Source organism: Streptomonospora alba (genome assembly GCF_000826685.1).
GTDB classification, from domain to species: domain Bacteria; phylum Actinomycetota; class Actinomycetes; order Streptosporangiales; family Streptosporangiaceae; genus Streptomonospora; species Streptomonospora alba.
Window position 1 is genome coordinate 56,096 of record NZ_JROO01000017.1, and the last position, 53,534, is coordinate 109,629.

The 53,534-nt window shown below is 70.8% G+C and carries 53 protein-coding genes and 2 pseudogenes (1 of these 55 cut by a window edge); 34 read left to right on the forward strand and 21 right to left on the reverse strand.

The genetic code is table 11. From position 1 onward, the window contains the following. A protein-coding gene (locus LP52_RS26425) for a DUF4062 domain-containing protein (RefSeq protein ID WP_084723077.1) crosses the window boundary here: on the forward strand, positions 1-437 show its end. Its footprint begins 718 nt before the window's first position; 437 of the gene's 1,155 nt are visible here — the last part of the coding sequence; its start codon lies beyond the left edge, outside the window; the stop codon is at positions 435-437. Here LP52_RS26425 and LP52_RS27225 read toward each other — a convergent pair. From LP52_RS27225 to LP52_RS26430, 4 genes are all read right to left on the reverse strand, one after another. After that, on the reverse strand, positions 419-1,072 hold the full coding sequence (locus LP52_RS27225; RefSeq protein WP_157036295.1) for a macro domain-containing protein: 654 nt from the start codon (positions 1,070-1,072) through the stop codon (positions 419-421). The genes LP52_RS26425 and LP52_RS27225 overlap by 19 nt on opposite strands. 270 nt (positions 1,073-1,342) lie before the next feature. Then, positions 1,343-1,555, reverse strand: a complete 213-nt coding sequence (locus tag LP52_RS09980; protein WP_238580822.1) for a helix-turn-helix domain-containing protein — start codon at positions 1,553-1,555, stop codon at positions 1,343-1,345. Then, positions 1,552-2,409: a replication-relaxation family protein gene (locus LP52_RS09985; RefSeq protein WP_169775359.1), complete on the reverse strand. Its 858-nt coding sequence runs from the start codon at positions 2,407-2,409 to the stop codon at positions 1,552-1,554. The genes LP52_RS09980 and LP52_RS09985 overlap by 4 nt, the downstream gene beginning before the upstream one ends. A gap of 480 nt (positions 2,410-2,889) precedes the next feature. After that, positions 2,890-4,095 (reverse strand): helix-turn-helix domain-containing protein, encoded by a 1,206-nt coding sequence (locus tag LP52_RS26430; protein ID WP_084723079.1) that lies wholly within the window; start codon positions 4,093-4,095, stop codon positions 2,890-2,892. Between the two features lie 314 nt (positions 4,096-4,409). Between LP52_RS26430 and LP52_RS09990 the strand changes: the two genes are divergently transcribed. From LP52_RS09990 to LP52_RS10005, 5 genes are all read left to right on the forward strand, one after another. Further along, entirely contained in the window at positions 4,410-4,865 is a 456-nt protein-coding gene (locus LP52_RS09990) for an ATP-binding protein (protein WP_052809672.1), read from the forward strand. A gap of 131 nt (positions 4,866-4,996) precedes the next feature. Further along, the gene (locus LP52_RS28965; RefSeq protein ID WP_169775360.1) at positions 4,997-5,374 is read left to right on the forward strand and encodes a helix-turn-helix domain-containing protein; all 378 of its coding nucleotides are present in this window, start codon (positions 4,997-4,999) and stop codon (positions 5,372-5,374) included. 32 nt (positions 5,375-5,406) lie between these two features. Further along, positions 5,407-6,345: a radical SAM protein gene (locus LP52_RS09995; protein WP_193789975.1), complete on the forward strand. Its 939-nt coding sequence runs from the start codon at positions 5,407-5,409 to the stop codon at positions 6,343-6,345. A gap of 15 nt (positions 6,346-6,360) precedes the next feature. Next, positions 6,361-7,101: an AAA family ATPase gene (locus tag LP52_RS10000; protein ID WP_040272685.1), complete on the forward strand. Its 741-nt coding sequence runs from the start codon at positions 6,361-6,363 to the stop codon at positions 7,099-7,101. Further along, positions 7,098-7,934, forward strand: coding sequence for a protein kinase family protein (locus tag LP52_RS10005; RefSeq protein ID WP_040272686.1), 837 nt, complete (start codon positions 7,098-7,100; stop codon positions 7,932-7,934). Before LP52_RS10000 ends, LP52_RS10005 begins: the two co-directional genes overlap by 4 nt. Before the next feature lie 53 nt (positions 7,935-7,987). Here the strand turns inward: LP52_RS10005 and LP52_RS10010 are convergent, their stop codons facing one another. The 3 genes from LP52_RS10010 to LP52_RS10020 form a co-directional block, all read right to left on the reverse strand. Then, positions 7,988-9,328, reverse strand: a complete 1,341-nt coding sequence (locus LP52_RS10010; RefSeq protein ID WP_040272687.1) for a tyrosine-type recombinase/integrase — start codon at positions 9,326-9,328, stop codon at positions 7,988-7,990. Between the two features lie 521 nt (positions 9,329-9,849). Further along, complete coding sequence (locus tag LP52_RS10015) at positions 9,850-10,446, reverse strand: HD domain-containing protein (RefSeq protein WP_040272688.1); 597 nt, start codon at positions 10,444-10,446, stop codon at positions 9,850-9,852. A gap of 111 nt (positions 10,447-10,557) precedes the next feature. Then, positions 10,558-11,355: an SDR family NAD(P)-dependent oxidoreductase gene (locus LP52_RS10020; protein WP_040272689.1), complete on the reverse strand. Its 798-nt coding sequence runs from the start codon at positions 11,353-11,355 to the stop codon at positions 10,558-10,560. A gap of 170 nt (positions 11,356-11,525) precedes the next feature. On the opposite strand from LP52_RS10020, the gene LP52_RS27230 reads away from it, so the two are divergent. The 5 genes from LP52_RS27230 (at position 11,526) to LP52_RS10045 (ending at position 15,266) form a co-directional block, all read left to right on the forward strand. Then, positions 11,526-12,056, forward strand: a complete 531-nt coding sequence (locus tag LP52_RS27230; protein ID WP_052809674.1) for a hypothetical protein — start codon at positions 11,526-11,528, stop codon at positions 12,054-12,056. A 169-nt stretch (positions 12,057-12,225) separates the two neighbouring features. Beyond that, on the forward strand, positions 12,226-13,104 hold the full coding sequence (locus LP52_RS10030; protein ID WP_238580823.1) for a class I SAM-dependent methyltransferase: 879 nt from the start codon (positions 12,226-12,228) through the stop codon (positions 13,102-13,104). Positions 13,105-13,131: 27 nt separating this feature from the next. Beyond that, complete coding sequence (locus LP52_RS10035; protein WP_052809675.1) at positions 13,132-14,145, forward strand: saccharopine dehydrogenase family protein; 1,014 nt, start codon at positions 13,132-13,134, stop codon at positions 14,143-14,145. Continuing rightward, on the forward strand, positions 14,145-14,786 hold the full coding sequence (locus LP52_RS10040) for a TetR/AcrR family transcriptional regulator (RefSeq protein ID WP_040272691.1): 642 nt from the start codon (positions 14,145-14,147) through the stop codon (positions 14,784-14,786). Before LP52_RS10035 ends, LP52_RS10040 begins: the two co-directional genes overlap by 1 nt. A 90-nt stretch (positions 14,787-14,876) precedes the next feature. Further along, positions 14,877-15,266 carry a VOC family protein gene (locus tag LP52_RS10045; protein ID WP_040272751.1) on the forward strand — a complete coding sequence of 130 codons (390 nt, stop codon included), beginning with the start codon at positions 14,877-14,879 and terminating at the stop codon, positions 15,264-15,266. Here the strand turns inward: LP52_RS10045 and LP52_RS10050 are convergent. Next, complete coding sequence (locus LP52_RS10050; protein WP_238580824.1) at positions 15,206-15,967, reverse strand: helix-turn-helix domain-containing protein; 762 nt, start codon at positions 15,965-15,967, stop codon at positions 15,206-15,208. The genes LP52_RS10045 and LP52_RS10050 overlap by 61 nt on opposite strands. A gap of 108 nt (positions 15,968-16,075) precedes the next feature. Next, complete coding sequence (locus LP52_RS10055; RefSeq protein ID WP_040272752.1) at positions 16,076-16,993, reverse strand: metallophosphoesterase; 918 nt, start codon at positions 16,991-16,993, stop codon at positions 16,076-16,078. A 133-nt stretch (positions 16,994-17,126) separates the two neighbouring features. On the opposite strand from LP52_RS10055, the gene LP52_RS10060 reads away from it, so the two are divergent. Then, positions 17,127-17,582, forward strand: a complete 456-nt coding sequence (locus LP52_RS10060) for a GatB/YqeY domain-containing protein (protein ID WP_040272753.1) — start codon at positions 17,127-17,129, stop codon at positions 17,580-17,582. Positions 17,583-17,649: 67 nt separating this feature from the next. On the opposite strand, the gene LP52_RS10065 is transcribed toward LP52_RS10060, so the two are convergent. After that, complete coding sequence (locus tag LP52_RS10065; RefSeq protein ID WP_040272694.1) at positions 17,650-20,049, reverse strand: penicillin-binding protein; 2,400 nt, start codon at positions 20,047-20,049, stop codon at positions 17,650-17,652. A 444-nt stretch (positions 20,050-20,493) separates the two neighbouring features. Here LP52_RS10065 and LP52_RS10070 point away from each other — a divergent pair, with 444 nt between their 5' ends. Continuing rightward, entirely contained in the window at positions 20,494-20,835 is a 342-nt protein-coding gene (locus tag LP52_RS10070) for a WhiB family transcriptional regulator (protein ID WP_052809676.1), read from the forward strand. 204 nt (positions 20,836-21,039) lie between these two features. Here LP52_RS10070 and LP52_RS10075 read toward each other — a convergent pair whose 3' ends face one another. Further along, positions 21,040-22,203: an ArsA family ATPase gene (locus LP52_RS10075; RefSeq protein WP_052809677.1), complete on the reverse strand. Its 1,164-nt coding sequence runs from the start codon at positions 22,201-22,203 to the stop codon at positions 21,040-21,042. After that, on the reverse strand, positions 22,200-23,276 hold the full coding sequence (locus tag LP52_RS27930) for an ArsA-related P-loop ATPase (protein ID WP_084723082.1): 1,077 nt from the start codon (positions 23,274-23,276) through the stop codon (positions 22,200-22,202). The genes LP52_RS10075 and LP52_RS27930 overlap by 4 nt, the downstream gene beginning before the upstream one ends. A gap of 62 nt (positions 23,277-23,338) precedes the next feature. On the opposite strand from LP52_RS27930, the gene LP52_RS27235 reads away from it, so the two are divergent. The 4 genes from LP52_RS27235 to LP52_RS10095 are packed head-to-tail and all read left to right on the forward strand — an operon-like array spanning position 23,339 to position 25,699. After that, positions 23,339-23,512: a DUF4177 domain-containing protein gene (locus LP52_RS27235; protein ID WP_131096593.1), complete on the forward strand. Its 174-nt coding sequence runs from the start codon at positions 23,339-23,341 to the stop codon at positions 23,510-23,512. After that, entirely contained in the window at positions 23,512-23,973 is a 462-nt protein-coding gene (locus LP52_RS10085) for a RidA family protein (protein ID WP_040272697.1), read from the forward strand. The genes LP52_RS27235 and LP52_RS10085 overlap by 1 nt, the downstream gene beginning before the upstream one ends. 58 nt (positions 23,974-24,031) lie before the next feature. Next, positions 24,032-24,838 (forward strand): NUDIX hydrolase, encoded by an 807-nt coding sequence (locus tag LP52_RS10090; protein ID WP_052809678.1) that lies wholly within the window; start codon positions 24,032-24,034, stop codon positions 24,836-24,838. A gap of 54 nt (positions 24,839-24,892) precedes the next feature. Next, on the forward strand, positions 24,893-25,699 hold the full coding sequence (locus LP52_RS10095) for an MBL fold metallo-hydrolase (protein WP_040272699.1): 807 nt from the start codon (positions 24,893-24,895) through the stop codon (positions 25,697-25,699). A gap of 112 nt (positions 25,700-25,811) precedes the next feature. On the opposite strand, the gene LP52_RS10100 is transcribed toward LP52_RS10095, so the two are convergent. After that, on the reverse strand, positions 25,812-26,498 hold the full coding sequence (locus LP52_RS10100) for a Crp/Fnr family transcriptional regulator (RefSeq protein WP_274518798.1): 687 nt from the start codon (positions 26,496-26,498) through the stop codon (positions 25,812-25,814). 369 nt (positions 26,499-26,867) lie between these two features. Here LP52_RS10100 and nth point away from each other — a divergent pair, with 369 nt between their 5' ends. The 4 genes from nth to LP52_RS10120 all read left to right on the forward strand — a co-directional run bounded on the left by nth (position 26,868) and on the right by LP52_RS10120 (position 30,380). Further along, a complete protein-coding gene (nth, locus tag LP52_RS10105) occupies positions 26,868-27,542 on the forward strand; it encodes an endonuclease III (RefSeq protein ID WP_238580825.1) in 675 nt (224 codons plus the stop codon). 196 nt (positions 27,543-27,738) lie between these two features. Then, the gene (locus LP52_RS10110; protein WP_052809685.1) at positions 27,739-28,377 is read left to right on the forward strand and encodes an NUDIX hydrolase; all 639 of its coding nucleotides are present in this window, start codon (positions 27,739-27,741) and stop codon (positions 28,375-28,377) included. Positions 28,378-28,395: 18 nt separating this feature from the next. After that, on the forward strand, positions 28,396-29,586 hold the full coding sequence (locus tag LP52_RS10115) for a MarP family serine protease (protein ID WP_040272764.1): 1,191 nt from the start codon (positions 28,396-28,398) through the stop codon (positions 29,584-29,586). Between the two features lie 44 nt (positions 29,587-29,630). Continuing rightward, positions 29,631-30,380, forward strand: a complete 750-nt coding sequence (locus LP52_RS10120; RefSeq protein WP_040272702.1) for an MBL fold metallo-hydrolase — start codon at positions 29,631-29,633, stop codon at positions 30,378-30,380. A 73-nt stretch (positions 30,381-30,453) separates the two neighbouring features. Here the strand turns inward: LP52_RS10120 and LP52_RS10125 are convergent, their stop codons facing one another. Together LP52_RS10125 and LP52_RS10130 are read right to left on the reverse strand one after the other, a co-directional pair. Continuing rightward, positions 30,454-30,996 (reverse strand): ATP-binding protein, encoded by a 543-nt coding sequence (locus tag LP52_RS10125; RefSeq protein WP_040272704.1) that lies wholly within the window; start codon positions 30,994-30,996, stop codon positions 30,454-30,456. 19 nt (positions 30,997-31,015) lie between these two features. After that, positions 31,016-31,363: an STAS domain-containing protein gene (locus LP52_RS10130; protein ID WP_040272705.1), complete on the reverse strand. Its 348-nt coding sequence runs from the start codon at positions 31,361-31,363 to the stop codon at positions 31,016-31,018. 302 nt (positions 31,364-31,665) lie between these two features. Between LP52_RS10130 and LP52_RS28030 the strand changes: the two genes are divergently transcribed. From LP52_RS28030 to LP52_RS10155, 5 genes are all read left to right on the forward strand, one after another. Beyond that, positions 31,666-34,176, forward strand: a complete 2,511-nt coding sequence (locus LP52_RS28030) for a DEAD/DEAH box helicase (protein ID WP_052809679.1) — start codon at positions 31,666-31,668, stop codon at positions 34,174-34,176. Between the two features lie 411 nt (positions 34,177-34,587). Further along, complete coding sequence (locus LP52_RS10140; RefSeq protein ID WP_040272707.1) at positions 34,588-34,977, forward strand: hypothetical protein; 390 nt, start codon at positions 34,588-34,590, stop codon at positions 34,975-34,977. Positions 34,978-35,391: 414 nt separating this feature from the next. Beyond that, positions 35,392-35,529: a DUF4244 domain-containing protein gene (locus tag LP52_RS28335; RefSeq protein ID WP_238580828.1), complete on the forward strand. Its 138-nt coding sequence runs from the start codon at positions 35,392-35,394 to the stop codon at positions 35,527-35,529. Then, positions 35,507-35,971, forward strand: coding sequence for a TadE family type IV pilus minor pilin (locus LP52_RS10150; RefSeq protein WP_238580829.1), 465 nt, complete (start codon positions 35,507-35,509; stop codon positions 35,969-35,971). Before LP52_RS28335 ends, LP52_RS10150 begins: the two co-directional genes overlap by 23 nt. Before the next feature lie 163 nt (positions 35,972-36,134). After that, positions 36,135-36,542 carry an Rv3654c family TadE-like protein gene (locus LP52_RS10155; RefSeq protein ID WP_052809680.1) on the forward strand — a complete coding sequence of 136 codons (408 nt, stop codon included), beginning with the start codon at positions 36,135-36,137 and terminating at the stop codon, positions 36,540-36,542. Positions 36,543-36,662: 120 nt separating this feature from the next. Here the strand turns inward: LP52_RS10155 and LP52_RS10160 are convergent, their stop codons facing one another. From LP52_RS10160 to LP52_RS10180, 5 genes and pseudogenes are all read right to left on the reverse strand, one after another. After that, on the reverse strand, positions 36,663-37,418 hold the full coding sequence (locus tag LP52_RS10160; RefSeq protein ID WP_040272711.1) for a type II secretion system F family protein: 756 nt from the start codon (positions 37,416-37,418) through the stop codon (positions 36,663-36,665). 4 nt (positions 37,419-37,422) lie between these two features. Further along, positions 37,423-38,268, reverse strand: coding sequence for a type II secretion system F family protein (locus LP52_RS10165; RefSeq protein WP_084723088.1), 846 nt, complete (start codon positions 38,266-38,268; stop codon positions 37,423-37,425). A gap of 542 nt (positions 38,269-38,810) precedes the next feature. Then, positions 38,811-40,076, reverse strand: a complete 1,266-nt coding sequence (locus LP52_RS10170) for a TadA family conjugal transfer-associated ATPase (RefSeq protein ID WP_052809681.1) — start codon at positions 40,074-40,076, stop codon at positions 38,811-38,813. Positions 40,077-40,408: 332 nt separating this feature from the next. Further along, positions 40,409-41,551, reverse strand: a pseudogene (gene ssd / locus LP52_RS26445) (septum site-determining protein Ssd); the annotation flags it as partial. Between the two features lie 828 nt (positions 41,552-42,379). Continuing rightward, a complete protein-coding gene (locus tag LP52_RS10180) occupies positions 42,380-43,180 on the reverse strand; it encodes a Fic family protein (RefSeq protein ID WP_040272715.1) in 801 nt (266 codons plus the stop codon). Positions 43,181-43,367: 187 nt separating this feature from the next. Here LP52_RS10180 and acs point away from each other — a divergent pair, with 187 nt between their 5' ends. From acs to LP52_RS10215, 8 genes and pseudogenes are all read left to right on the forward strand, one after another. Next, entirely contained in the window at positions 43,368-45,347 is a 1,980-nt protein-coding gene (gene acs / locus LP52_RS10185) for an acetate--CoA ligase (protein WP_040272717.1), read from the forward strand. Positions 45,348-45,615: 268 nt separating this feature from the next. After that, positions 45,616-46,053 carry a phage holin family protein gene (locus LP52_RS10190; protein WP_084723089.1) on the forward strand — a complete coding sequence of 146 codons (438 nt, stop codon included), beginning with the start codon at positions 45,616-45,618 and terminating at the stop codon, positions 46,051-46,053. A gap of 21 nt (positions 46,054-46,074) precedes the next feature. Then, positions 46,075-46,986 carry an alpha/beta fold hydrolase gene (locus tag LP52_RS10195; RefSeq protein ID WP_040272721.1) on the forward strand — a complete coding sequence of 304 codons (912 nt, stop codon included), beginning with the start codon at positions 46,075-46,077 and terminating at the stop codon, positions 46,984-46,986. Between the two features lie 132 nt (positions 46,987-47,118). Continuing rightward, positions 47,119-47,559, forward strand: a pseudogene (locus tag LP52_RS10200) (DUF309 domain-containing protein); the annotation flags it as partial. Positions 47,560-47,837: 278 nt separating this feature from the next. Then, entirely contained in the window at positions 47,838-48,164 is a 327-nt protein-coding gene (locus tag LP52_RS28340) for a GNAT family N-acetyltransferase (protein WP_238580830.1), read from the forward strand. A 69-nt stretch (positions 48,165-48,233) separates the two neighbouring features. Beyond that, positions 48,234-48,356 (forward strand): hypothetical protein, encoded by a 123-nt coding sequence (locus LP52_RS28745; protein WP_274518799.1) that lies wholly within the window; start codon positions 48,234-48,236, stop codon positions 48,354-48,356. A 668-nt stretch (positions 48,357-49,024) separates the two neighbouring features. Beyond that, positions 49,025-51,421: a sodium-translocating pyrophosphatase gene (locus LP52_RS10210; RefSeq protein WP_084723091.1), complete on the forward strand. Its 2,397-nt coding sequence runs from the start codon at positions 49,025-49,027 to the stop codon at positions 51,419-51,421. 275 nt (positions 51,422-51,696) lie between these two features. After that, complete coding sequence (locus LP52_RS10215) at positions 51,697-52,170, forward strand: SixA phosphatase family protein (RefSeq protein WP_040272722.1); 474 nt, start codon at positions 51,697-51,699, stop codon at positions 52,168-52,170. A gap of 29 nt (positions 52,171-52,199) precedes the next feature. Here the strand turns inward: LP52_RS10215 and LP52_RS10220 are convergent, their stop codons facing one another. Continuing rightward, complete coding sequence (locus LP52_RS10220) at positions 52,200-52,883, reverse strand: HAD-IA family hydrolase (RefSeq protein ID WP_040272725.1); 684 nt, start codon at positions 52,881-52,883, stop codon at positions 52,200-52,202. Between the last annotated feature and the right edge of the window lie 651 nt (positions 52,884-53,534).

A 53,534-nucleotide genomic window follows, 5' to 3' on the forward strand; every position in this document is an offset into this window, starting at 1 on the left:
GACAGTCTTATGCCTTTGACCGCGTGCAGCATGGAGGACCCAGTGGGCTAGCGATTGACCGGACAGGAAGTGTGATTACTTTCAAAACCTTGCCTCGGGACGCCCTTGGAACCCTGGTCAATAAAGAATCATTGCAAAACGAATTGAAAATTCTGCTTCAATTGGCGGTTGAGCTTGCTCCATCGGGAGTCTCTTATGTAGTTCCAGCCGCTGGCATCGAGCCTTCCGAATTTTTGATGGAGGGTGATCCTGAGAAATTGGGGAGAACTAGTGGAAGCATGGGCATATCCGGTAGCGCTCCGATTCGGGCACAGCCCGACGATGCCGTTCCTAGAACTGCATTTCCGGCGGCTGCTCCAGAGGTTGCGGGAGAAATGGCATCGCGATTGATCGCTGACCTTCGCTCTCGGAATTCTCCCTACAGCGACTTTAGGTAAGCGGAAATTTCGAACATATCGATTTTCTCATAGTCGCTTGGGTTGATTGTGACGATGAGTTCTCGACATATAGGTTCCTGTCGTGAGCTAACCACGAAAGAGAATAGAATCATTTTAAGCGCATTCTCCTTGCTGAGGGGGTTGATGCGTGCGTATTCTGTCCCCATTAATGGGATGGCGAGTTTCTCGCGTTTTCCATGTTTGTGCATTGCTTGCCATGTGCTGTTGAGGGCATGCCAGATATCGTCAACCGAACCGCGTGCGATCAGGTCATTTCCCATTTTGGTGTACGCGACCGCGAATATATGCCTTGATGGAGGGCCTATGATCGCGACAGTTCCTAGGGGGTAGCGTTTCAGCTTACCTTTTTTTGCCTCCTGAGACTCGATGCTCTCGGGGGAAACATTGCGGAGAGTCGCGGCCAGTTCTCGGTCGAGGCGTGGGCGATCCCCTTCGTATACACGTGCCAGCAGCTGTCCAACTATGCTCCTTTTGTTGATGACTAGGTTATCTGCTGTATCCGTGTCGAATGTGTCGCTAACTCCTACCGCAATGTGTGCGTCTTGCTCGAATAGGTCACCCACCGTAATTCGAACCGTCATTTCTGGTTGATTGAATTCTTGGCTAATGTTCATACTCGGCCAGGCACGGGATGTGCCATATAGTAGAGAGCTTGCCCCGATAGTTGTGGCGACCCAACCTGGATAGGGAAAACCATTCGGAGGCGCCCAAAGCGCCCCCACGAGCTGTATTAGGGCTGACAATAGTCCAAATGAAGCCATAAAATGAAGCACGAATAGGCGCCAGAACCTTATTTTCTTGGCGGCCGTACGAGCAGTGGCCAAGTGCATAGTGATATGAGTACCAGGAAAGTTTCTGTCTCGACAGCCCACTTCATCCGGACGTCAGCGGTAGTCGTCGGTAGCCCGCAACAGTCGCAGCAGGTCTGCCGTCGAGACGCGGTACTGCTCTCCGATGCGGATGACGTGGCACGGGAACTCGCCTTGACGGGCGAGTTCGTACGCCTTGGTGCGCCCGATGCCGAGCATCCGGGCGGCCGTCATCAGGTCGATGGTCGGCGGCAGGGAGTTGAGTTCTTCGAGGGTGGGGACGGTCACGGAGCCTCCGATCGTGAGACAGCGGGCGGACGGCTGAGGGCCAGGTGCGCGAGGCGGCGCTGGGACGTGTCGCCAGTCAGGGGACTCCAGACAGCTTCCGCCGGTTCAGCGGTCTGGTCGCGGTGCGCAGTGGCGACAGGGACGCGGCGCGCGCTCTGGTGGCGCCCCAGAGTCGAGCGGGCGTTGCTCTCCCGCTTCGCCGTGGGGAAGGCGAACAGGACCCACGGCATGGAAGAGCCAAGGTCATCTGCCAGCCCTTCATAGCGGACGAGCTTGTCACGGAGCCGCTTGAGCGGTTCGGTTCCGGTATCGACCTCCACCAGGAACCGCACTCGGTATTCATCCTCGTGCCAGATTCCGAGCCCGTCAGGCCGCACCAGGGATGCCTTCCAAGCCGCATAGCCGAAGTTCATGGTCAGGCTGTCGGCGACCCATTGGGCACTGCCGGCCTCGTTCCACCAGGTGCGCAGTTCGCAGCGGCCATCGCTGGTGCGTGCGGTGCCCAGCAGCGCCGTGAAGAACCCGTTGACGGTCACCAGGTGATCCAGATGGCTGCTGTGTGCAATGGCGAGTTGGCGGTCGCGGCGAAACCGCGAAGCGTGGGCAAGCGCGTCCTCGCTGCCCGTGCGGGCAGCGCGCACGATGGCGCCCATCGTGTCGAGCACGTAATGCCAGGGAGCGGATCCGCGCTCCGGGCGTGGGCGGAACCGCGCCACTACGCCGAGACCGTGCAGCGTGGCCATGCGATGGCGTGCGGCGACCACACTGTCAAAGGCAGCAGCCTGAATATGGTCGGTAGTGAGAACACGGTGGTAATCAAGTAGGTCGAGCACATGATGGTCGCGATCAGTCAACCGAGGGGACAGATCCCGCAACCGCCGCCCTTGAGTCTTAGTTAATGCCTGTCGGCTTCCCTGCCCCATAAGAATCTGTTCACCACCTCCACAGGTGGGGCAGTCGCAGCCAACACTGCAGGAGCCCTTGCCCCGCCCCACCAGGGCGAAGGCATCTTGTTGCCCCGATTGCTGAGAGCAGTAGCCCCGCTGGCGGGGGCGGTGGTGGACCCGGCGATGTAGGCAGCGAGCAGCACGCACCCGATTCGCGATTTCGGAACTGGCTTGGGCACACAACCCGTTTATCACCGGATAGGCGAAGGATGTCGAGGAACAGCCGACTGCGCCATGGGGGAGGCCGTGGCCTACTCTCGCGGAGATTTATGTCCTGCGGTGACGCGGCGTTTTCGCAGTTCGTGTGAATCTTCTGAGACTGGGAGTAAGACTAACTCCGAGGTTACGCGAGTGTCACCCACAGCTAGACGGGATCCATACAGGCACTCACTGTACCTGTTGGCCGTCGTCAACACACAGCTCTTGGTAAGCCTCCCGCAGTGGAAGCGCCCCCTTCGGATTGCGTGCCTCAATCGCTCGGATTACTTCCTGGACTCGCCAATAGTTTGAGGGAACCAGGCGGCCTGAGGTGACAGCTTCAAAAGCGAACAGCCCTGCCTCGTCTTCCTTTCCTCTTGAAATGAGAGCAAGAGAGAGATCGATTCGCGCGGAGGCTGCCCTACGGGGACGCGGCGGCCCGTTTTCGTTGGACTCCAAGCGCTCAAGAACTATGCGCGCGTAGCGTTCCGCCGCCGGATCACCAAGCCATGAGAGCGTTGTAGCAATGTACGCTTCCGCCTTAGCCGGATCATACCTGAAGTGATGCTCCGGGCGTTCAGGAGCGGGCAGTGGCTCAACGAGTTTCTCAACCTGCTGTAGAACTCTGTAGGTCTCTTGGCTGTCTCCGATCCGTGCCCACGCTCGCCCCTCCTGAGCGCTGGCCTGGATGAACGCGCTCCCGGTGCGCGGTGCGAGTTGCTGGGCTCCTTGCGAGAGCGTTATGGCGCGTCGGTAGTCGCCATCCGTCAAGGATTGCCATGCCTGCGTTTCCAGGCACCAACCCGAGAGTTCCGCATCATTCGTAATCTGGGAGATCTTGGCCGAGGCATTCAAACGCGCTTCTGATGCCGACCAGTACTGAAGGTCGATCGCGCATGTCGCCGCAAGCAGGGAAAGCCAACCGCAGATATCGAGGAGCCTGCGATGTTCGTCCAGTGTCATTCGGCGACCAGTAAGGCTTGAAGCATAGTCGAGATGGCGGCGAACACGGCCGAGAAGCACTGCCGGAGGTGTGCCCGGATAGCCGATGGCCAATTCGTCAACAGCCATTTCGAGGCGCTCAAGCGTTGAATCGCCGACGTCACTCGCGGTCAGAACTCGGGACAGGTCCCATGCGGCCGACTCCTCATCGGATTCGATCCCGTCACTCAGAGGGGGAGCGACGCCGCTGCCCCCTCCGTAGGCGGACCTCAACGCACCGCCGGCACCAACGAAGTCGTCAAAGGCTTCCACGAACTTTGCGGAGGGCTGTTGCCGACCGTTCAAGATGCGCGACACGTGTGACGGGTCGTACTTGAGCGCACGCGCCGCGGCCCTCATGGAGACGCCCTTGGCTTCCAGTGCTTCTCGGGCGCGCCTGGCGAAGTCGGCCATATCGGGCCTCCCGCAAGCTGTTGACCGTTGCGCATCAGCCTAGTCAACAGCCGTCCACTAGTGCGCGGGGTCCCGAGTACCAAGCATGGATAACGCCATTCCTCGCAGCACTCGCACCGCGAGCTGACGGGGAGGCAGGCGGCGGCCCTGACCGGCGTAGGCAGCACCGACCAGGGCCTTGGTTCCCACCTGAGAAAGGCAGGCAAGAACCCGATGAGCAACGCTACCGCTGCGCCCGTCGTCCGATACACGCGCAGAGCTAGGGCCGCGCGGATCCGCCCCTACGTCCTGGCACTTGCGCAGGTGATGCCCCAATGACGATCTGCACAACCCGACTGGTCGGCCACCGCTCCAACGTCGCGGTGGCGCGCCGGTTCGTAGAGACAGCTCTTGAAGTCGTGCCCGAGCCGACGCCTCCTGCTGATGTCGCCGAAGTCGCGTCCTTGATGGTGTCGGAGTTGGTCACGAACGCCGTGCGCCACACCCACAGCGGGACCGCTGGCGGCACGTTCAGGCTCACCCTCGCTGTCAGCGATGGCGGCATGCGTGTCGAGGTGCGTTCCGGTCCGCCACGGGCGCCGGGCGACAGCCCGCGCCTATGCCACGTCCCCGATACCGCAGAGGCGGGACGCGGTTTGGCACTCGTGGACATGTTGGCCACCGAGTGGGGAGTCCTGCCGACAGGCGGAGACGGCGTGTACTTCTTGCTCAAGTGGTCTGCCGAAGCGGAAAGCGGCATCGCCTCTGTTCCGGTGCCGAGTCTCGCCTAACGGCGTCTCGCGCACGGTCGTTGCGCTGCCGTCCCGGCCACGGCGGCGCAACGGCACCTCCGTCCCCGAGCACTTCCGGTACGACATCTGATGCACAAGGACAGGCCATCAACGAGATCGACGACGAACTCATGGCGATCCAACGCCGGGTAGCCGTACGCATCCGCACTTATCGCCGACGCCGAGGAAAGTCGCAGGAGGTCATCGCGGGACTGACCGGCCTCAACACCGAGTATTTCGGCCAGATCGAACGCGGACGGCGCACGCCGAGCCTGCCCGTGCTGGAGATGATTGCTCGCGCCTTGGAAGTCTCCCTCACCGCCCTCGTTGCGCACGATCCCGATGAGCAGCCTCCACCGATACCGCCGCTGCCACCGTCCGACGTCGGCGAGGTCTTGGCGTGGGTCGTACGACGCCCCAGCGGAGCGATAGCTGTCCTGCCGCGCAGGAGGGTGAGGCTTACCTCCGACCCTGCGCACCCCGCGAAAGGTCGACATCTCTCGGCCTGAAGCCGCCGGCCAACCGAAGAAAGGACGCCGACATGGCGCATATCCCTCGCTTGAACGCCCCCGCTTCCTCTGACCCGTTTCCCGCAAGCGCGGACGCTGAACCATTGCGGTTCGTCTGGCTGGAGATCACCGGGAAGTGTCAGCTTGAGTGCTCCCACTGCTATGCATCAAGTGGGCCGAACGGCACCCATGGGACCATGAGCAGCGACGATTGGCGGCGTGTCATCGACCAGGCCGCTGCTTGCGGCGCGGGGATGGTGCAGTTCATCGGCGGCGAGCCGACCTTGCACCCTGACCTCGAAGACCTGATTACGCACGCGCTGAGCTGTGGCATTGACGTAGAGGTCTTCTCCAACCTCGTCCACGTCCCGCCCCGGCTGTGGGAGGTGCTTGCTCGGCCCGGCGTACGCCTCGCAACGAGTTGGTACTCCGACGATTCCGAAGAACACACCGCCATTACCGGACGCCCCACCCATGCCCGCACGCGCTCCAACATCGCCGAAGCGAAGCGGCGTGAGATCCCGTTGCGTGTCGGCGTGATCGGAGTACGCGAGACACAGCGCAGCGACCAGGCGCAGCAGGAGATGGCCGCGCTCGGCGTCGCGGACGTTCGCTATGACGACCTGCGCGGTGTGGGACGCGGCGCACCCGACCTCGGTACTCCGGATTCGTCGGTACTGTGCGGACGCTGCGCGCACGGCAACCTGGCCGTCGCGCCCGACGGTTCGGTCTGGCCGTGCGTCTTCACCCGCTGGCTTTCGGTCGGCAACGTCCGTGAGAACTCGTTGCACGACATCCTCACCAGCGATCGAATGGCTACCGTGGTAGGGCAGCTTCGAGAAGAGTTCAGCCACCGGGCGGAATGCGTGCCTAAGATGTGCGATCCGCAGTGCGGCCCCTCGTGCAGTCCGGCATGCCGTCCCAAGGGCGACTGCCGTCCCGCCGGGAACTGCGCACCGACCTACCGCTAGAACAAGAGGAGCAGCGTGCTCGTCCAAGGCGTCGACATCCCCGAGGAGTTGCCGTCCGTCGATCCCGGACAGTGGCCCTACACGGTGCCCGCCGTGCACCAGACCTTGACGGACGGGCTTGAGTTGCGCCGTCCCATCACCTTCCTGGTCGGCGAGAACGGTTCGGGCAAGTCCACCATCGTGGAAGGCATCGCCGAAGCCTACGGGCTGGACGCGCGGGGAGGCCGCGCCGGACGCAAGTACGCCAACGACCGTCCCAAGACGCCGCTAGGCGAGAGCCTGCGCCTGGACCTGACCGTGGCCGGCGCTCGGCAGATGCAAGCCGGGCGCCGCCACAAGAACGGCTACTTTCTTCGCGCGGAAACGACGTTCGGCTTCGCCGAAGCTGTCTCCGGCATGCACGGTTACTGGGAGGAGAACCTGGCCGAGCACAGCCACGGGGAAGGCTTCCTGATCATCCTGAACGCCATGTTCGACAAACCCGGCCTCTACCTCATGGACGAGCCGGAAGCCGCACTGTCCTTCATGTCCTGCCTGCGCCTGGTCAACCTCATACACGAGCTGGGCGAATCCGGATCGCAGATCATCTGCGCCACCCACAGTCCGATCCTCGCCGCCACACCCGGTGCCGACATCATCGAAGTGGGCGATCACGGTGCCCGCCACACCACCTGGGACCGGCTGGAGTTGGTCGACCACTGGCGGCGCTACCTGGCCAATCCGGACAAGTACCTGCGACACCTCATCGAAGAATGACCAACGCTCAAGCGACCGCCGACCAGCGCCACCGCGACTATCTGCGCGCGGCCCTCAGCACTGCCGCGGAGCACTTCGGACTCACACTCTCCGGCGCCCCCGTGTTCGGATGGCATGACCGCACGATCGGATCCCGAGCCATCGCTGCCGACAGTCGGCGCTGGCTGCGCGTCACCGCTGAGAATTACCGCTGGGCCAGCGGCGACCACTGGAGCGGCAACGCCGATGCCGCCGCCATCACCGATCTGCCTAAGCCCAGATTGATCGACGTCTGCGAATGGGACGAACCCCCCGACCGCCTGCGCGCCGAGCTGATGACGCTGCTCCCCGGCGAGGTCTGCTCACCCACCGACGAACTGCGCGCTCGCCTCGATCTCCCGCCCCAATGGTGGAGCGATCTCCGTCGAGCGCTCGATCACCTGGCCAGAAAACGAACCTCCCGCGTCGCCGTCGACCAAGCCACCATCACGCGGCGTCTGGCTGTCTTCTTTGGTGACGCCGTCGACCCCATCGTGCGCGAATGGACGACGACCCACGGCGATCTGCACTGGAGCAACCTTCTCGCCCCGCAGTTGGGCATCGTGGACTGGGAGAGTTGGGGGAGCGCGCCCGTCGGACTCGACGCCGCCACCCTGTACTGCCACAGCATCCTGGTTCCGGAAACCGCCGAGTGCGTACGCACTGCGTTCGCAGACCAGTTGGACACGCCCGACGGCGTACGCTCCCAGCTCTACGCTGCCGCACGGCTTCTCCTGCGGATAGAACGCGGCGACCATCCCGACCTCGCTGTTCCTCTGCATCGTCATGCGTTGTCGCTGATCGGACAGAGCTAGCCAGAGGCATGCGCTTACGTTTCTGCGTATACACGAGGTGTGCGCAGCTCCGCTCACTTCGCCGAGCGGTTGCGCACGGCGTCGAAGGCGTCGAGCGCGGAGCCGTCCGCGTCGGGAAGCGTGTGCAGGTAGCGCGCCGTGGTCGCGATGTCGGAGTGTCCCAACCGCTCTTTCACGACCTCCAGGTCCGCCCCTCCGGCCAGCACCCACGACGCATGCGCGTGGCGCAGGTCGTGGAACCGGACTCGCACGCCCAGGTCCGCCGCCTTCAGAGCGGGCTTCCAGACCTGGTTGCGGAACCAGTCCGCGGGTATGTGGCCGTCGGTGTCGGGTGTGCGCGGCGTGCGCGGGTTGTCGGAACCCTGTTCGCGCCGCTTCGCTCGGTAGATGGCGTATGCGTCCTTGCAGTGCCGGCACCGGCACTTGCCGCCTGAATAGCCGCTGAGCGTGCCGTGCCGGTATTGGCGGCCCTTGTCGTTGGGCTCGGTCAGACCGAGTGATTCGGGGTCGGGTTCGGTGCGGCGCGCGGGGGATGCGAGCCGATCCGGCTGCATCTCGAACAGCAGGTCATCTGAGCCGAGTCCGCGCTTCGCAACGTGCTCTTGGAGCTTTCGCATGATCTGAGCACTCAGCTTGAAGCGGCGGTACTCACGGTCCTTCGGGTACTCCTTGACCAGGAACCGCTTGCCTTCCGGATGGAACTTCGGGTTGACCTGAACTACCGCCCTGCTGACGGTCACGATGCGGGAGCGAGAGTCCAGGTCCTTCCCGCGAAGCTCGGACAGCTCTCCCCACCGCAGGCCGCTCTCAACGGCCGTCTCCACCAGAACCTGTGTCTCCGCGTCGGGAAGTTCCTGATAGAGGGTGTCGAACTGCTCGGGAGTGATGATCGTCCGTGGCTTGGCGGACACCGTAGGCGTCTTCACGCCCTTGCACGGATGGAGGTAGGTGACCTGGTCGTTGAGCGCGGTCGTGAAGATCGTGCTCAACAGCACCTTGTTGTACTTGATCGTCACAGGGCTGACGCCCTTGTCCTTGAGGTCGGCGACCCATGCGCGTACGTGCTCGGGAAGGATGTCGACCATCCGCATGGGGCCGAACTCGGGCATGATGTGCTTGTACAGCGAGTAGGTGTAGCTCTGCCTGGTCGTCGCCTCGACCTGGTGGTTGGGGAGCCAGGTCTCTTCCACGTACCGCTGAAAGCTCATCCGGCCCCGCGCCGGATCGCCTACGCGCCCCTCAGCGAGTCGCGTCTCCTCCCGCTGCCATGCCTTGTCGGCCTGCTTGCGCGTGGTGAACGTGCCCGCTGAGCGTTCGCGCCCTTTCACGTCCTTGTAGTAGGCGGTGTAGCGCGCCTTGCCGTTCCGCCCTACCCGCTTCCGGGAGTACCCCACTACGGTCGCCTCCTCACTGTGACCGTGATTTGACCGTCGACCCTGCGTCATCGACGGTCATGGACCGGTATCTCGCGACAGTCCATATCGCCTACTCACCAGCGATTTTACGTCTTCTGGTGTACGATGGCGAGGGGTATATGAAGCCAAAAAAGCAGTTCGGGACGAAGAGGTCGTGGGTTCGAATCCCGCCACCCCGACAGAAAACGGGTGTCCACCCAGGTGGGCACCCGTTTCTTGTGTTCGGAGGATCAGGCCGCGCGAGCGCTGATGCACACCAAGGCGCACGCGTAGCGGCGCCCTCGTTCTCCGCCCGTGCTGCGGCGGCCTTGATCCGCCCGGCGTCGGCCACCTCGTCGAGCCGGTCCGGGAACAGGTGGCCGTAGGTGTCGAGCGGGCGTGGTCGGCCGCCGTCGATGCCGACTGATCAACCGCCGTACCAAGGGGCCCGCAGCGCTTTCGGGTGCGCCTGTGCCGTGGGCGGGTGTGGTGCGGGAGGCCGCGTGCTTCGGGGCGGTCGGTCAGGTGATCTCGTGGCCGTGGGCCTCGTGGAGGGGGCTGAGGTCGGGTTCGCCGTAGGTGGCGAGCAGGGACTTGAACCGCAGCTCCTTGTCCTCGCCGAACCTGCGCATACGAGCGGCGGCGGTCGCCGGTGAAACGAGGATCGGCGGGCGGGACTTGGAGTGGAACTTGTCGGCGAACATGACGAGCTCCTCTTCGGCCGATTCCGCGATGTAGTCGTCCTGCGGAATCGGCAGGTCCTGCGCGCGGACGTCCTCGCGGGTGATCCCCATCCCCGTGTGGCAGGAGCAGAAGCGGCCCAGCGCGTCGGGGTAGCCCTGTTCGGCGAGGAGGTCGCGGCCGAGGATGCCGTGGCGCACGTAGCGCGGGTAGTCGAGTCGGCCGGAGCGGTCGTAGAGGCGGTAGACCCCGATGTCGTGCAGCATGCTCCCGGCTCGCACGAGGTCGGGGTCGAGCCGGGTCGGGGCGCGGGAGAGGAGGTCGGCTGCTATCGCGCTGACGATCGTGCAGTGCGTGTAGACGAGGTCGAACGCCTCGCGCGTGGGGGCGTGCTCCGCGTGCAATGCGCGGATCTCGTCGTCGCTGGGTACCCGCATGCCTCCCGACTTTAGCGAGCCGCGGTGGCCTGCTGCGCCATGCCCCGCCCCATCGCCGGGCCGGGCGGCCAGGCGGGATCCGCCTGGCCGCCCGGCCCGGGCACCCGCGCCTCAGGCGGTCTTCACCAGGCCGCCGTCGATGCGGTAGTCCGCTCCGGTGATGCCTGCCGCTCGCGGTGAGGCCAGGAACAGGGTGAGGTCGGCGACCTCGTGCGGCTCGATCACCCGGCCCAGGGACACTCCCATGCTCTCGGGCACGACCCGGTCCATGACGTCGTCCACCGAGGTCTCCGCCTGCGCGGCCAAGACGTTGGCGAAGCCGCCGTCCTCATCCGTCCACAGCGGTGTGCGGACCGGGCCCGGCGAGACCGTGTTGACCCGGATCCCGTCGGGCGCCAGCTCCTCGGCCAGCGACCGGCCGAGGTTGGTCAGCGCCGCCTTGGCGGCGCTGTAGTGCATGATCATCGGCATCGGCTGACGGGCGTTGACGGAGCTGACGTTGACGATCGCGGCGCCGGTGCGCCCGGTCATCGCGGGGACGGCCGCGCGCGTCGTGCGCACGACCGAGAACAGGTTGACGTCGAAGACACGCCGCCAGGCGTCGTCACCGGTTCCCGTGATGCCGTCGGCGGGTTCGCTGGCTCCGACGTTGTTGATCAGCAGGTCGATGCCGCCGTGCAGTTCGACCGCGGCGCGGACGAGGCGCTCGGGCCCCTCCGCTGCGGCGAGGTCGGCGTGGACGACGGCCACCCCACTAGAATCCCGCAGCTCGGCGAGCTCGGGCGTCGTGGTGCGGCTGCCGGCGACGACCCGTGCGCCCTGATGCGTGAGTTCCCGGGTGACGGCGAGCCCGATCCCCTTGCTCGCTCCGGTGACGACGACGACCTTGTCCTTGAGGTTGAGATCCATACCGGCAATCCTCGTCGTCGGCATCCGCCGGTGCTGGCGGGAATCCGACGGCGTCTCCGGAGGCGCGCCCCTCCCCGCGGCCGCCTTCAGACGGGCGGTCGCGCCTACGCGGTGAGAGAGAACGCGTGCATCATGGGGTTCACGGGGCGCTCCCGGGTATACGGGACAGCATGGGAGTCCTACGCAAACAGCTTCAACGCCTGCTGGCAGCCCCGTACATCATCGACTCGGTGGAGGCACTGCGCGATCCGCACCCGCGTGCCGAAGCGCTCGCGCCGCTGGTCAGCCGGGTCCACACCTACTATCCGTGGGTCCCTGACAACCCGGTGTTCGTGGTGCGGGTCCAGGCTGCGGCCGGGGCCGGCGCGGGGGCCCTGCTCCTGCTCGGCAAGGGCACCCGCGTGGCAAGCGCGGTGATGGCGGCGCAGGCGGTGCCGTCCCTGCTGGCCGCATCGCAGGGCAAGGGTTGGGACACCGCGGGGCGGGACTCGGCGGTCAAGGACATCGGCCTGCTCGGCGCCCTGTTGCTGACCGCCACCGAACCGCGGCGCCGACCGCCCAAGGTGGTGCACGACGCCCGGCACGCGGCGCACGAGGTGCGCAAGACGGCCTCCAAGGCGGGCAAGTCCGCCGGCCGCCGGGCTCGCGGCGCATCGTCCCGGCTTCCCGCCGGCCTTCCGGGGAAGCCGGGCAGACGCTGACCCTGCGCTTCCGCTTGACGTCGTATCGGCCCCGTGCGGCCGGCGCGGCTCGGCCCGTCGACGGCCGGGCGGTGCGGCCGCACGGGGCCGTTCGCGTGCGCTGACGCGGCCCAGCGGACCGAACGGGCTTGACCCGAACCCCGTCGCGATTCATTATGAACATGCGTTCATGAACGAGTGTTCACATCTATGGAGGCTGGAAGCCGACATGCACGGGATCGCCAACATCGAGCAGGAACAGGCCTGGAACGGCTACGAGGGGCGCCACTGGGCCGACCACCACGAGCGCTACGACGCGGTCAACAGCGGGTTCAACGACCACCTGCTGGCTGTGGCGGACATCGCTCCCGACGATCGCGTGCTTGACGTCGGCTGCGGAAACGGGCAGGTCACGCGGATCGCTGCCCGGGCCGCCCGTCGCGGTGGAACACTGGGGATCGACCTCTCCTCGCCCATGCTCGCCCGTGCGCGGGAGCTCGCCGCGGCCGAAGGCATCGCCGACATCGCGTTCGAGCAGGGCGACGCACAGGTCCACCCCCTCCCCGACGCCGACTTCGACGTCGCCCTCAGCCGCTTCGCTGTGATGTTCTTCGCCGACCCCGTCGCCGCCTTCGCCAACATCGCCCGCTCCCTGCGCCCCGGCGGGCGCTTGGCCTTCCTCTCGATGCGCGACATGAGCGGCAGCCACATCGGCGACGTGGTCTCCGCGATGGCGGAACATCTGCCTCCCGAGGCCGCAGGCGGATTCGGGGAGACGGCGGTCTCGTTCGCCGACCCCGCGCGGATCCGCGAGGTCCTGGGCAGGGCCGGGTTCAGCCGCACGGAGATCTCGCCGGTCGATGCCGAACAGGTCTGGGGCGCCGATCCCGCAGACGCGGCCGATTTTCTGTGCGGGTGGGGACCGGTGCGCCACATCTTCAGCACCGTCGATCCGGCCGCGGCCGACCGCGCACGCGAGGCCGCCGCGTCGGCGATGTACCGCCATGTCCGCAACGGCGCGGTCCGGTTGCGCGGCACCGCGTGGCTGGTCACCGCGACCCGCCCCTGACGGAGCCGAACCCGAAAGGACCCCGGCATGGAACGCATCGCTGTGCTCGGCGGGTCCGGCGCGGTGGGACGCGAGGTCTGCGCCGCGCTCGTCCAGCACGTTCCGGGGCAGGTCGCCGCGGTCGGCCGCGACCCGGCGAAGCTGCGCGCCGTGCCCGGAGTCCACGCGCTCCCCGCCGACATCGGCCGCGAGGACGGCCTGGCCCGCGCGATCCGCGGCGCCGACGCGGTGATCGTGTGCACCGAGCGCGGTGGCGAGCGCGTCGCCCGCGCCTGCCTGGCGCAGGGCACCCACTACGTGGACGTCTCGGCCTCCGCGCCGCGACTCCGGGCGATAGCCGCGCTCGACGGCCTCGCCCGCACCCGCGGAGCGGCCGCCGTACTCAGCGTCGGCCTCGCACCGGGAGTGACCAATCTGCTGGCGCGCAGTGTGACCGATGCCGGAGGCACCGGGCGCCTCCGCATCGGCGTATTGCTGGGAGGCGGCGAGGTGCACGGAGCGGAGGCCCTCGACTGGACGCTCAACGGCCTGGACGGTGCAGGCCGACCGCTGCGGAGCCGCTTCCCGCAGCCTTATGGCCGGCGCACCGCCTACGGGTTCCCCTTCTCCGATCAGTACACGCTTCCGGAGACCCTCGGAGCCGAAGCGGTGGCGACCGGGCTCTGCCTGGATTCGCGTGCTGCGACGCTGCTGCTTGGGGCCGCCCGGCTGCCGGCCGTGGCGCGGCGGCTGCGCCGCCCCCGTGTGCGCGGGGCGCTGCGCAAAGTCCTGTCGCGCGTACACGTGGGCGGGGACGGGTTCGCGGTGAGCGTGATCCGGGGATCGGCAGCAGCCTGGTTCGGCGGGCGGGGGCAGAGCCGGGCGACCGGAGTGGTCGCCGCGCTGCTGGCGCTGCGGCTGCCCGGTCTGCCACCCGGTGTGCGCCATATCGAACAGGCGGTCGGCCCGGGGGAGTTCCTCCGCGAAGTGGCGGCGCACGGATTCGGCGCGGGAATACCGGAGGCGTCCGGCCGCGAGGGCGCGCACTACGATGCGCAGTGATGTCACCGAGAAGAGCCGCCGCCCTGCGAGACCAGGAGGGCGGGCCCACCCTGCGCGAGCACCTCCTGGCCACAGCCGAGCGCCTGGTCGCCGAGCGCGGCGCCGCGGGGATCACCGTGCGCGACATCGCTCGCGAGGCGGGAGTCGCGGCGGGCGTGCTCTACAACCACTTCGCCGACAAGGAGGAACTCCTCGCTCAAGCGCTGCACGCCCACGTCCGCAACGCGGAGCGCACGGCCGGCGAGGTGCCCGTCGCCGGGGTCGGCACCGTCGAGGACAACCTGAACGCGTTCCTGCGCCGGGGCATCGCGGTGCACATCGCCGTCCTGCCCGCCTTCGAAGGCGTCTCCTCCCGGCCCAAGGTGCTGGAGCGCTTCTCTGAACTGCCCAACCCCATGGGGGATGGCAAGGGGCTGCACAGGGCACTGGCGGACTATCTGCGCAACGAACAGCGGCTGCGGCGCGTGGCGACCGGCGTCCGCCCAGAGGCGGTCGCGACCATGCTCGTGGGTGCCTGCCACGAACTCGTGGTGCCCCCGCTGCCCGTCGCCCCGTCGGCGGACCGAGTGTCCGTTGAGGTGCCGTCCGAGCTGGTCGACGACCTCGTGGCCACGGTGATGGACGGCGTCCGTCCACGCTGAGGCCGACCCGGGACCGAGCGCTGCGGGGCGGATCGCGCGGTGTCCGAAACCTTCAAGACGGCGGCCGCCCGCCCCTCTAACGTCGGTCGCATGACAGCAGCATTCAGCGCAGTCGGCATCGTCACCGCCGACATGAGCGCATCACTGGCGTTCTACCGCCGCATCGGAATGGACATCCCGGCCGAGGCCGATACCCAGCCGCACGTCGAGGCGGAGCTTCCCGGCGGACTGCGGATCCTGTGGGACACCGTCGAGACCGTGCGATCCTTCGCGCCCGACTGGCAGCCGGCGCCCGGCGGCGGTGTCGCGCTCGCCTTCGCCTGCGACGGGCCCGAGGGAGTGGACCGCCTCTACGACGACCTCACCGCGGCCGGATACACCGGCCGGTGCAAGCCCTGGAACGCCGTATGGGGCCAGCGCTACGCCGTCGTGTGCGACCCCGACGGCCATTGGATCGAATTGTTCGCGCCGCTGGAGTGACCGACGAGCACGCTCAGCGGATCGCCGGCCAGCGCCTTGACCTCGCGAGCGAGGTGGGCCTGGTCGGCGTAGCCGGTGGCGGCGGCAACCTCGGCGAAGGGCGTGCCCGCCCGCGCCGCGGCCAGCGCCCGGTCGAACCGCAGGATCCTCCCCAAGGTCCTGGGGCCGTAGCCGAAGGCCGCGGTGCTCCTGCGGTGCAGTCGGCGCGGGCCCAACCCGGTCTCCTCGGCGACGTCGGCCGCGGACGCGCCCGCGGCCAGCAGTGCGGCGGCCTGCCGCATCGCGGGGTCGCCCCCGGTGCCCGCGGCCGTCCGCCGGGCCGCGGCCCGCTCCAGGGATACGCCCGGATCGGCCGCCAGTCCCGCCTGCTCGCCGAGCCGGCGCGCCTCGCCCGAGGCCCACACGTCCTCCAGCGGCACCCGAAGGTCGCGCAGCTCATCCGCCGGGACGCCGACCACCGCCGGACCCGCTCCCGGGGACAGCCGCAGCCCCACGAACACCTGGCCGGGCTCCCAGTCGGAGAAGTGTGCTGCGGTGTCGGGTCCGGCCACCAGTACCCGGCTGCCGTCCCAGACCAGGTCCATGCACCCGTCCGGCACCACTCGGTGCGGCTCGCCGTTCTCGGCCGCCCCGGTCCAGACGACACCGTCGGCCGCTGTCGAATCCCGCTCGCGGTACATGCCCTCATTCTCCCTGCGCACGCGGATCGGCGGCACCCTCGGTCGGATGAGTCCGCCGCGCAAGCGCCGAGCGTGGGGCAGCCACCCGCCGCCCCAGGGCGGGCGCGGGCGGTGTCGCCGTCCGCGCCGCTACCGCTGGGCCACCAGGTCGAGCAGCGTGGCCTCCGGGCGGCAGCAGAAGCGCACCGGGGCCGTGGGCGACGTGCCCAGGCCACCGGAGACGTGCAACCAGGTACCGGCGTAGCGGTTCAGGCCCCAGGCGCGGCGGCGGTCGATGCCGCAGTTGGTGACCACGGTGCCGTAGAACGGCAGGCACAACTGCCCGCCGTGGGTGTGGCCGGCCAGGAGCAGCTGGTAGCCGTCGGCGGCGAAGCGGTTGAGGTTGGCCGGCTCGGGCGAGTGCAGGACGCCCAGACGCAGGTCTGCCTCGGCGTCGGCGGTGCCGGCGACCTCGTCGTAGCGGTCCAGGCCGATGTGGGAGTCGTGCACCCCCGCTACGGCGACGTCGCGGCCGTCGGCCTTGAGGACGCCCTTGCGGTTGTTGAGGTCCAACCAGCCGCGGGCGCTCATGGCAGCGCCGAGCTCGCGCCAGGGCAGGTCGGGGACCTTGCGCTTGGAGTAGTCCTCGCGGCTGCTCCGCCACAGGTAGCGGGCGGGATTCTTGAACTGGGGCGAGAACAGGTCGTTGGAGCCGAACACGAACGCGCCGGGGCGGTCCAGCAGCGGGCCCAGCGCGGAGATCAGCGGCTCGACGGCGTCCGGGTGGGAGATGGAGTCGCCGGTGTTGACCACGAAGTCCGGCTCGTAGGCTTCCAGCCCGCGCAGCCAGTCCAGCAGCATGCGCCGTCCCGGCGTCAGGTGGGTGTCGGAGATGTGTAGGACCCGCAGCCGAGGGCTGCCGGGGTCCAGCAGCGGAAGCTCGTAGTGGCGCAGCCGGAACCAGTTGCGCTCGATCACCGAGGCATAGGCGATCCCGGCCAGCCCCACGGCGCCCGTGACCGCGGCCGCGCGTCCGGCCGCCCGCAGGCTCTTCGGCAATGTCGTCACCGTCACCGCACCTCCCGACTTCCGATGGTGTCAGACTTCGGTGACCGGATGCGCCCCGCACAGCGTCGTCTTCGGCCCGGCACGGGGAGAATGCGCTCGCAGCCGCACATCCGGCGGTCGTATGATCGCTGCCATGGCCGAACTCAAGGACCGCCTCCGGACCGACCTCACCGCCGCGATGAAGTCGCGCGACGACGTCCGCACCCGCACTCTGCGCAGCGTGCTGACCGCGATCTCCACCGAGGAGGCCTCCGGCCAGGCGGCACGCGAACTCGGCGACGAGGACATCGTCCGCGTTCTCACGCGGGAGACGAAGAAGCGCCGCGAGGCCGCCGAGGCGTTCGAGGAGGGCGGCCGCACCGACCAGGCCGCCGCTGAGCGGGCCGAGAGCGACGTGCTCGCCGACTACCTCCCCGAGCAGCTCGGCGACGACGAGCTGCGCGAGCTGGTGGCCGCCGTGATCGCCGAGACCGGAGCCGAGGGCCCCAAGGCCATGGGCCAGGTCATGAAGCAGGTGACACCGCGGGTGGCGGGCCGTGCCGAGGGCGGCCGCGTGGCGGCCGAGGTCAAGCGCCAGCTCACCGCCTAGCGGCGGGACACACGAGGGGCGGCGGGCGATCCGATCGCCCGCCGCCCCTCGTGCTTTGCGCCGCTCGCTAGTCGCCCCTGCCGCGTCCCTGGTCGGCCAGGCCCAGACCGGGGCCGTCCCAGTCGCCGAAGGCGCCGTCTCCGTCTCCGTCTCCGCCGCCCTGGCCGCCTCCGTTGCTCAGGAACACGTTGACCGTCGCGCCCTCGGGCAGCCCGGTGCCGGGCTCGGGGTTGACGGCCCCGACCGTGTTCGCGGGCTGGTCGGAACGCACCTGGGTGGAGGACAGGTTGGCCTCGAACCCGGCCGCCTCCAGCGCGCCGACCGCCTCGTCGGGCCCCATTCCCAGCACGTCGGGTACGCCATCGGCGGTGTTGGCGGCCTCGTCGGCGTTCTGCTCGTCGTCGCCGTCGTCCTGCGGGGGCCCCGACGTGCTTCCGTACTTCGCCGGCGGCGACGGGAAGTCGTCGGCCGACAGCTCCTCGGTCGCCTTCTGCATCGTCTGCTGCCAGATGGGACCGGGGATCGTCGCGCCGTAGACGTAGGAGTAGTGCTGGCCGCCGATGGTGACGTTGCGCAGCGGGTGGTTCTGCGGTCCGCGCGGGTCGCCGACGAAGACGGTTCCGACGAGGTTGGGGGTGTAGCCCGCGAACCAGGCGCTGGCCGAGTTGTCGGTGGTTCCGGTCTTGGCCGCCGCGGGCCTGCCGATCTCCAGCCCGTCGGTGGTGCCCCCGTCGAACGTCTGCTGCAGCAGGTGGCTCACGCCGTCGGCGACGTCCTTGTCGATGACCCGCTCGCACTCGGGTTTGATGTCGATGGTCTTGCCCGCGTGCTCGTCCACGATCTTGTCGAGCGCCTGCGGCTCGCAGTGCATGCCCCGCGACGCGAAGACGGAGTAGGCGGTGGCCAGGTTCAGCGGGGAGACCTCCTCGCTGCCCAGGGTGAAGGAGTTGTTGGCCTGGGTGCGGTCGTTGTCGAAGCCCGTGCCGTCGGCGCGATGCATGCCGAGGTTCTCGGCCATGTTGATGACCTTGCACAGCCCGACGTCGGCCTGGAGGCTCGCGAAGTAGGTGTTCACCGAGCCCTTGGTGCCGCTGACCATGTTGTTGGTGCTGCCGCCCTCGGTGTCGCCGGCGTTGCTGACCGTCCAGGGAGCCAGCCGCCCGCCGTTGCAATTGCGCTGGCCGGTGATGGTCGTGGTGTTGCCGGTGCTGTAGGACGTACCGAACTGCTTGCCGTGCGCCAGCGCAGCGGCCAGCGTGAAGGGCTTGAACGTCGACCCGGACTGGAACCCGGTGCTGCCGCCGTCCTTGGCGTCGACGGCGAAGTTGATCGAGGTCTCTCCGAGGTTGGACTCGTCGGGGCCGTAGTTGCGGCTCTGGGCCATCCCCCGGATCTTGCCGGTCCCCGGCTCCACGAGAACCTCGGCGGCGACCTTGCGTGACTTGTTCTTGCGCGGCACCCACTCGTCGACGGCGTCCTGCGCGGCCTGCTGCATGTCCGAGTCCAGCGTGGTGTGGATCTGCAGCCCCGCCGTGCGCAGCCACCGGGCGCGCTCGGTCTCGGTCTCGCCGTAGCGCTTGTCCGACTCGATCTGCTGGACCACGTAGTCGCAGAAGAACGGTTTGTCGCTGGGCATGCACCCGTTGCTCGGGCTGCTCACGTCGAGCCCGAGGTCGGTGGCCTTGGCCTCCTCGGCCTCGGACTTGGTGATCGCCCCGGTCTGGGCCATGCGGTTGAGTACGACGTCGCGCCGGTTCTTGGCGTCCTCGGGGTTCAGGCGGGGGTTGTACAGGTACGGGTAGCGCACCGTCCCGGCGAGCGTGGCGGCCTGGGGGAGGTTCAGCTCGTCGGCGCTGACGCCGAAGAAGTGCTGCGCGGCGGACTCGGCACCGTAGGCGCCGTCACCGAAGTAGGCGATGTTGAGGTAGCCCTCGAGGATCTCCTCCTTGGACATCCGCTGCTCGAGCGCGACGGCGTAGCGGAGCTCGCGGATCTTGCGGCCCAGCGTGGTCTCGCGGGCCTCCTCCTGCTCGGCCTGGCTGTCGGCGCTCTCGACGAGGACGTTCTTCACGTACTGCTGCGTGATGGAGGAGCCGCCCTCGACGTCGCCGCTGACGGTGCGGATGGCGGCGCGGAACGTGCCGGCGATGTCGATGCCGCCGTGCTCGTAGAAGGCGGAGTCCTCCATGGCGATGATGGCCTTGCGCATCACCGGCGCCATTTTGTCGATCTCGACCACTTCGCGGTTCTGGTCGTAGATCTCGGCGATGACCTGGCCGTCGCGGTCGTAGATGACCGAGCGCTCCGGGGGAGGAGGCGTCTCCAGCTCGCTCGGCATGTTCAGGAAGCCGGTGGCGACGTTGCGCGCGGTGATCCCGATTCCCCCGACGGCGGGCAGCGCGAGCGCCGCGACTAGCACACCGGCGACGATTCCGACGCCGACCAGTTGACCGATTTTCTGCAGCATTGTCCCCTGACCCACCCCCTAAGACTACGTGTGGACCGCGATGGGCGGCGCCGTAGATGTCCGGTGTTTCGGACGTTCGGCGCACCGGCGGCATCGAGGTCGATCTCCATTGTGAAGGCAACGCCGAGCGCTCGGAACCGGTGGTCCGGATGCTGCCGGATGCCGGATCCGATGGGGTCTACCGAACGCAATGACCCAAACGGACTAGATCCGATATGGGCCTGATGGGGCCTGGTGTAGCGCGGGCGGCATCCGTAGGTTCGTCCGCAGCAATCGCGAGGATACGCAGAGCTTCGGCGTCGATGCGCTCCGCGACCGGACGGCCCCTGCTCCGGCTCGCGACCGTCGTCGACCCTGCTGCGTCTTCGCCCCCCGTTTCGTCCGGAGCCGGCGACCGCGCCCGCGGGCTCCTCGACGAGTACACATGGTTTGGGAGTGGGACACATGTGGATGCCGGGCTGGGCCGCACACGGCCTGTGCCGCGAGACCGACCCCGACGCGCTCTTCGTGCAGGGAGCCGCGCAGAACCGGGCCAAACTCATCTGCCGGGGCTGCCCGGTGCGCACCGAGTGCCTGGCCGATGCGCTGGACAATCGGATCGAGTTCGGAGTCTGGGGAGGGATGACCGAACGCGAGCGCCGGGCCCTGCTGCGCCGCAGGCCCGACGTCACCTCGTGGGCGAATCTGCTGGAGGAGGCACGCCGCCAGCACCGGGAACAAGACCGACCGGCGCAGGACGGCCAGGAGAGCCCCGAACGGGGCGACTCCCGCGTCGAGACCCGGTAAGAGCTCGGAGGGCGGCGGTACCCGCGACCGCGTATACCCGGCATCGGCCCGCCGCCCTCCTTCCACGCCGACCGCAGCGGTCGGCGCGCCGCCGCGCCGCCTGAGGTCCAGGGGTCCGCCGTACGGCGCGCGACCGCTGCCGCACGGCGGTAGGTTCCCGCTGCCCGCATCGGCGCCCGCACTAACACGCGTCTCGCGGTCGTATCAGGCGCGCCCCAACGCACGGCCGATCTCGGCGAGGCCCGCCAGATCGTGCACGTCCACAGGGTGGGCCGGCACCTCGGCCGCCGGTACGTCGGGGTGATTGGCGGCCAGGCGGCCCATCAGCCACTGCTCGCGGTCGCGCACCCGGGCGCGTTCGGCGTACAGGCGCAGCGCAGCCGCGGCCAGGCCGTGATCGCCTGCCTGCTCCAGCTCCGCGGCGGCAGCAGCGGCGTCCGGTCCGCTCAGCCCCGGAACGGCGGTGCGGTGCACCCGGTTGAGCACGACCCCCGCCAGCGGCATGCGGTCCGTGCGCAGCCGCTCGATGAAGTACTCCGCCTCACGCAGCGCGTCGTCCTCCGGGGCTGCCACCACGACGAACCCGGTGCCGTGCGCCTGCAGCAGCCGGTAGGTGCGCTCGGCGCGCTCCTGGAACCCGCCGAAGACCGCGTCGAACGCCGAGACGAAGCTCTGCACGTCCTTGAGCACCTGGGCGCCCACGACCTTGGCGATGACACTCGTCACCATGCCCACCCCGGCGCCCAGGACCTTGAACGCGCCGGTCGCCGGCGGTGCGCCCAGGATGCGGATGAGCCTGCTGTCCAGGAAGCGGCCCAGCCGCTCGGGGGCGTCCAGGAAGTCCAGCGCGGAACGGCTCGGCGGCGTGTCGACGACGATCAGGTCCCAGCCGCCGGACTCGCGCAGCTGCCCCAGCTTCTCCATCGCCATGTACTCCTGCGTTCCGGAGAAGCTGGAGGACAGCGACTGGTAGAAGGGGTTGGCCAGGATCTGCCGCGCCCGCTCGGCATCGGCGTGGGCCTCGACGATCTCGTCGAAGGTCCGCTTCATGTCCAGCATCATCGCGTGCAGGGACCCCGGCATCGCGGCGCGTCCGCTTTCGGTCAGATCCACCGGGCGCGGCGTATTGTCCAGTTCACGCAGCCCCATCGACTGGGCGAGCCGGCGGGCCGGGTCGACGGTGATGACCACGGCGTCGCGGCCGAGTTCGGCAGCGCGCACCCCCATCGCCGCGGCGGTGGTCGTCTTGCCCACGCCGCCGGAGCCGCAGCACACGACGGTGCGGGTCCCGCGATCGGACAGCAGCGCGTCGACATCGAAGGCCGATGCGGACGCAGGACGCCTCCCGCCGAGCCCCCCGGCGCTCACAGCCCCTGCTCCCGGAGGCGCTCGGCCAGCAGGTGCAGCTCTTCGGGGCCCACGCCCCCGCCCAGCAGCGGCAGCTCCATGCGGGGCCTGTCGACCTCGTCGAGGCGAGCGCGGATGGCGGCTTCGGCCGAGGCCCGCTGCGCGTGCTCGCTCATCTCCTGCGCCAGGCCGTGGGCGGTCTCCTCGGCGTCCTCCAGCCCCGCCGCCTTGAGCCCGCGCACCAGCGCGCCGGTGTCCACCGATCCCTCGGCCGCTTCCCGCAGCACGGGCTCGTCGAAGAACCCGGAATGCACCATGTTCACGATCACCGACCCGACGTTGAGCCCGGCGGCGTGGATCTCGGCGATGCCGTCCACGGTCTCCTGGGCGGGCATCTCCTCCAGCACCGTCACGAAGTGCACGGCGGTCTGCGCCGAGCGGAGGGTGGACATGGCCTTGTCGGCGTGGTTGTGGACGGGCCCCACGCGCGCCAGCCCCGCGACCTCGGCGTTGACGTTGAGGAACTGCGCGATCCGCCCCGTGGGCGGCGCGTCCATCACCACGGCGTCGTAGACGTGGCGCCCGCCGCCGGCGTCGCGGCCCCCGCGCCGCCGCTCGCTCGCACGGCGCCGGACCGCCTCGGTGGCCTTGCCGGTCAGCAGCACGTCGCGCATCCCCGGTGCGACGGTGGTCGCGAAGTCCACGGCGCCGAAGCGGGTGAGCAGCTGCCCGGCCCGGCGCATGCCGTAGAACATCTCCAGGTACTCCAGCAGGGCCGACTCGGCGTCGGCCGCCAGCGCGCACACGCGGCCGCCCCCGGGCGCGTCGGCGATCGGACGCTCCTCGTAGGGCAGGGGACGGGTGCCGAAGAGCCGGGCGATGCCCTGGCGCCCCTCGACCTCGACCAGCAGCACGGTGCCTCCGCCGGCGGCGAGCGCCAGAGCGAGGGAGGCGGCCACGGTCGTCTTGCCGGTGCCCCCCTTGCCGGTGACGACATGGAGCCGGACGGCCTCCGCATCGCGATCGCGTGCACTCACTCCTGGAAGTTTATGTTCCCGGCCGGAGCGGGCGGCCGCGTGCGTCCCGGTCGGCATGTGCGGCGCGCCGCCGGGATCTGCGGGTACCGGCGTCCGCGGCGGTAAGTAAGGTGGCGGCTATGACGAAGTGGGAGTACGCGACAGTGCCGCTGTTGTCGCACGCGACGAAGCAGATTCTGGACAACTGGGGCGAGGACGGCTGGGACCTGGTCTCGGTCATCCCCGGCCCGTCGGTCGACGGGGACCCGCGCAACCAGCAGATGGTGGCCTACATGAAACGGGAGAAGGAGTAATGGCCGCTCCGGAGGAGCGGCTGGCCGACCTCGGGCTGACACTGCCCGAGGTCGTGCCGCCCGTGGCCGCCTACCAGCCGGCGGTGCGCACGGGCGACTACGTCTACGTGTCGGGCCAGGTGCCCATGGTCGGCGGCAAGCCGGCCGGCACCGGCAAGGTCGGCGCCGAGGTCACCGCGGAGCGGGCCAAGGAGCTGGCCGCGGTGTGCGCGCTGAACGCCGTCGCCGCGGTCAAGGCCGAGGTCGGCGAACTCTCCCGGGTGCGGCGGATCGTCAAAGTCGTGGGCTTCGTGGCCAGCGATCCGTCGTTCACCGGCCAGCCCCAGGTGATCAACGGCGCCAGCGAGCTGATCGGAGAGGTCTTCGGCGAAGCCGGCACGCACGCCCGAAGCGCCGTGGGAGTCGCCGTACTCCCGCTGGACGTGCCCGTCGAGGTGGAGATGATCGTCGAGACGGACTGAGGGCTCGGCGAACGACGCGGTGGCGCTCGTCCACCGCGGTCGACGGGAGGACGAGGCGATGACACGGGAGCGCGCAGGCGGCGGGAGCCGCGCCGCCGAGGTGCGTCCGGCCGCCACGGTGATGCTGCTGCATGAGAGCGCCGCCGTCGGCGAGCTGGAGGTCTACCTGCTGAGGCGGACCTCCTCCATGCGGTTCGCTCCCGGCATGCACGTCTTTCCCGGCGGCGGGGTGGACGAGCGCGACACCGACCGCGACATCCGATGGGCGGGCCCGCCGCCCGCGGAATGGGCCGAGCGCCTGGACGTCGCGGAGCCGTCGGCGCGGGCACTGGTCTGCGCCGCCGTGCGCGAGACCTTCGAGGAGTCCGGCGTCCTGATGGCGGGCCCGCCCTCCGGCGGTGTGGTCGCCGACACCCGCGGAGAGGACTGGGAGGCCGACCGCGAGGCGCTGGTCGGTCGCAGCCTGTCTTTCACCGAGTTCCTGCGCAAGCGGGACCTGGTGCTGCGCAGTGATCTGCTGCGCGCCTGGTCGCGCTGGATCACACCGCCCGGCGAGACGCGGCGCTTCGACACCCGCTTCTTCGCCGCCGCCCTGCCCGAGGGGCAGCAGACCCGCGAGGTCGGAGGCGAGGCCGACCGCGTGGCGTGGATGCGCCCCGCCGACGCCGTGGCCGCGTGGCGGCGCGGCGACCTCCGCATGCTTCCCCCGACCGTGACGAGCTGCGCCGAGCTGGCCGACTGCGGTTCCCTTGCGGCGGCCATGGCGGCCCGGCGCACGATCTTCCCCATCGAGCCCGAGATGCGCGAGGTCGGCGGCAAGCTGCGCATCGTCGTGCCCGAGGGGGTGCCCTACCCCCAGAGCTGAATCCCCCGCTGCTACCCCACCCTGCCGCGGCCCGGTGAGAGAGACTGAGGTGCGATGAGGATCGACGGTTCCGGAACACTGCGCGCCAACTGCGTCCTGTGCCCCAACCCCGGCCCCATGACGCTGGACGGCACCAACACCTGGGTACTGCGCGAGCCGGGGATGCGGGGCGTCGTCGTGGTCGACCCCGGGCCGCACGACGAGCGCCACCTGGAGCGCGTCGCCCGCACCGTGCAGGAGCAGGGCGCACAGGTGGCCGTCACGCTGCTGACCCACCACCACCCCGACCACAGCGAGGGCGCACGCTACTTCAGCGAGCTCACGGGCGCGCCGGTGCGCGCGGTCGAGCCCGAGCTGCGCATCAGCGGCGACGGGCTCGCCGACGGCGAGGTCGTCGAGGTCGACGGTCTGGAGCTGCGTGTGATCGCCACACCTGGCCACACCGCCGACTCCGTGTGCTTCCACCTGCCCGCCGACGACGTCGTGCTCACCGGCGACACGGTGCTGGGCGCGGGCACCACGATGATCGCCGACGACGGCCTGGCCGACTACATGGACTCGCTGTACCGGCTGCGCGAACTGGCGTCTCGGACCGGCGTGCGGGCGCTGCTGCCCGGGCACGGGCCGATCCGCCCCGAGCCGCTGGACAAGCTCACCGAGTACATCGACCACCGCGAGTCCCGATTGGCCCAGGTGACCGCGGCAGTGGAGGCGGGCGACACCACCGCCGACGCGATCGTGGCGCGGGTCTACGCCGGAATCGAGGAGGCCGTGGTCCCGGCCGCGCGGTCCTCGGTGCGCGCCCAGCTGCACTACCTGGCCAAGCGCGGCGACATCCCCGCCGAGCTCGGCGAGGCCTGACGGCCGGATCCGCCGCGGGCCGCGGGCGAGGGCGTGCGCCGGCCTGAACCGGACAGCCGACGGGCCCGGCACGAGGCCGGGCCCGGTGGTCGTCGTTACGCGCCGCGCGGGGTCAGCGCGCGCGCCGACGCATCCGCTCGACGTCCATCAGCACCACGGCCTTGGCCTCGATCCGCAGCCAGCCGCGCAGCGCGAACTCCGCCAGCGCCTTGTTCACGGTCTCGCGCGAGGCGCCGACCAGCTGGGCCAGCTCCTCCTGCGTGAGGTCGTGGTGCACGTGCAGGCCGTCCTCGCCCTCCTTGCCGAAGCGGTCGGCGAGGTCGAGCAGCTGCCCGGCCACGCGCCCCGGAACGTCGGTGAAGACCAGGTCGCTCATCACGTCGTTGGTGCGGCGCAGCCGGTTCGCCAGCGCCTTGAGCAGCTGGAGGCTGACCTGCGGCTGCTGGGCGATGAAGGGGCGCAGGTCGTCGTGGCCCAGACCAGCCAGCACCGCGTCGGTGACGGCGATGGCGCTGGCGGTGCGCGGCCGCGGGTCGAACAGCGACAGCTCCCCGAACATCTCACTGGGGCCCAGGACGCTCAGCAGGTTCTCGCGACCGTCGACAGCGGCGCGGGTCAGCTTGACCTTGCCGCTGAGGATCACGTAAAGGCGGTCGCCCTCGTCCCCCTCGGAGAAGAGCGTCTGGCCGCGGCCGAGCCGGACCTCGCTCACCGAGGCGCGCAGCGCGGCGGCCCCCTCCTCGTCGAGTGCCTCGAAAAGAGGGGCCTTGCGCAGCACCTCGTTGGTCTCGTCCACCACTTCCTCCTTGCAAGCCTGACCGTCAACAGTGTGACGTATATCGCACCCCGGTGGAAAACCAGTCTGCCGTCTCGGCTTGTCGCCCGGGGGGAAATGCCAACAGCCACGGCCGACGTCAGTGCTACCGATCCTAGTTGCAATCCCGTCCCCGAGGGTTCCGGCCCGCCGTACTTCCGACATTGCCGACATCCGCATGCGGCCACGGGGCCGTTTCCCGCCACGTCCGCCCGGAACCGGGCGCTGTCGCGGGTACGTAGTCTTTGGGGCGTGCTCGGAGAACCTGCCACCCCTGCTCAGACCACCCCGACCGACACGGCACCGGACGACGGCGCGGCGCGGACACCCACGGGTGAGTCGCGTCTCGCTCTTGTGAGACGCGCCCGACGGATTAACCGGGAATTGGCCCGGTTGTATCCCGATGCGCACTGTGAGCTTGATTTCACCACTCCGTTGGAGCTGCTGGTGGCGACCATCCTGTCGGCCCAGTGCACCGACAAACGCGTCAATCAGGTGACCCCGAAGCTCTTCGCCCGCTACGATTCGGCGGCCGGTTACGCCTCCGCCGACAGGGAGGAGCTGGAGGGCCTGATCCGCTCCACCGGCTTCTACCGCTCCAAGGCCAACAGCATCATCGGCCTGGGCCAGAAGCTGTGCGACGAGCACGGCGGCGAGGTCCCCGGCGACCTGGACGCGCTGGTGCGGCTGCCCGGCGTCGGGCGCAAGACCGCCAACGTGGTGCTCGGCAACGCCTTCGGCGTGCCGGGGCTCACCGTGGACACCCACTTCGGGCGCCTGGTGCGCCGGTTCGGCTGGACCACGGAGACCGACGCGGTCAAGGTGGAGCACGCCGTGGCCGACCTGTTCCCGCCCAAGGACTGGACCCTGCTGTCGCACCGGCTGATCTGGCACGGCCGCCGCATCTGCCACTCGCGGCGACCCGCCTGCGGCGCCTGCGAGCTGGCCCACTGGTGCCCGTCCTTCGGCGAAGGGCCTACCGACGAGGAGACCGCGGCGGCGCTGGTGCGGAATGGCCCCTTCTCCTAAGCGGTTCCTACCTGATGGGCAGCTACCGCGGCCGGGAGGAGACGGGCAGAGCATGACCGCACAGGAAGACGGCGAACGGCACCGGGCTGTCCCCGGCCCCTCCGGCGGCGATGCGGGGGTCGACGGGCGCCCTGCTGAGGCACCCGATGTGACCACCCCCGAATGGCTGGCCTCCCTTGCCCGAGCGGGCGGGCGCATGGCCGTTCCCGCCGTGATGCGCCCGCCCGAGTCAGGCGGCCGCAGGTCCGCGGTACTGATCCTCTTCGGGGAGGGCGAGCACGGGCCCGACGTCCTGCTGATCCAGCGCAACGACGGGCTGCGGCGCCACTCCGGGCAGCCCGCGTTCCCCGGCGGCGCGTTCGAGTCCGGCGACGAAGGGCCCGAGGACTGCGCCGTGCGCGAGGCCGTGGAGGAGACCGGTGTCGACCCCCTCGGCATCGAGCTGCTGGGCCGGCTGCCCGAGCTTTACATCCGCCCCAGCGCCTTCCGCGTCACTCCGGTGCTGGCCTGGTGGCGCGAGCCCTCCGAGGTACGCGCCGCCGACTCCGGCGAGGTCGCCGGCGTCGTGCGGGTACCCGTCGGCGAGCTCGCCGACCCCGCGAACCGGATCCGGGTGCGCCATCCCAACGGCTCCGCCGGCCCCGCCTTCCAGGTGCGCGGCATGCGCGTCTGGGGATTCACCGCGGCGATTCTGGACCGGCTGCTCGTTCTGGGAGGCTGGGAGCAGCCGTGGCTGGACGGGCAGGAGGCCGAGCCCGTTTTCTTGCCGGGGAACGGACCCGGTGGCGACGGTCGGCGTGCGACCCGGCAGCAGCGCGGCAGCCGGGAGAGCTGAGATGAACACGGGGTGGTGATGGACGGCATCGTCCTCGACGCGGTCCTGGTGATGCTGGTGCTGCTGTTCGCGGTGTCGGGATACCGGCAGGGCTTCATCGTCGGGATCATGAGTTTCGCCGGGTTCATCGGCGGCGGCGTGCTGGCCGCTCTCAGCGCGCCACCGCTCATCCAGGGGCTGGTGACCGACCCCGGGCGGCAGGCGCTGCTGGCCGTCGCGGTGGTGTTCCTCTGCGCGGCGCTGGGCCAGTTCGTGGCCTCCTATGCGGGCGCGGCGGTGCGCAACCGCGTCACCTGGGACTCCGCCCGCGTGGTGGACGCCATGGGCGGCGCGGTGGTGAGCGCGGTGTCGGTGCTGCTGGTGGCCTGGCTGGTCGGCAGCGCCGTCGCCAACTCCGCGATCCCGGTCCTCAACAACCAGGCGCAGCAGTCGCGGGTGCTGCACGCCGTCGACCGCGCTATGCCCGAGGTGGCCCAGACGTGGTTCTCCACCTTCCGCAGGATCGTCGACCAGAGCGCCTTCCCGCAGGTTTTCAGCGGCTTGGGCACCGGCGAGCCGGCGCAGGTGCAGCCGCCCGACCCCGACGTCCTCGACACCGCCGAGCTGCGTGACGCCGGACAGAGCGTGGTGAAGGTGCTGGGCACCGCGCCCGAGTGCCAGCGGCGCGTGGAGGGGACCGGGTTCGTCTACGACGACGGGCGCATCATGACCAACGCCCACGTGGTCGCGGGCGTCACCCAGGACCTGCGCGTCGTCACCCGCTCCGGCCAGCAGCTGTCCGCCACCGTCGTGCTCTACGACCCGCAGCAGGACATCGCCGTCCTGGACGTGGACGGCCTCGATCTGGAGCCGCTGGAGTTCGAGACCGAGGCGAGCCAGGGCGACGACGCGGTGGTGGCCGGGTTCCCGCGCAACAACGGCTTCTCCGCCGGGCCTGCGCGCATCCGTGCCGAGCAGACGGCGCAAGGGCCCGACTTCTACCACTCCCAGCAGGTCAGCCGGGAGATCTACCAGATCCGCGCCGAGGTGCGCCCCGGCAACTCCGGCGGTCCGCTGCTCTCGCCCGACGGCACCGTCTACGGTGTCATCTTCGCCGCGGCCACCAACGAGGACGAGACGGGCTACGTCCTCACCGCCGACGAGGTCGCGGCCAACGCCGAGCGGGGCGAGACCGCGAGCGGCGAGGTCTCCACCCAGGAGTGCGACTGAGGCAAGCCGCCGGCAGACGGGAGGAAAGGACAGGTGCGCGGACCGTGGAGCTTACCGTGCTCGGCAGCGCCGCCCCCTACCCTCGGCCCGGAATCCCGTGTTCGGGCTACCTGGTCACCGGCGGCTCCGGGGCCCTCTGGCTGGACGCCGGCCCCGGCACCCTGGCCGAGTTGCAGCGCCACGCGCGCCTGCCGGAGCTGGACGGCATCTGGATCTCCCACCTGCACGCCGACCACTGCGCCGATCTGCTGACCGCCTTCTACGCTCTCGTCTACGCCGACCAGGCGCCGTCCGCTCCCCTCCCGCTGTACGGCCCGCAGGGGACCGCGGCCCGCCTGGAGGGCTTCCTGTCCAACGCCGCGCGCAGCCCGATCGAGCGGGCGTTCGAGGTGCGTGAACTCCACGACGGGCAGCGTGTGCGCCTGGGCGGGATGGAGCTGGAGTCGCGGTCGGTCGAGCACGGGATGCCCGGCTACGCGGTCCGGATCGACGACGGCGCGGCGAGCCTCGCCTACTCGGGGGACAGCGCGCCGTGCGCAGCGCTCGACGACGTGGCGCGCGGTGCCGACCTGCTGCTGTGCGAGGCCGACGGCGACCCGCCGGCGGACGGGCCGCGGGTGCACCACAGCCCCGAGGACGCGGGGCGGACGGCGGCGCGAGCGGGCGCGGGCCGCCTGGTCGTGACCCACGTGGGTCCGTTCCTGCGGCCGGAGGAGGCGCTGGGCAGGGCCGCGTCGGAATACGCGGGACCGGTCGAGCACGCGGACGCCGGGCGCGCCTTCAGCGTCGGCTGACCTGTACGGCCCGCGGCCGCCCCGCACCCCCGCGGGGGTGCGGGGCGGCCGCGGGGCGGGCGGGCTGAGAACCTCAGCCGACGGATTCGGCCTCGGGATCGGCTTTGCCCAGGGGCCAGCTCATCCGGACGACGGTGCCGTCCTCATGCGGTTCGATGCTGACCTCGTCGGCAAGACCGACGATCACTGCGAGACCCACATCGGGCGAGAGCCCCGAGATGCCGTTGAGCGAGGTGTCGGCATCCAGGTCGACGCCGGCGTCCGGATTGTCGAACGCCGCCGTCGGCTCCTTGGCCGGGGCGCGGTCGAACACCACCACCTCGAAGCGCTGCGCGGCGCGGCCGTTGTGCGACGCGCGGTCCGCGGGCGTGTCCGCGGGCGCGTCGCCGCCGCGGGGTCCGCCGGAGCTGTCGACCAGGTCAAGCTGGATCGGGCGGCTGGGGCAGTGGACGCGATGCGCCTCGACGGCACGGGAGCACGCCTCGCCGACCGCCAACCGGATCTCGTCGAGGGCGGATTCGGCGATGCCCGCCCGCCGGGCGACGGCCGTGGCCATAAGGCGGGCCGTGCGCACATGGGCGGGCAGCGCGCTGATGGTGAGCTGGACGAGTGCCATGGGATCGCTCGTAACGCAGCTACTTCGACTTGCGCTTGTCGATGGCTTCCTGAACAGAGTCGTAGATACCGAAGACCTTGGTCAGCCCGGTGATCCGGAAGATCTTCAGGATCCGCTCCTGCGTGCAGACCAGGTCGAGCGTGCCGTCATGGGCGCGCACGCGCTTCAGGCCGCCCACGAGCACGCCGAGCCCCGTCGAGTCGAGGAACTCCACCTTCTCCATGTTCACCACGAGGTGGAAATTACCCTTGTTGACGAGATCGATCAGGAGCTCACGCAGCCGGGGCGCGGTATAGACATCGATCTCACCCTCGACGACGACGATCTCTGTGTCGTCCTGTGTGTGGTGATCAAGCTTCAAGTCCACTAGTCCTCCAGCGCCGAACTGCGAAAAGCCGCGGGTGATCTCTGCCGGGCGTTACCCCACCGTGCGGCATTCAACCACGCTTGCCCTTCGCATCTGCCTGTTATGCACAAGAAACCACGACAGCGCGGGTCCCTTCCCGCGGATGCCACACTGAAACCGGGGTTGATCAGTGCCATGACATGTGCTGTCTGCCGAGGAGGGGGGTCGGGGTGACCGGATCCGCTCCCCGCGCACGCGGGGACGCTGCCCGAGGGGAGTCCGCACTTCATCGGTTGTGGCGAGACCATACCCGGAATTCGCAGGTGACACATGTTGAGCACCTGCCGCGTAGCCACGGGGTAAGTGAACACTGGCCAGACTGGACACCGCCCTCGGTACGTGAGCGACTCGCTGAGCAGGGGATCACGTCGCCGTGGTCCCATCAGGCGGCCGCCGCGAATCTCGCGCGCTCCGGTAGCAATGTGATCATAGCCACGGGCACGGCTTCGGGGAAATCGCTGGCTTTTCTGCTGCCCTGCGCCGAAGCCGTCGAGCAGGGCGGCACGGTGCTCTACATCTCACCGGCCAAGGCCCTGGCCGCCGACCAGCGGCGCGCACTGACCGACATCGGTCTAGCGGACCTGCGCCCGGCCACCTACGACGGCGACACCCCCCGTGATGAGCGCGCTTGGATCCGCGCGCACGCCAACTACGTACTGACCAACCCCGACATGCTGCACTACGCGATCCTGGGCAACCATGCGGCCTGGGCGTCCTTTCTGCGGCGGCTGCGCTACGTGGTGATCGACGAGGCGCACCGCTACCGGGGGGTGTTCGGCTCGCACATGGCCCAGATCGTGCGGCGGCTGCGCCGGGTCTGCGCCCGCTACCGCAGCGGCGCGGCCCACGGTCCGGAGGGGGAGCGCTTCCCTGAACAGGGACGCTCCGCGTCCCCGGTTTTCATTCTCGCCTCGGCCACCACGGGGACGCCTGAGGAGAGCGCGAGCCGGCTGATCGGCGCTCCGGTGCGGGCGGTCACCGCGGACGCCTCGCCCCGGCCCGCGCTCCGCTTCGCGCTGATCGAGCCCGAGTTGACCGAGGAGAAGGGCGAGAACGGTGCCCCGATACGGCGCACGGCACCGGCGGAGGCCGCGCACGTGCTCGCCGGACTCGCCGAGGAGGGCGTGCGCACTCTGGCCTTCGTCCGGTCGCGGCAGGCCTCGGAGGTGGTGGCGCTGACCGCGCAGCGCCTCCTGCGCGAGCGCGAGGCGCGCGCCACGGCCCGGCGGGGCCGGAGGTCCGGTGAGCGCGGCAGAGACGACGGCGCCGCGGATCCGGTCGGCGCGCACAGCGGTGAGGCCCCCGGTGAAGCGCTCGCCGCGGAGGGCGGCGGAGACGGCGCCGTGGAGGCGTACCCGGAGGCCGGGATCGCACTGCCGGACGCCCCCGGCGAGCCCGCCGAAGCGCCCGGGGGGCCGCGCCCAGCCAGGCTGTCCGAGCGAATCGCCGCCTACCGTGCCGGCTACCTCGCCGACGACCGGCGGGGCCTGGAGAACGCGCTGCGGAGCGGCGATTTGCTCGGCCTCGCCACGACCAACGCGCTGGAACTGGGCGTCGACATCACCGGCCTGGACGCCGTGCTCGTGACCGGGTGGCCCGGAACCCTGGCGTCGCTGTGGCAGCAGGCCGGGCGCGCGGGCCGCTCGGGTCAAGACGCGCTGGCGGTGTTCATCGCCCGCGACGACCCGCTGGACACCTACCTGGTGCACCATCCCGAAGCCGTCTTCGGGCGTCCGGTCGAGGCCACCGTGCTCGACCCCGACAACCCCTACGTTCTCGGACCGCACCTGTGCGCGGCAGCCTCGGAGATCCCCCTCACCCGCGACGACCTGGAGCTCTTCGGCCCCGGGGCCGAAGAGGTGCTCGACGACCTGGTCGAGCGCGGCCTGTTGCGGCGCCGTCCGCGCGGTTGGTTCTGGACCCGCCACGACCGCGCCTCCGCGCTGGCCGACCTGCGCGGCTCGGGCGGTCCGCCGGTGCAGATCGTCGACTCCGCCAGCGGGCAGCTGCTCGGCACCGTCGACGAGGCGGCCGCGCACGGCACCGTGCACGACGGTGCGGTCTACCTGCACCAGGGCTCGACCTATGTCGTCGACGACCTCGACCTGGAGGAGTCGGTGGCCCTCGTGCACGCCGAGTCGCCCGAGTACAGCACCTGGGCGCGCGACACCACCGAGGTCGAGGTCCTGCGCACACTGCGCGGACAGGAGTGGGGATCCGAGGCGGCGGTGCGGTTCGGCGAGGTCGAGGTCACCCGCAAGGTGGTGTCCTACCTCAAGCGGGATGTGCGGACCGGGTCGGTGCTCGGGGAGCAGTCCCTCGATCTGCCCGAGCGCCGGCTGAACTCCCGCGCGGTGTGGTGGACGCTGACGCCGGAGGCGACCGACCGGCTGCGCAAGGCCGAGGTCGAGGTGCGCGGCGCGGCCCACGCCGCCGAGCACGCGGCCATCGGGCTGCTGCCGCTGTTCGCCACGTGCGACCGCTGGGACATCGGGGGCGTCTCGACCGCTCTGCACGCCGACACCGGGTGCCTGACGATCTTCGTCTACGACGGCCACGAGGGCGGAGCCGGGTTCGCCGAGCGGGGGTACGCAGCCGCCCGCGAGTGGCTGACCGCCACCCGCCAGGCCATCGCCGGCTGCGAGTGCGCCGACGGCTGTCCTTCGTGCATCCAGTCGCCCAAATGCGGCAGCGGCAACGACCCCCTCAGCAAGTCGGGAGCGCTGCGACTGATCGACGCGATTCTGGAGGAGGGCGCGTCCGAGGTCCGTTAGGAGGGATCCGGACGGGCGGCCCGGATCGCGGAGGAGGCGTTTCCGGGACGGTGACATCAGCCACCGCGGGGATGCGGGAACGGCGCACACTGCGGAGTTCGACTCCACCGGCGTTCGCAGCGCCGGGCCGCGCGGTTCACATCAAGGACACTTCCCCTGATAGGGACATGTTTAGGACATTCCGACTCGGAAAGTCGGGAGTGGTACACCGGCGCCGCCGTGCGGCGCGACGCTTCGCCGCTGAGCCTCCTCGCCGACGGCTGATCGGACGTCCGCCGTCGCATCCCGCTCGGGGCGGCCGGGGTGCTGAGTTCTGCACGACTCGGTGGAGGAGCCACACAAGCGGGGCGGAAGGGAACCCCCTTTGCGGTCAGCGCCCCGGTACCGAAAGCAGCCGATCCTGGAGAAGTCATGCTCGATCCGATCCCCCAGCACCCGTACCCGTCGGGGCTGGCCGTCCACGATGCGGCAGAGACGTCGGAGGAGGCGCGCACCCGAGGCACCGCGCGCGTCGTCGCCCACCGGCCGCATTCGGACGGCACGTTCACCTACGTGGTGGAGCAATTGGCCGGGGGCACGCGTATGGAGTGGGCGTCCTACTTCACCATCCCGGCCGGTTTATGGGCCATGACGGACGGTCGCGGGCCGGACGACACCAGCGAGGTCGATGCGGAGTCGGTACTCCGGTACGCCGAGGCGCAGGTCTCGGACGCTTCGGAAGCCTCGCAGGTACCGCAGGCATCGCAGGCGTCGGACGCTCCCGAGGCGGAGTTGGAGAACAGCGTCCCTTCGGAGCGGTGACGCCCCCGGGCTTCTCGGCCCGAGCGCCCGATCGGCGGCGTACCCCGTCGGCACGTCCTGCGGGGTGCGGCCGCAGGCGGCTGGCGGGCCGGAGTCGTCCACAGGATGGGGATCCGGCTTTCGGTCGGCTGCTGCCCGGGTGATCGTGGATACAGACCGTGAGATCCGTGCCTCACGGCGTATCCCGTCGCTCCTCGGAGGCAGCCCATGTGCCACGTCTTCTCGCCCCTTGCCCGTCCTCGTGCGCGGCGCGTGGGCGCCGCTTACGCCCGTTCCCACCGTCGGCCCGTGCGATCGCCGCGGCCGGAACGGATCGCGGCGACCCTGCCGAAGGCCGCGGCCGGAACGGCGGCGGCGCTGCTCCGCGGCCTTCGCGGTGCGCGTCCGCGCGCGGTCGGGCGCGACGACCGCGGCATGTCCACAGCCGAGTACGCGGTGGGTACCGTCACGGCCTGCGCGTTCGCCGCGGTGCTGTTCGCCATCCTCACCAGCGACGAGGTCCGCGACGTCGTCACTCGGATCGTCACCGATGCACTGCGGATCGACGGCTGACCGGGGCGGCGTCACCGCCGAGACCGCGGCCGCCCTGCCCAGCCTGGTGCTCGTACTCGGAATCGCCCTGGCCGCGGTCCAGGCCGCCGCGGTGCACGTCGCCTGTGTCGACGCCGCACGGGTGGGCGCGCGTGCCCTGGCCCGCGGCGAGTCCGAGCACGCCGTCCGCGCGGCCGTGGCGGACACCGCCCCCGGTTCCGCCGACGTCGAGGTGTCCGAGGACGGCGGCACGGCACGCGTGGCCGTCACCGCCCCGATACCCCTCGGGCCGCTGATCGACCTCCCCGTCCAGGCCCGCGGCCGTGCCGCCACCCCGCTGGAGGAGGGGGACGGCGCGATGGAGAACACGGAGACCCCGGACGGTGCCCCGCGGGGCGGGGCTCCCGACCGTGAAGCTTCGGAAGGCGCCCAGGGCGGCGGCCGTGCCCCGGAGGCCGACTGAGATGCGCGGCGAGCGGCCGCGGCGGGCGACCCCGTCCGCCTGCGGCGCCGCTGCCGGAGCGGCGACGGACCGGCGCCCCGGTGGGACGGCCGCGGTCCCGGCTTGGCGCGGCGGGATCCGCCCGTCTCCGAGGCGGCGGGTCGGCGGCGAGACGGTTCGCCCGGTGCAGAGTGACACTCCCTCCGGACCGGGGCCCGCGGCGCACAGGCGTCGCTCCGACGGCGGATCCGCGACGGTATGGGTGCTCGCGCTGTGCGCTGTCCTGCTGTTCGTCGCCTCGACGGTCGTGGTCGTCGCGGGCGTCCGCGTCGACCGGCACCGCGCGGCGACGGCGGCTGACCTCGCCGCACTCGCCGGAGCCCGACGCCTGGCCGAGGGGCGCGGGCCGTCGTGTGCCGCGGCCCGCGCCACGGCCGAGGCCAACGGCGCGGCCCTGGCACGCTGCCGAATCGCCGCCGATTTCTCGCTGCACGTCACCGTCCGGGTCCCCGTCCGCTCGTGGCCCGGCACGGTATCCGCCCACGCCCGAGCCGGCCCGCACCGCTCCACCTGGGCGCCGAAGACGCCCTGAAGGCCGGTCGGATGGGAGCCGGGACCGCCGGCGACAGAAGTGCCGTTCGGGGCGGCGGCCGTGCAACCGGCGCCGCACTCGCCCTCGGACACCCGCTCGGTGCGTCGGAGGCTCGGCGATTCAGGGCAGCGTCAGGCCGGAGACGAGGCCGGCGGCGAGTGGGACCACGCCGATGAGGACGAACGCGGGAAGGAAGCACACGCCCAAAGGGGCGGCGCTGAGGACGCCGAGGCGCTGAGTCCTGGTCAGGGCGCGGACGCGGGCCGTGTCGCGAAGCTCGGCGGCGTGGCGCTCCAGGATGGCGGCGACCGGCGCTCCGCTTTCGCCGGCGCGGGCCAGCGCACGCCCGATCGCCGCCAACTCCTCGGTGTCGGCCGCCGACCGCCAGGCCGACCGCGGGTCGGCGCCGAGGCGCAGCTGTTCGGCGACTCCCCCGAGGGATCGTCCCAGCGGTCCGCCGACGGCCGCGGCGACGGTGCCCAGCACATCCTCCAGGACTCCGCCCGCGCGCAGCCCGGCCACCAGCAGGTCGATCGCGACGGGCAGGCCGGCCAACGTGCGGGCGCGATCCGCGCGCGATTCGGCGGGCCGATCCGCGCGCGCCAGTCGCCGGCGCAGCGCCGCCGCGATCGGCAGGCCGACCAGCACGGCCGCCGCCGGCCCCGCCACGAACAGCAGAGTCGCCACGGGCGCGCACGGCACGCCCCACAGCACCAGGGCGCGCCGCAGTCCAGCAGGGACCGCGGGCGGGCGCGGCCGCTCCGCCGCGCGCAGCCGAGCCAGCCGCCGCAACGCCAGGACCCGCGCGGACTCGCCACGCAGCATCAGCACAGCGGCGGTGCCCAGGGCGACCACGGCGATTTCGAGAAAGCCCATGCGTTCACTCCAATCCCGATTCGGACAAGACCCGCCGCACCATTCGGTGGGTCCAGAACAAGCCCGCCGCATCGAGCGCCAGACCCGCCGCCAGACACAGGAGCCCGGCGGGCGTCGTGAACAGGAAGGCCAGCGGTGATCCGCCCAGGGCGGTCGCCATGCCCAGACCGAGTACTGGCAGCACGCTGAGCAGCACGGCCGTGGCGCGCGGACCGGCGAGCTGGGCGCCGAGCTCGCGTCGCAGCGCCTCGTCGGAGGCCAGGGACACCGACAGCCGGTCGACGACGTCGGCCAACCCGGCCCCGGTGTCGGCAGCCACGCGCCAGCAGGCGGCGAGGTGGCCGAGTCCGCGCGCGCCGCGCGCACCGGCCAGGGCGCGCAGCGGCATCATGAGGTCCTGCCCGCCGCGGGCCGCCTCGCTCAGCGGAGCCAGCTCGCGGCCCGACTCGGGATCGAGCTCGTCCACGGCCGTGACCATCGCGTCTGCGGGACTCCGGCCCGCGCGCAACTCCGCGGCCAGCACCGCACAGAGCTCGGCGACGGCACGGCGGCGCCGCTCCGGCTCCCGGCCCCGCGCCAGGGCGATCCGCACCCGCAGCCGCCGGATGAGAAGAGGGGCACGCCCGGCGGTCGAACGCCCGGCCCCGCCTTCGCCGCCGCCGTTCGCCAGCCCGTGCAGGCGCACGACCGCGGAACCGGGCGCGAGAGCGGAGGCGACGAGGCCCGCGGCCCCCACCGCGAGCAGCCATTCCGCCTGCCCGGCGAGCCAGTGGGCCGCCGGGAGCACCGGGGCGAGCAGGAGCGGGAGAAGCAGGGGTGCGGATTCGGCGGTCTGTGCACATGTCGACATGCGGTCTCCGATCCCGAAGGCGCCGGATACGGGGGTGTGGTGCGTCGGCGAGGAGGTGGGCGGCCCGCGGGGGGCGCGGCGGCGGCGATGCCGGACCGGGGGCCGGTCGGCGGGGTGCGGGCGCCGGGCCCATGCCGGTGGGCGACTCCCCTGGAACCACCCGCCACCGCCACCCCAGAGGCCGCGGCAATGGGGCGCACCTCGCGCGGCGGGCGAGTCCGCCTATCGCCCACCGGAGACGCGTCGCATCGCCCGTCTTCCTTAGGCCGCGAACGGTGGTGCACCGTTCAAGAGAAGCGCCGCCCACGCGCTCGGGGGCATGGGAGAAGCGCGTGACGTCTGGCGTTGCCGCCGGGGGCGGCGAGGGCGCCCTGCGGAGTACGCGGCGTGCGCTCGGCGGCAAGCCGGCTCCCGGCGCTTGGCGCACCGGCGCCCCCGTGCCGCGGTCTCCGGGGGACTCGCCGCTCGTGTTCCCCGGAGGGGTCCCCAGAGCTCGGGGGGCGCATCGGGGGCGCCGCACCCCCGCGCAAGGCAGCGCCCGACTACGCCGGTCGCGCGGCCGGTGGCGCTGGGGGACCGGGGCCGTCGGCCGGAGGGCTCCGCCACGCGCTGCCGATCCGCGCCAGCAGGTCCGGCAGCGCAGGACGGTCGGTGAGGGAGCCGTCGGCGCCGAAGGTCACCGCGGGCGGCGCGTGCACCGTGGCGTCCGGCCCGCGGCGGAGCGTGCACACCTCGGCGACCCGTCGCCTCCCGTCACCCTCCCGGGCCAGGTGCACCACCAGCGCGCGGGTCGCGGCCAGCTGGCTGTGCACACCCTCCCTGCTGAGTCCCGCGGCGCAGCCGAGAGCCTCGATACGGGCGGGCACGTCGACCGCGGCGTTGGCGTGCACGGTGCCGGTGCCTCCGTCGTGGCCCGTGTTCAAGGCGTTCAGCAGTGTCACGGCCTCCGGCCCGCGGACCTCGCCGACCACGAGCCGGTCGGGCCGCATGCGGAGGGCTTGGCGTACCAGGTCGTGCAGTCCGACCTCGCCCGTGCCCTCGATGTTGGGCGGGCGTGCCTGCAACCGCACCACGTGCGGATGGTCGGGCCGGAGTTCGGCGGAGTCCTCGACCAGCACGACCCGCTCACCCGGGTCGGCCAGCGAGAGCAGCGCCGACAGCAGGGTCGTCTTGCCCGTACCGGTGCCGCCTGAGATCAGGAACGCGGTACGCGAGGTGACGAGGGCATGCAGCAGCCGTGCGCCCGCTGGGGGCACGGTGCCGGAGGCGACGAGCTCGGCGAGCGTGAACACCGACCGCCGCGGCAGCCGCAGCGACAGGCACACTCCCTCGGGCGCCACGGGAGGAAGGACGGCATGCAGACGCGCTCCGCTGGGGAGCCTGGCGTCCACCCAGGGTGCGGCCTGGTCGAGGCGACGCCCGGCCTGGGCGGCCAGGCGCTGGGCGAGGCGGCGCAGCGACGTGTCGTCGGCGAATCGGATTCCGGGCGCCGGACGCAGGCCCGCCCCGTCGTCGATCCATACGCCCTCGGGGCCGTTGACCAGGATGTCGGTGATCCGGGGGTCGCTGAGCAGGGGATCGAGCGGACCGGCGCCGGCGATGTCGGCCCGCAGCAGCCGGACCAGCTCCAGCACCTCGGCGTCGCCCAGAGCCGTCCCCTCGGCGCGTACGGCAGCCGCGACGCGGGCCGGAGCGGGATCGCCGCCCTCGCGCGCCAGCCGCATGCGCACGGCGGTGAGCAGCCGCGGGTCCGCACCCGAGCCGGAGCAAGCGGCTGAAGGGCCGTTCGAGGCCGGTGGGGCAGCCATTCCTGCCCTCCTTTCGTGGGAGGCCGATCGGGAGGACGGAGGCCGCGACCTGAGGCGGGGCACGCCGACCGGCCGCCGGAGGCCGAGTGCCGGTGCGGCGTGCCGGCGGTGCGCGTCGCCGGGGGCCCGGGTGCTGCGCCGGGCAGCCGTTCCGAGCCTTCACAGGCCGGGCGTTGTGCGGCCGCGGGCGGTGGCCGTGCGTTCTGCCTGCGGGAAGGCGCAGGCGGCGAGCGATCGCCCCGGGCGGAGCCCGTCGCCTGTGGTGCCGGCAGCAGAACGGCGAGCAGGCGGTCGGCCGCCTCGGCCAGCGTCGAGGAGCGGGTGCCGGCGGCGGCCGCGGCCGCGCCGTGGCGCAGGCCGCGCAGGAGTCCGCGGTCCGTGCGCAAGCGGCAGGCCATCGGCAGATCGAGTGTCCGGGCGACGTCCGCCGCCGCCACCTCGCACCCGCCCTCGCGCACCACCAGCCGGACGTCGCGGGCTGTGCGTCGCAGCCGCGGCGCCGTTCGCGCCGCGGCGAACACGGCGGGAAGTTCCGCCGGTACCACCAATAGCACGGTCGAGGCGCGCCGCAGCGCTTCGTCGGCCGCAGGATCGGGGGTGCGGGGCAGATCGGCCACGACGAGGTCGGCGCCCCGCGCGGCACAGGTCAGCACGGAGCGCATCGCGACCGGCGGAACCTCCGCTGCGGGGCCGCGTTCCCACGTGATCAGCGCGATGCCGCCCGCTTCCGGCAGCCGTGAACCCAAGGCCGACCAGTTCAGCCGTCCGTGGCGCGCGACGAGGTCGCCCCAGCGGTCGCCGGGCGCGTCCTCTTGCCCGAGCAGGGTGTCGAGGCCGCTGCCGAGCGGGTCGGCGTCGACGAGCGCGCTGCGCAGGCCGGCGCGCCGGGCCGCCCCGGCCAGCGCGAGTGCCAGCAGACTGGCTCCTGCGCCTCCGCGACCGCCGACGACGGCGACCACGGGCGCGTGCTCGGCTCGCGCGTGCGCCGACTCGGTGAGCAGTGCGGACAGTCGTGATTCGTCGGTCGGCAGCGACAGGACGGCTCCGGCGCCCGCGCGGAGCGCGGCCTGCCATACCTCCGCGTCGCGCGGGTGCGAATCGAGACCGGCGACCAGGACGTGCCGCCGGGGTTCGGGGTCGAGCCGGGCGATGGCGGCGAGCAGGTCGGTGCCCACGACGACCATGGGCGCGCGGCTCCACTCGGTGACCGCTTGGGCGGCGTGGTGGGCCACCGTCGCCTCCACTCCCGCGGCGGCCGCCAGGCGTAGGAGGTCGTCGAGCAGGTGGGGATCCTCGGTGACGAGCAGGGGGCGGGCAGGGGCGGATGCGTCCATGGGACCTCCCGGTGCGGAGCCGTTCACTCCACGCTCGCCGGGCGGGTCGCCGAAGGAAAGCCGGATCCCCAACCTGTGGACGGACGGAGCGAGCCGGGAATTCCGGCAGCGCCGCAGACGGACAGCGGCCCGATCCCGCATCGCACTGATCGGCCGCGTTGCTGCCGCAGGCCGGAACACGGACCGCGCCCCGGGCGCGGGCGTAGCCGGGCCGGTGGGGGCGCGGTCGGTCCGGAAATGACGACGGCCCCCGCCGGGGGGATAGCGGGGGCCGTCTTACGGTCCGGCTCCGGGGGGGAGAGCCGGCACCGTTCCCGGATAAGTCATCGTCGTCGGGCACTGGGCCCGATGGGCTGAGCGGCGGTCCTCGGGGGAGCCGCGCTACGCCGTATCGTCACATAGCAGTGGAAATCGCACCAGATCCGAACAAGGGGCATTCCGTCGGCTAAGCGCGCGCTGGGGGAGCTGAGGGGTGCGGCGCCTTCCGTCGGTAACAGGTATAGCACGGGACGCTACCACGCCGAATTGGCGGGCCGGGGCGATCTTTGACCTCCCGGGGACTTTTCAGTGGACGCGAGGAGGCGTACAAAGGAAGGACAAGGTGGATTGGCGATCCACCGAACACGGAGGCCGGGTACCCACGCGTCACCAAGCCGCGGGAGGCTCGTCCAGGCCAGGGAGTCATCCCTGGTCGGACTATGAATAAGCACGCATGATAGCCACGGTCTTCGTGTTTCGCGGCGGTGCCCCGACTCGGGCCGCAGGGCTGGGCGGGGTGCCGCCCTCTGTTTTTCTCCGTTGGTCCCGAATCGGGCGAACCGTCACCTTTCTGTTCGACAGAAGTCGCGACCACGGGCGGCCCGAGCCGGCCCGAAAAGTAACCCGATCGAGATAGGCGGCGAAGCGCGCGCCCTCGTCCGCGGCGAGCCTGGTGGCCCGATCGCGCATCGGGCGCACGGGCTCACAGGCTCATCCCCGCTGCAGCGCCTCGCACGTGGCCAGCGAATCCCGTGCCCCGGCGGCGACGGCCCGGCAGCAGAAGGCCACCCAGCCGCCCACGCCTTCCGGTGTGCCGGTCAGGTAGCCGCGCAGTGCGGCCCCGTACTCCTCCCCCAGTTCCAGGTAGCCCAACTCGGTAGGGACCAGGGACTTGGGGTCGAGCCCGCGCGTGATCAGCGTCAGCCGTTCGGCGGCACGCGCGATCACGCCGTCCCCCCAGCCGAAGGGGCGCAGCGCGGCCAGTTCGCCGTGCACGACGGCGCCGACCACCAGCGCCGGAACAGCGGCGCGCGCGGCCAGGACCGTGTCCAGCCCTTCGATCCGCGCCGCGACCTCGGCGGCGCGGGGCGCCGGTCCCAGGCCGAGTGGATCGGCCGCGGAATCGGCGTCGGTGCGAGGGCGCCCCAGGGCGTCCTCGTCGACCCCGTCGGCCGCCGCGAGCGCGTGCAGGCGCGCGAGCACCTGGCGGGGCGCCTTGGGCCAGGTATCGGCGAGCGGCCCGAGTTCGCCGGAGACGCGCAGCGCCCCCTTGACGCGCGGGTCCTCGCTGAGGCCGGCGCGGACCTCCTCCAGGTCGGCGTCGGCGCCGTCGAGCACGGCCGAGGCGCGGGCGCCGCGCAGTGCCGACTCCATGGACACGTCGCTGCTACGGCGCCGCAGGATGCGGTGGCCGAGCAGGCGGTCGACGAGGGTGCGGGTCTCGCCGACGGCCGAGTCGACACCCGGGAGATCGGCGATCCGCTGCAGGGGTTCATCGGGAACGGCAGTCACGGCAGCAACCTTACTTACCGGTAATCGGATGTCCGTCCATAGCCCGTGGAAGACCGCCCGTCCCCAGGGAAGACCGTCCGTCCACAGCCCCTGGAGCGGCCACTTGTATGTTGTCGTCACCACTTGATGAAGTGGGTTGCACCACACGAGCTTTCTGTGGGACCGGATCAAGTAAGGAGACGTAACAGTGGCTGAGACTCCCCAGGGGCAGGGTCAGGAAACACTGTCCAACCTTCTTCAGGAGTCCCGGAGCTTCCCGCCCCCCGCGGATCTCGCCGCAGACGCGAACGTGCAGGCCGACGCCTACGACGCTGCATCCGCCGACCGGCTGCGGTTCTGGGAGGACCAGGCCCGCAGGTTGCAGTGGGAGCAGCCGTGGAGCAACGTTCTGGAGTGGAACCCCCCGTTCGCCGAATGGTTCACCGGCGGAAAGCTCAACGCCGCGGTGAACTGCGTGGACCGGCACGTCGACGCGGGCCGCGGCGACCGGGTCGCCTTCTACTGGGAGGGTGAGCCCGGCGACACCCGCACCATCACCTACTCCGACCTCAAGGGCATGGTCTGCCAGGCGGCCAACGCCATGCTGGAACTCGGCGTGGGCAAGGGCGACCGGGTCGCCATCTACATGCCGATGATTCCCGAGACCGTGGTCGCCATGCTGGCCTGCGCCCGTATCGGCGCCGTCCACATGGTCGTCTTCGGCGGCTTCTCCGTGGACGCCCTGGGCACCCGCATCGACGACAGCGAGGCCAAGCTCGTCGTCACCGCCGACGGCGGCTACCGCCGCGGCAAGCCCAGCTCGCTCAAGCCGGCCGTCGACGACGCCGTGCGCGACCGCCCCGCCGTCGAGAACGTGCTCGTGGTGCGCCGCACCGGCCAAGAGGTCGACTGGAACGAGGGCCGCGACGTCTGGTGGCACGACATCGTCGACCGCCAGCCCACCGAGCACGAGGCCGAGGCCCACGACTCCGAGCACCCGCTGTACATCATGTACACCAGCGGCACCACGGCCAAGCCCAAGGGCATCCTGCACACCACCGGCGGCTACCTCACCCAGGTCGCCTACACGCACTGGGCGGTCTTCGACCTCAAACCCGAAAGCGACGTGTTCTGGACCGCCGCCGACATCGGGTGGGTCACCGGGCACTCGTACATCGTCTACGGCCCGCTCGCCAACGGAGCGACCTCGGTCATGTACGAGGGCACGCCCGACACCCCGCACAAGGCCCGCTTCTGGGAGATCGTGCAGAAGTACGGGGTGTCCATCGCCTACATGGCCCCCACGGCCATCCGCACGTTCATGAAGTGGGGCGAGGAGTACCCGGCCCAGTACGACCTCTCCAGCCTGCGGGTGCTCGGCTCGGTCGGCGAGCCCATCAACCCCGAGGCCTACATGTGGTACCGCACCCACATCGGCGGGGGCCGCACCCCGATCGTCGACACCTGGTGGCAGACCGAGACCGGCGCCATCATGGTCACGCCGATGCCCGGCATCACCCACGGCAAGCCCGGTGCCGCCATGCAGCCCATCCCGGGTGTGGAGGTCGACGTCGTCGACGAGTCCGGCGAGTCGGTGCCCAACGGCCAAGGCGGCTTCATCGTCGTCCGCGAACCCTGGCCGGCGATGCTCCGCGGAATCTGGGGCGACCCCGAGCGCTATAAGAAGACCTACTGGTCGCGCTTCGAGGGCCTCTACTTCCCGGGCGACGGCGCCAAGCGCGACGAGGACGGCGACCTCTGGCTGCTCGGCCGCGTCGACGACGTCATGCTCGTCTCCGGCCACAACATCTCCACCACCGAGGTCGAGTCCGCGCTGGTCGCCAACGACAAGGTCGCCGAGGCCGCCGTCACCGGCGCCAGCGACCCGGTCACCGGCCAGGCGATCGTCGCCTTCGTCATCCTGCGCGGCGAGGCCGGCAACGGCGGCGCCGACCTGGTCAAGGAACTGCGTGAGCACGTCGGCGCGCACCTGGGGCCCATCGCCAAGCCCCGCCAGATCCTGGTGGTGCCCGAGCTGCCCAAGACCCGCTCGGGCAAGATCATGCGCCGCCTCCTCAAGGATGTGGCCGAGAACCGCGAACTCGGCGACGTCTCCACGCTCACCGACGCCCAGTCCGTCCAGACGCTCAAGGACGCGTTCCAGCAGAGCGGCACGGGCGACGAGTGACCGGATGAGCCGCGAGTAGCCGCGGCCTCCGCGGGCAGTGTCACAGGCACGGTGTCCGCGGCGGTGAGCCCTCCGCGCGCCATCGGGGACCGGAGCTCGGGTCCGGCCGCACGGCCGGTCCCGTACCGGTCCCCGACGCGTCGGCCCACCCGCGCCAGTGCGGGGCGGGGCCGCCCGCGGGAGCGGGTGCGCGCGGCGTGGGGACCGCCGGTGGCGCCGGATGTGCGAGGATGCATACGACGTCTGCCGAGCGAAGGGAGCGGTCTCCATGCCCGAAACCCGGTCGGGTGGCCAGGAGCCTGAGGAGTTCGACGCCGCCGAACACTCCCTGGGAGAACTCGTCTCCGAGGCGAGCGGGAACATGTCCCGGCTCGTGCGTCTGGAACTTCAGCTCGCGAAAATGGAGCTGGCCCGCGACGTCCAGAAAATCGGCATAGGCGCCGGGATGTCGATCGTCGCGGCCGTTCTGGCCCATATGGTCCTCATCCTGGTGGCGATCACCGCCGGATTGGGAATCTGGGCGGCCGGACTGGCGCCCTGGGTCTCCTTCCTCATCGTCACCGTCGCCTTCCTGCTGTTCTCCGCGCTCTTCGGCTTCCTCGGCCTGCGCCAGTTCCGCAAGCGCCAGGGCTTTCCGCGCACCAGCGCGACCATGGCCGGCACCATGGCGGCGTTCCGCCGCGACCGTCCTTCCTCCAGCAGCTGACCCGCTGGGGCCCGGTGCGCGGTGACTGACGAGTCGGCTGTCCTGATCGACGGCCCCTGGACACACCGGACCGTGAGCGCGGCCGGGACCCGCTTCCACATCGCCGAGGCGGGCGAAGGGCCGCTGGTCCTGCTTCTGCACGGATTCCCGCAGTTCTGGTGGTCCTGGCACGGCCAGCTGACCGCGCTCGCCGACGCCGGCTACCGCGCCGTCGCCGTCGACCTGCGCGGCTACGGCGCCAGCGACAAGCCTCCGCGGGGCTACGACCTGATCACCCTCGCCTCCGACGCCGCGGGCCTGATCCGCGCGCTCGGAGAGGCCGAGGCCGTCGTCGTCGGTCACTCCACCGGCGGCATGCTCGGTTGGACGATGGCCGTCTACTTCCCCAAGACCGTGCGCCGCCTGGCGGCGGTCTCCATGCCGCATCCGCGGCGGCTGCGCTCGGCCGTGCTCGCACGCGGCCAGGGATGGGCGAGCCGCCACCTGCTCGGCTTCCAGCTGCCCGTCGTGCCCGAGCGCCGACTCGTCGCCGACGACGCCGAGCAGATCGCGGCCATGCTCCGCGCCTGGTCACGGCCGGGCTGGCCCGACCCCGAAACCGAGCGCAACTGCCGCGACGCCTTCCGAATCCCCGGTGTCGCGCACAGCTCCCTGGAGTACCACCGCTGGCTGTTCCGCTCCCAGGCGCGCCCGGACGGCCGCCGCTACATGCGCAGGATGCGCCGCCCCGTCTCGGTCCCGACCCTGCACGTCCACGGCGCGCTCGACCCCGTCGTGCTTCCGGAGACCGCCCGCGGCTCCGGTCGCTACGTCGAGGCGCCCTACCGCTGGCGCATGATCGAGGGCGCCGGGCACTTCCCGCACCAGGAGCGCCCCGAGCTGTTCGACTCCGCCCTGATCGGCTGGCTGACCGACCCCGAACCCGACAGGTGAGCCGACCGGGCGCCGCCGCCCGCCCCGGGGCCGCCCGGCCCGTCCCGTCTTCGCCGAATGCACGGGTGCACAATGGGCACAGCGCTACAACGGGAACAGGGCAGTCGGCACGGCAGATCAGGAGCGGCGAGGATGAGCGACTCCACACGGACCCAGCGCGACCGCAACCCTGAGGGCAGGGCGCAGAACCAGCGCCCGCGCGACCGCTTCGGCCGCCCCCTGCCGCACGGGGCCGAGGGCGTGCCGCGCATCCCCGACGATGCGGAGTTCACACCTGAGGAGGGGCTGACCGAGGCGCAGAACCTGCTCGACGACGGCTACGCCTTCCACGCACACGAAGTACTGGAGGCGGTCTGGAAGTCGGCCGCCGAATCCGATCGCGAACTGTGGCGAGGGCTGGCCCAGATCGCGGTCGGGCTGACCCACGCCCAGCGCGGCAACCGCGTGGGCGCGGCACGGCTCCTGCGTCGCGGTGCCGAGCGCGTGGTCGGCTACGGAGCCGAGGCCCCCGACGGCGTCGACGCCATCGGGTCGGCGGCCTTCGCCCGGTCCGTCGCCGACCGGCTGGACGCACTGGACCACATGGAGGGCGAGGACCGCGTCGACACCCCGCCGAACCCAAGCGACCCCGGCGACGACGCCGGTTCGGTGGGGCCCGCCGGTCCTGCCGGTCCCGGCGGAAGGGAGACCGCGCAGAGCAGCGAGAGTCCGGAGAGCCCCGTCGGCCCCGACATCGCCGGCGCGGCCATCGAGATCGACACCAGCGGCCTGCGCCTGCGCCGCGGCGACAGCCGGCGCGCCTGAGATCGCCGGGCGCCCGCGGCCCCGGCAGGCCGGTGCGGGCGCCCTCTATGAGCGGCTTCGAGCCCGAAACGATCCGTACGGCGCGGTTGGACCTGCTGCCGCTCTGCGTCGGGCATGCCGAGGAGATGGCGGAGGTCCTGTCGGATCCGGCCCTGCACACGTTCATCGGCGGCGCTCCGGACACGCCGGCGGAACTGCGTTCGCGCTACCGGCGCATCTCCGCCGGCTCGCCCGATCCGGCTGTCTCGTGGCTGAACTGGGTGGTCCGGCTCCGCGGCGCCTCCTGCCTCACGGGGGCCGCCCAGGCGACGGTGTCGGCCGGGGAGCTCGGCCCCACGGCCGAGGTCGCCTGGGTGGTGGGGACTCCGTGGTAGGGGCGCGGCATCGGGGCCGAAGCGGCCCGGGGGCTCGTCGACTGACTCGGGCGGCGGACCGTGCGAACGGTGGTCGCCCACATCCACCCCGAGAACCGGGCGTCGGCCGCAGTCGCCACCGCCGCCGGGTTGGCACCGACCGCAGAGCTGCGCGACGGCGAACACCGGTGGAGCCGGAGCGTCGGGGGCTGACCGCGCCTCCCGCGGGCGCCCTCGGCGCGGCGGTCCCAGGGAGCGTCCGGAAGCCGTCCCTGCGCCGCACGCGGCCCGCACGCGGCGCGGCGTGCGCTGCGACACATCGCGGCCGAAGCGGTGGCGGCGCCTCGCCTGATGCGGTTTGCTGAACACATAGGGGAACCGCCGTGCCGCACCGTCGGCGTGACCGGCCGTGGGCCGCCCACCGACTGTGCGCCCCGAGCGCTCCACCGAGCCCTGCGCTCCTCCACTCGGCACATCCACGCTCGGCCGAGCTGTGCCCGAGGGCTGTGGAGGCCGGGTGCCGCCTCGAACCGCCTCATCCTCTTTTCGTCTTTATGAGCGGTTTAACCCCTTTTGTCTTCTATGTATCTATTTATATAAAATGCGAATTCAAATATATAACGTCCATATTCGCAGGTCACCATGCGATCACATATGGTCCCCGCATAGTCGAACTTCGTGACCCGCGCTCACGTTTCGTCCTACCGGTGCGTAGAATCCCCGGACACCGTTCTCGCTGGTCTCAGCGGAACGGCATACGGAACCGTGTTGGTGGCACCCGCAGGACCCTGCCGGGCGTGCCGTCGAGCCTGGCGACAGGTCTGGGAGGCGGCCGCACGACCCCGCGGGGGCCAAAACGTGCCCGTCTCTAGGAGGACGGATTGTCTGGGCTCACCCAAGCCGCCGATGGCGGCCCGGCCCTGGCCTTGGACGGCATGGATTTCACCCTGGTCGTCGTGGTGTTGGTGGTCGCGCTTCTCGCGCTCGCCGTCGCCGGATGGCTGGTCCGTGAAGTTCTCGCCGCCGGTCAGGGCACCGAGCGGATGCAGGACATCGCGCGTGCCGTCCAGGAAGGAGCGGCGGCGTACCTCAAACGCCAGTTCCGCACCCTGGCCGTGTTCGTCATCGTCATCCCGCTGCTGCTGTTGCTGCTGCCGGCCGACGATCTCGCGGTGCGGATCGGACGATCGGTGTTCTTCGCCCTCGGCGCCGGCTTCTCCGCCCTCACCGGCTTCATCGGCATGTGGCTGGCCGTGCGCGGCAACCTCCGCGTAGCCGCCGCCGCCCGGGAAGGCGGTGAACGCGGAGAGCACTCCGCGATGCGGATCGCCTTCCGCACCGGCGGGGTCGCGGGCATGTTCACCGTCGGCCTGGGCCTGCTGGGCGCGGCCGTCGTCGTACTCGTCTACCGCGGCGACGCCCCCAACGTCCTGGAGGGCTTCGGCTTCGGTGCGGCTCTGCTGGCCATGTTCATGCGTGTGGGCGGCGGCATCTTCACCAAGGCCGCCGACGTCGGCGCCGACCTCGTCGGCAAGGTCGAGCAGGGCATCCCCGAGGACGACCCGCGCAACGCCGCGACCATCGCCGACAACGTGGGCGACAACGTCGGCGACTGCGCGGGCATGGCCGCCGACCTGTTCGAGTCCTACGCCGTGGTGCTGGTCGCCTCGCTCATCCTCGGCCGCGTCGCGTTCGGCGTCGAAGGCCTGGTCTTCCCGCTGCTCGTGCCGATGATCGGCGTCATCACCGCCATCATCGGCATCTTCATCGTGGCGCCGCGCTCGCGCGACAAGACCGCCATGTCGGCCATCAACCGAGGGTTCTTCACCTCGGCGGTCATCTCCGCGGTCCTGGTGACGGCCACGGCGTTCGCCTACCTGCCCGGCAGCTTCGCCGAGCTCACCAGCGCGGGCGAGGAGATCCAGGGCCTGGACGGCGACCCCCGGCTCGTGGCCATCGGCGCCGTGCTCGTCGGCCTGGTGCTGGCCGCCGCCATCCAGTTGCTGACCGGGTACTTCACCGAGACCAACCGGCGCCCCGTCAAGGACATCGGCGAAAGCTCGGAGACCGGGGCCGCCACGGTGATCCTCTCCGGCGTCTCGGTGGGCCTGGAGTCGGCCGTCTACTCCGCGGTGCTTATCGCCGGCGCCGTCTACGCCGCCTTCCTCATCGGCAGCGCCTCGATCACCCTCAGCCTCTTCGCCGTCGCGCTGGCGGGTACCGGGCTGCTGACCACGGTCGGCGTCATCGTCGCGATGGACACCTTCGGCCCGGTGGCCGACAACGCCCAGGGCATCGCCGAGATGTCCGGCGACGTGGAGGGTACGGGAGCCGAGGTGCTCACCAGCCTCGACGCCGTGGGCAACACCACCAAGGCCATCACCAAGGGCATCGCCATCGCCACCGCGGTGCTCGCGGCCACCGCCCTGTTCGGGGCCTTCCGCACGGCGGTAGAGGGCGCGCTCACGGAGTCCGGGCAGGACGCGACCAGCTTCAGCCTGTCCATCGACGAGCCCAACGTGCTCGTCGGCGTCATCCTGGGCGCAGCGGTCGTGTTCCTGTTCTCCGGCCTGGCGATCAGTGCAGTGGGACGGGCCGCCGGACGCGTCGTACTCGAGGTGCGCGACCAGTTCCGCAACCACCCCGGGATCATGGACGGCACGGAGAAGCCCCAGTACGCGCGGGTCGTGGACATCTGCACCCGCGACTCGCTGCGTGAGCTGATCACGCCGGGGCTGCTGGCCGTGCTCACCCCCATCGCCGTGGGCTTCGCGCTGGGCTACGCCCCGCTGGGGGCCTTCCTCGGCGGTGCCATCGCGGCCGGTTCCCTGATGGCCGTCTTCCTGGCCAACTCCGGCGGCGCTTGGGACAACGCCAAGAAGCTCGTCGAGGACGGCTACCACGGTGGCAAGGGCTCGGAGGCGCACGAGGCCACGGTCATCGGCGACACGGTCGGCGACCCGTTCAAGGACACCGCCGGCCCGGCCATCAACCCGCTGCTCAAGGTGATGAACCTTGTCGCGCTGATCATCGCGCCGAGCGTCGTGATGTTCTCCGACAGCTTCTTCCTGCGGGCTGCGGTCACCGTCGTTGCTGTGGCGGTGATCGTCGGAGCGATCGTGTGGTCCAAGCGCCGCACCGGCGAACCGACCGCGACGAATCTGCCCGTCGACGGTGGCGACGCCGGTGCCGAGGTGACTGCCGGCGACTCCGCCGCCGACAAGGAGTCCGACAGCAAGGAGGAGGCCCGCGCCGCCGACGGCGGCCGCGAGGACTGACAGCTGCGGTGCCCTGCACGGGCGCGGGTGCCCGGCCCGGGAGGGTCGGGCACCCGCGCCCCTTTGTATTCGCCGGTCGATGCAGGCATGCGGGTCCACGGGCGCTCTCGCGCGGAGTCGGCGGCGGGCGGTACCGGCGACCCCCTAGGCTAAGCGGCGAAGAACCGCGCTGGAGGATGTCATCCGTTGTCAGGAATGAAAGGGCTGGCCGTGATCGTGGGAGCCATGCTCGGTGTCATGGCGGTAATCGCGATCGTGGCCACGGTGCTGTCGCCATGACCAAACGACTGATCGTGCTTAGGCACGCCCAGGCCGAGCCGCTGACCGACGGCTCCGACCACGAGCGCTCGCTGACCCCCGAAGGCCGCGACCAGGCGCGGGCCGCGGGCGCCGCTCTGGCCTCGGACGGTGTGGTCCCCGACCACGTCGCCTGCTCCACGGCGCTGCGCGCCCGGCAGACCTTCGAGCTGGTCGCCCAGGCCCTCCCGCACTCCCCCTCCGCCGACTACGAACGCGACCTCTACGGCGCCGACGTCTCCACGGCACTGGAGCTGATCACGCGGACCGATCCCGAGGTGGAAACGCTGCTGGTCGTGGGGCACAACCCGACGATGGCCCAACTCGTCGCGGCGTTCATGCCGGACGAGCCGCTGGACTCCTTCCCCACCGCCGGTCTCGCGGTGATCGACCTGGAGGTCGAGTGGCTCTACGCCGCCCCGGGCACGGGCGCGGTGCGGCTGCTGACCTGACGGGTTCCCCGCCCGGCGGCGACGCGCCGCTAGGCGGTGGTGAGTTCCAGCAGACCGGTGACGACGTCGGTGAGCGTGGCGCCCACGGCATCCGGGGCCGTGAACACGTCGCCGTACTCGACTTCCGATCGACTGCACCAGCCGGCCAGGCAGCCAGCCCGCTTCGCGCCGTGGCAGTCCCAGGCGTGCACGGCGACGAGTGCGAGGTGCTCGCGCGGCGTCTCCAGCGCCGCGGCAGCGGCGTGGTAGACGCCCGGGGCGGGCTTCCACACGCCGACCTCCTCGGCGGTGACCAACGTCTCGACGAAGCGGCCCAGCCCAGAGGACTCCAGGAAGCCCGTGGTGGCGGCCCTGCTCCCCTGCGTCAGACAGCCGATGCGCACACCGGCTTCGTGCAGTCGGCGCATGGCCGGCTCGGCGTCGGGGTGCGCCGGAAGCCGACCGAAGCCCTCCAGGACATGGGTGATGCCCTCCTCGGAGGCGGTGTTTCCCGAGGCGGTACGCAGCGCCTGGCGTGCCACCTCCGGGAAGGGGCGCAGATCCCCGGCGAGGGCGAGGGCCATGCAGTCGCGTTGCGCGCGCAGGAACCACGGCCGCAGCAGCTCCGCGGGCTGTCCGATCTCGACGAAGCGCTCGCTCAGCGGGTCCAGGTCGATGAGGGTCTCCATGACGTCGAACGCGACGGCGTAAGGGTGGTACGGGTGCACGGCCATGCTTCTCTCCCTCGATTTCCTTGGAGCAGCATCGGGATCGGGCGGCAGCGCCACAGCCCCGACGCATGCGCAGGGGCGGCGCTCCCGCAGCAGGTGGAAGTACCGTCCGCGGCGGTGTTCCAGCTGGGCACGGGCGTTCTGCGGGTCGGCGGGAACGTGTGCGGACGGACCGGTCACAGATCGTCTCGCCGCGGCGGGCACCGCCCAAACATGGCCGGTGCCGGGGAAGCGGCGAATCGAGGGGCCGGCTCGAGTTGGCGCACGCCGTGAAGACCGCTATAGTCGGACGAGCCGCCGTGGTCCGGCACGTTCAGTGCCGGTAGCCGCAGGGCGGCACTTCACTGGGTCTGCAGCCGTCATCGCACGGCCTGGACCGCGTTCACACGATCCGACTCACCTGCACCTCGCGTGGCGGGACTCCGTCCTGTCCGTCGGTGCAGCGGGTGGTTGTGCGGATGCAGTCGGATTCTCACTGCGAATTCGCCGATTTGGCGGGTTTGCGGGAGTCCTGCTAACGTGAAGACATAACAAAGAGCGGATCGCAAACCGCGCTTCGGCGCGGTTCGGTGTCCGTGGGGAGATTCCGTCTCTTGGGAAGAGCCTGGGCGGGCCCGCTTTCGTAGTGGGTCGGGGCTTGTACCGGATGCAGCG

Coding starts and splice junctions, on each gene's coding strand:
- LP52_RS27225 (WP_157036295.1), bottom strand. CDS start 1,072: ATGAACATTAGCCAAGAATTCAATCAACCAGAAATGACGGTTCGAATT.
- LP52_RS26430 (WP_084723079.1), bottom strand. CDS start 4,095: ATGGCCGACTTCGCCAGGCGCGCCCGAGAAGCACTGGAAGCCAAGGGC.
- LP52_RS09990 (WP_052809672.1), top strand. CDS start 4,410: ATGACGATCTGCACAACCCGACTGGTCGGCCACCGCTCCAACGTCGCG.
- LP52_RS28965 (WP_169775360.1), top strand. CDS start 4,997: ATGGCGATCCAACGCCGGGTAGCCGTACGCATCCGCACTTATCGCCGA.
- LP52_RS09995 (WP_193789975.1), top strand. CDS start 5,407: ATGGCGCATATCCCTCGCTTGAACGCCCCCGCTTCCTCTGACCCGTTT.
- LP52_RS10005 (WP_040272686.1), top strand. CDS start 7,098: ATGACCAACGCTCAAGCGACCGCCGACCAGCGCCACCGCGACTATCTG.
- LP52_RS10015 (WP_040272688.1), bottom strand. CDS start 10,446: ATGCGGGTACCCAGCGACGACGAGATCCGCGCATTGCACGCGGAGCAC.
- LP52_RS10020 (WP_040272689.1), bottom strand. CDS start 11,355: ATGGATCTCAACCTCAAGGACAAGGTCGTCGTCGTCACCGGAGCGAGC.
- LP52_RS27230 (WP_052809674.1), top strand. CDS start 11,526: ATGGGAGTCCTACGCAAACAGCTTCAACGCCTGCTGGCAGCCCCGTAC.
- LP52_RS10030 (WP_238580823.1), top strand. CDS start 12,226: ATGAACGAGTGTTCACATCTATGGAGGCTGGAAGCCGACATGCACGGG.
- LP52_RS10035 (WP_052809675.1), top strand. CDS start 13,132: ATGGAACGCATCGCTGTGCTCGGCGGGTCCGGCGCGGTGGGACGCGAG.
- LP52_RS10040 (WP_040272691.1), top strand. CDS start 14,145: ATGTCACCGAGAAGAGCCGCCGCCCTGCGAGACCAGGAGGGCGGGCCC.
- LP52_RS10045 (WP_040272751.1), top strand. CDS start 14,877: ATGACAGCAGCATTCAGCGCAGTCGGCATCGTCACCGCCGACATGAGC.
- LP52_RS10060 (WP_040272753.1), top strand. CDS start 17,127: ATGGCCGAACTCAAGGACCGCCTCCGGACCGACCTCACCGCCGCGATG.
- LP52_RS10065 (WP_040272694.1), bottom strand. CDS start 20,049: ATGCTGCAGAAAATCGGTCAACTGGTCGGCGTCGGAATCGTCGCCGGT.
- LP52_RS10070 (WP_052809676.1), top strand. CDS start 20,494: ATGTGGATGCCGGGCTGGGCCGCACACGGCCTGTGCCGCGAGACCGAC.
- LP52_RS27930 (WP_084723082.1), bottom strand. CDS start 23,276: ATGCCGACCGGGACGCACGCGGCCGCCCGCTCCGGCCGGGAACATAAA.
- LP52_RS27235 (WP_131096593.1), top strand. CDS start 23,339: ATGACGAAGTGGGAGTACGCGACAGTGCCGCTGTTGTCGCACGCGACG.
- LP52_RS10085 (WP_040272697.1), top strand. CDS start 23,512: ATGGCCGCTCCGGAGGAGCGGCTGGCCGACCTCGGGCTGACACTGCCC.
- LP52_RS10090 (WP_052809678.1), top strand. CDS start 24,032: ATGACACGGGAGCGCGCAGGCGGCGGGAGCCGCGCCGCCGAGGTGCGT.
- LP52_RS10095 (WP_040272699.1), top strand. CDS start 24,893: ATGAGGATCGACGGTTCCGGAACACTGCGCGCCAACTGCGTCCTGTGC.
- LP52_RS10110 (WP_052809685.1), top strand. CDS start 27,739: ATGGCCGTTCCCGCCGTGATGCGCCCGCCCGAGTCAGGCGGCCGCAGG.
- LP52_RS10115 (WP_040272764.1), top strand. CDS start 28,396: ATGGACGGCATCGTCCTCGACGCGGTCCTGGTGATGCTGGTGCTGCTG.
- LP52_RS10125 (WP_040272704.1), bottom strand. CDS start 30,996: ATGGCACTCGTCCAGCTCACCATCAGCGCGCTGCCCGCCCATGTGCGC.
- LP52_RS10140 (WP_040272707.1), top strand. CDS start 34,588: ATGCTCGATCCGATCCCCCAGCACCCGTACCCGTCGGGGCTGGCCGTC.
- LP52_RS28335 (WP_238580828.1), top strand. CDS start 35,392: ATGTCCACAGCCGAGTACGCGGTGGGTACCGTCACGGCCTGCGCGTTC.
- LP52_RS10150 (WP_238580829.1), top strand. CDS start 35,507: ATGCACTGCGGATCGACGGCTGACCGGGGCGGCGTCACCGCCGAGACC.
- LP52_RS10160 (WP_040272711.1), bottom strand. CDS start 37,418: ATGGGCTTTCTCGAAATCGCCGTGGTCGCCCTGGGCACCGCCGCTGTG.
- LP52_RS10165 (WP_084723088.1), bottom strand. CDS start 38,268: ATGTCGACATGTGCACAGACCGCCGAATCCGCACCCCTGCTTCTCCCG.
- LP52_RS10170 (WP_052809681.1), bottom strand. CDS start 40,076: ATGGCTGCCCCACCGGCCTCGAACGGCCCTTCAGCCGCTTGCTCCGGC.
- LP52_RS10190 (WP_084723089.1), top strand. CDS start 45,616: ATGCCCGAAACCCGGTCGGGTGGCCAGGAGCCTGAGGAGTTCGACGCC.
- LP52_RS28340 (WP_238580830.1), top strand. CDS start 47,838: ATGAGCGGCTTCGAGCCCGAAACGATCCGTACGGCGCGGTTGGACCTG.
- LP52_RS10215 (WP_040272722.1), top strand. CDS start 51,697: ATGACCAAACGACTGATCGTGCTTAGGCACGCCCAGGCCGAGCCGCTG.
- LP52_RS10220 (WP_040272725.1), bottom strand. CDS start 52,883: ATGGCCGTGCACCCGTACCACCCTTACGCCGTCGCGTTCGACGTCATG.